This window comes from Pseudomonas sp. EL_65y_Pfl2_R95, from assembly GCF_963971045.1.
Lineage (GTDB): Bacteria > Pseudomonadota > Gammaproteobacteria > Pseudomonadales > Pseudomonadaceae > Aquipseudomonas.
The window spans coordinates 172814-229448 of record NZ_CAXAOV010000001.1 but is presented as its reverse complement, the minus strand read 5'-3'; the positions used below and the strand labels follow the sequence as shown (position 1 = coordinate 229448).

General features: G+C 54.8%; 53 protein-coding genes and 2 riboswitches (1 of these 55 only partly in view). Of the genes, 33 read left to right on the top strand and 20 right to left on the bottom strand.

Features of this window, described 5'->3' with window-relative positions:
• Positions 1-29 precede the first annotated feature (29 nt).
• Together AACY09_RS01065 and AACY09_RS01060 are read right to left on the bottom strand one after the other, a co-directional pair.
• The gene (locus AACY09_RS01065; protein ID WP_339485557.1) at positions 30-1259 is read right to left on the bottom strand and encodes an MFS transporter; all 1230 of its coding nucleotides are present in this window, start codon (positions 1257-1259) and stop codon (positions 30-32) included.
• 206 nt (positions 1260-1465) lie between these two features.
• The gene (locus tag AACY09_RS01060; protein ID WP_339485556.1) at positions 1466-2671 is read right to left on the bottom strand and encodes an MFS transporter; all 1206 of its coding nucleotides are present in this window, start codon (positions 2669-2671) and stop codon (positions 1466-1468) included.
• Positions 2672-3018: 347 nt separating this feature from the next.
• Between AACY09_RS01060 and AACY09_RS01055 the strand changes: the two genes are divergently transcribed.
• The 5 genes from AACY09_RS01055 (at position 3019) to AACY09_RS01035 (ending at position 8904) form a co-directional block, all read left to right on the top strand.
• The gene (locus tag AACY09_RS01055; RefSeq protein WP_339485555.1) at positions 3019-3417 is read left to right on the top strand and encodes a hypothetical protein; all 399 of its coding nucleotides are present in this window, start codon (positions 3019-3021) and stop codon (positions 3415-3417) included.
• Between the two features lie 45 nt (positions 3418-3462).
• Positions 3463-3879 carry an Ohr family peroxiredoxin gene (locus tag AACY09_RS01050; protein ID WP_339485554.1) on the top strand — a complete coding sequence of 139 codons (417 nt, stop codon included), beginning with the start codon at positions 3463-3465 and terminating at the stop codon, positions 3877-3879.
• A 157-nt stretch (positions 3880-4036) separates the two neighbouring features.
• Positions 4037-6952 (top strand): ATP-binding protein, encoded by a 2916-nt coding sequence (locus AACY09_RS01045; RefSeq protein ID WP_339485553.1) that lies wholly within the window; start codon positions 4037-4039, stop codon positions 6950-6952.
• A 155-nt stretch (positions 6953-7107) separates the two neighbouring features.
• Positions 7108-7524 (top strand): organic hydroperoxide resistance protein, encoded by a 417-nt coding sequence (locus AACY09_RS01040; protein WP_339485552.1) that lies wholly within the window; start codon positions 7108-7110, stop codon positions 7522-7524.
• A 267-nt stretch (positions 7525-7791) separates the two neighbouring features.
• Positions 7792-8904 (top strand): FAD-dependent monooxygenase, encoded by a 1113-nt coding sequence (locus tag AACY09_RS01035; protein ID WP_339485551.1) that lies wholly within the window; start codon positions 7792-7794, stop codon positions 8902-8904.
• 157 nt (positions 8905-9061) lie between these two features.
• Here the strand turns inward: AACY09_RS01035 and AACY09_RS01030 are convergent, their stop codons facing one another.
• Genes AACY09_RS01030 through AACY09_RS01020 form a run of 3 tightly spaced genes read right to left on the bottom strand, consistent with a single transcriptional unit; the run spans position 9062 to position 13004 of the window.
• Entirely contained in the window at positions 9062-9763 is a 702-nt protein-coding gene (locus AACY09_RS01030) for a response regulator transcription factor (protein ID WP_339485550.1), read from the bottom strand.
• Positions 9764-9792: 29 nt separating this feature from the next.
• Positions 9793-10164, bottom strand: a complete 372-nt coding sequence (locus AACY09_RS01025) for a response regulator (protein ID WP_339485549.1) — start codon at positions 10162-10164, stop codon at positions 9793-9795.
• A complete protein-coding gene (locus tag AACY09_RS01020) occupies positions 10164-13004 on the bottom strand; it encodes a PAS domain-containing protein (RefSeq protein WP_339485548.1) in 2841 nt (946 codons plus the stop codon). The genes AACY09_RS01025 and AACY09_RS01020 overlap by 1 nt, the downstream gene beginning before the upstream one ends.
• A gap of 698 nt (positions 13005-13702) precedes the next feature.
• Here AACY09_RS01020 and AACY09_RS01015 point away from each other — a divergent pair.
• From AACY09_RS01015 to AACY09_RS00990, 6 genes are all read left to right on the top strand, one after another.
• Positions 13703-15043 (top strand): epoxide hydrolase family protein, encoded by a 1341-nt coding sequence (locus AACY09_RS01015; protein ID WP_339485547.1) that lies wholly within the window; start codon positions 13703-13705, stop codon positions 15041-15043.
• Between the two features lie 57 nt (positions 15044-15100).
• A complete protein-coding gene (locus AACY09_RS01010) occupies positions 15101-16168 on the top strand; it encodes an alpha/beta fold hydrolase (RefSeq protein WP_339485546.1) in 1068 nt (355 codons plus the stop codon).
• Between the two features lie 14 nt (positions 16169-16182).
• Complete coding sequence (locus tag AACY09_RS01005) at positions 16183-16692, top strand: cytochrome P460 family protein (protein ID WP_339485545.1); 510 nt, start codon at positions 16183-16185, stop codon at positions 16690-16692.
• Between the two features lie 23 nt (positions 16693-16715).
• Entirely contained in the window at positions 16716-17492 is a 777-nt protein-coding gene (locus AACY09_RS01000) for an alpha/beta fold hydrolase (protein ID WP_339485544.1), read from the top strand.
• A 58-nt stretch (positions 17493-17550) separates the two neighbouring features.
• Positions 17551-18303 (top strand): 3-oxoacyl-ACP reductase family protein, encoded by a 753-nt coding sequence (locus AACY09_RS00995; RefSeq protein WP_339485543.1) that lies wholly within the window; start codon positions 17551-17553, stop codon positions 18301-18303.
• 141 nt (positions 18304-18444) lie between these two features.
• Entirely contained in the window at positions 18445-19194 is a 750-nt protein-coding gene (locus AACY09_RS00990) for a creatininase family protein (protein WP_339485542.1), read from the top strand.
• A gap of 311 nt (positions 19195-19505) precedes the next feature.
• Here the strand turns inward: AACY09_RS00990 and AACY09_RS00985 are convergent, their stop codons facing one another.
• The 3 genes from AACY09_RS00985 to AACY09_RS00975 form a co-directional block, all read right to left on the bottom strand.
• Positions 19506-20720, bottom strand: a complete 1215-nt coding sequence (locus AACY09_RS00985; protein WP_339485541.1) for a cytochrome c biogenesis protein DipZ — start codon at positions 20718-20720, stop codon at positions 19506-19508.
• Between the two features lie 71 nt (positions 20721-20791).
• Entirely contained in the window at positions 20792-21043 is a 252-nt protein-coding gene (locus AACY09_RS00980; protein ID WP_339485540.1) for a hypothetical protein, read from the bottom strand.
• Positions 21044-21083: 40 nt separating this feature from the next.
• Complete coding sequence (locus AACY09_RS00975; RefSeq protein ID WP_339485539.1) at positions 21084-21347, bottom strand: DUF2790 domain-containing protein; 264 nt, start codon at positions 21345-21347, stop codon at positions 21084-21086.
• A gap of 306 nt (positions 21348-21653) precedes the next feature.
• Between AACY09_RS00975 and AACY09_RS00970 the strand changes: the two genes are divergently transcribed.
• Both AACY09_RS00970 and AACY09_RS00965 read left to right on the top strand, forming a co-directional pair.
• Positions 21654-22394 (top strand): response regulator, encoded by a 741-nt coding sequence (locus AACY09_RS00970; RefSeq protein ID WP_339485538.1) that lies wholly within the window; start codon positions 21654-21656, stop codon positions 22392-22394.
• Entirely contained in the window at positions 22391-23701 is a 1311-nt protein-coding gene (locus AACY09_RS00965) for a sensor histidine kinase (RefSeq protein WP_339485537.1), read from the top strand. The genes AACY09_RS00970 and AACY09_RS00965 overlap by 4 nt, the downstream gene beginning before the upstream one ends.
• A gap of 116 nt (positions 23702-23817) precedes the next feature.
• On the opposite strand, the gene AACY09_RS00960 is transcribed toward AACY09_RS00965, so the two are convergent.
• The 3 genes from AACY09_RS00960 to AACY09_RS00950 form a co-directional block, all read right to left on the bottom strand.
• Positions 23818-24786: a quinone oxidoreductase family protein gene (locus tag AACY09_RS00960; RefSeq protein ID WP_339485536.1), complete on the bottom strand. Its 969-nt coding sequence runs from the start codon at positions 24784-24786 to the stop codon at positions 23818-23820.
• 49 nt (positions 24787-24835) lie between these two features.
• On the bottom strand, positions 24836-25402 hold the full coding sequence (locus AACY09_RS00955; protein ID WP_339485535.1) for a TetR/AcrR family transcriptional regulator: 567 nt from the start codon (positions 25400-25402) through the stop codon (positions 24836-24838).
• A 65-nt stretch (positions 25403-25467) separates the two neighbouring features.
• Complete coding sequence (locus tag AACY09_RS00950; RefSeq protein WP_339485534.1) at positions 25468-26403, bottom strand: LysR family transcriptional regulator; 936 nt, start codon at positions 26401-26403, stop codon at positions 25468-25470.
• 103 nt (positions 26404-26506) lie between these two features.
• On the opposite strand from AACY09_RS00950, the gene AACY09_RS00945 reads away from it, so the two are divergent.
• From AACY09_RS00945 to AACY09_RS00930, 4 genes are all read left to right on the top strand, one after another.
• On the top strand, positions 26507-27925 hold the full coding sequence (locus AACY09_RS00945) for an aldehyde dehydrogenase family protein (RefSeq protein WP_339485533.1): 1419 nt from the start codon (positions 26507-26509) through the stop codon (positions 27923-27925).
• A 341-nt stretch (positions 27926-28266) separates the two neighbouring features.
• Positions 28267-29232: a 2-hydroxyacid dehydrogenase gene (locus AACY09_RS00940; RefSeq protein WP_339485532.1), complete on the top strand. Its 966-nt coding sequence runs from the start codon at positions 28267-28269 to the stop codon at positions 29230-29232.
• A gap of 126 nt (positions 29233-29358) precedes the next feature.
• Positions 29359-30021, top strand: coding sequence for a hypothetical protein (locus tag AACY09_RS00935; RefSeq protein ID WP_339485531.1), 663 nt, complete (start codon positions 29359-29361; stop codon positions 30019-30021).
• Between the two features lie 188 nt (positions 30022-30209).
• Positions 30210-30779 (top strand): hypothetical protein, encoded by a 570-nt coding sequence (locus AACY09_RS00930; RefSeq protein WP_339485530.1) that lies wholly within the window; start codon positions 30210-30212, stop codon positions 30777-30779.
• A 441-nt stretch (positions 30780-31220) separates the two neighbouring features.
• On the opposite strand, the gene AACY09_RS00920 is transcribed toward AACY09_RS00930, so the two are convergent.
• The 5 genes from AACY09_RS00920 to AACY09_RS21965 form a co-directional block, all read right to left on the bottom strand.
• Positions 31221-32159, bottom strand: a complete 939-nt coding sequence (locus tag AACY09_RS00920; RefSeq protein WP_339485529.1) for an AraC family transcriptional regulator — start codon at positions 32157-32159, stop codon at positions 31221-31223.
• 23 nt (positions 32160-32182) lie between these two features.
• Positions 32183-33016, bottom strand: coding sequence for an oxidoreductase (locus AACY09_RS00915; protein WP_339485528.1), 834 nt, complete (start codon positions 33014-33016; stop codon positions 32183-32185).
• Positions 33017-33153: 137 nt separating this feature from the next.
• Positions 33154-33492, bottom strand: coding sequence for a chorismate mutase (locus AACY09_RS00910; RefSeq protein ID WP_339485527.1), 339 nt, complete (start codon positions 33490-33492; stop codon positions 33154-33156).
• A gap of 345 nt (positions 33493-33837) precedes the next feature.
• A complete protein-coding gene (locus tag AACY09_RS00905; protein ID WP_339485526.1) occupies positions 33838-34665 on the bottom strand; it encodes an oxidoreductase in 828 nt (275 codons plus the stop codon).
• A gap of 28 nt (positions 34666-34693) precedes the next feature.
• On the bottom strand, positions 34694-34849 hold the full coding sequence (locus AACY09_RS21965; protein WP_445323753.1) for an NAD(P)-binding domain-containing protein: 156 nt from the start codon (positions 34847-34849) through the stop codon (positions 34694-34696).
• Positions 34850-34964: 115 nt separating this feature from the next.
• Here AACY09_RS21965 and AACY09_RS00900 point away from each other — a divergent pair, with 115 nt between their 5' ends.
• Together AACY09_RS00900 and AACY09_RS00895 are read left to right on the top strand one after the other, a co-directional pair.
• Positions 34965-35813 carry a LysR family transcriptional regulator gene (locus AACY09_RS00900; RefSeq protein ID WP_339485525.1) on the top strand — a complete coding sequence of 283 codons (849 nt, stop codon included), beginning with the start codon at positions 34965-34967 and terminating at the stop codon, positions 35811-35813.
• Positions 35814-36082: 269 nt separating this feature from the next.
• The gene (locus AACY09_RS00895) at positions 36083-37543 is read left to right on the top strand and encodes an MFS transporter (RefSeq protein ID WP_339485524.1); all 1461 of its coding nucleotides are present in this window, start codon (positions 36083-36085) and stop codon (positions 37541-37543) included.
• Between the two features lie 6 nt (positions 37544-37549).
• On the opposite strand, the gene AACY09_RS00890 is transcribed toward AACY09_RS00895, so the two are convergent.
• The 3 genes from AACY09_RS00890 to AACY09_RS00880 form a co-directional block, all read right to left on the bottom strand.
• Positions 37550-38314 carry an SDR family NAD(P)-dependent oxidoreductase gene (locus AACY09_RS00890; RefSeq protein WP_339485523.1) on the bottom strand — a complete coding sequence of 255 codons (765 nt, stop codon included), beginning with the start codon at positions 38312-38314 and terminating at the stop codon, positions 37550-37552.
• Positions 38315-38726: 412 nt separating this feature from the next.
• Positions 38727-40121 carry a heavy metal sensor histidine kinase gene (locus AACY09_RS00885; protein ID WP_339485521.1) on the bottom strand — a complete coding sequence of 465 codons (1395 nt, stop codon included), beginning with the start codon at positions 40119-40121 and terminating at the stop codon, positions 38727-38729.
• A complete protein-coding gene (locus AACY09_RS00880; protein ID WP_339485520.1) occupies positions 40094-40789 on the bottom strand; it encodes a heavy metal response regulator transcription factor in 696 nt (231 codons plus the stop codon). Before AACY09_RS00880 ends, AACY09_RS00885 begins: the two co-directional genes overlap by 28 nt.
• Positions 40790-40991: 202 nt before the next feature.
• Here AACY09_RS00880 and AACY09_RS00875 point away from each other — a divergent pair, with 202 nt between their 5' ends.
• The 5 genes from AACY09_RS00875 (at position 40992) to AACY09_RS00855 (ending at position 45141) form a co-directional block, all read left to right on the top strand.
• A complete protein-coding gene (locus AACY09_RS00875) occupies positions 40992-41603 on the top strand; it encodes a hypothetical protein (RefSeq protein ID WP_339485519.1) in 612 nt (203 codons plus the stop codon).
• A gap of 72 nt (positions 41604-41675) precedes the next feature.
• The gene (locus tag AACY09_RS00870) at positions 41676-42278 is read left to right on the top strand and encodes a cytochrome b/b6 domain-containing protein (RefSeq protein ID WP_339485518.1); all 603 of its coding nucleotides are present in this window, start codon (positions 41676-41678) and stop codon (positions 42276-42278) included.
• On the top strand, positions 42271-43041 hold the full coding sequence (locus tag AACY09_RS00865; RefSeq protein ID WP_339485517.1) for a molybdopterin-dependent oxidoreductase: 771 nt from the start codon (positions 42271-42273) through the stop codon (positions 43039-43041). The genes AACY09_RS00870 and AACY09_RS00865 overlap by 8 nt, the downstream gene beginning before the upstream one ends.
• 394 nt (positions 43042-43435) lie before the next feature.
• Positions 43436-44098 (top strand): histidine phosphatase family protein, encoded by a 663-nt coding sequence (locus tag AACY09_RS00860; protein ID WP_339485516.1) that lies wholly within the window; start codon positions 43436-43438, stop codon positions 44096-44098.
• A 380-nt stretch (positions 44099-44478) separates the two neighbouring features.
• The gene (locus AACY09_RS00855; protein WP_339485514.1) at positions 44479-45141 is read left to right on the top strand and encodes a TetR/AcrR family transcriptional regulator; all 663 of its coding nucleotides are present in this window, start codon (positions 44479-44481) and stop codon (positions 45139-45141) included.
• Between the two features lie 88 nt (positions 45142-45229).
• On the opposite strand, the gene AACY09_RS00850 is transcribed toward AACY09_RS00855, so the two are convergent.
• The gene (locus AACY09_RS00850; RefSeq protein ID WP_339485512.1) at positions 45230-46207 is read right to left on the bottom strand and encodes a lipid A deacylase LpxR family protein; all 978 of its coding nucleotides are present in this window, start codon (positions 46205-46207) and stop codon (positions 45230-45232) included.
• A 316-nt stretch (positions 46208-46523) separates the two neighbouring features.
• Positions 46524-46732, top strand: a riboswitch (cobalamin riboswitch).
• Positions 46733-46783: 51 nt separating this feature from the next.
• On the opposite strand from AACY09_RS00850, the gene AACY09_RS00845 reads away from it, so the two are divergent.
• From AACY09_RS00845 to AACY09_RS00805, 9 genes are all read left to right on the top strand, one after another.
• Entirely contained in the window at positions 46784-47464 is a 681-nt protein-coding gene (locus AACY09_RS00845) for an energy-coupling factor ABC transporter permease (protein ID WP_339485511.1), read from the top strand.
• A 187-nt stretch (positions 47465-47651) separates the two neighbouring features.
• Positions 47652-47863: riboswitch (cobalamin riboswitch) on the top strand.
• A 174-nt stretch (positions 47864-48037) separates the two neighbouring features.
• Complete coding sequence (gene cobO / locus AACY09_RS00840) at positions 48038-48643, top strand: cob(I)yrinic acid a,c-diamide adenosyltransferase (protein ID WP_339487042.1); 606 nt, start codon at positions 48038-48040, stop codon at positions 48641-48643.
• Complete coding sequence (locus tag AACY09_RS00835) at positions 48643-49479, top strand: ABC transporter substrate-binding protein (RefSeq protein WP_339485510.1); 837 nt, start codon at positions 48643-48645, stop codon at positions 49477-49479. Before cobO ends, AACY09_RS00835 begins: the two co-directional genes overlap by 1 nt.
• Entirely contained in the window at positions 49476-50486 is a 1011-nt protein-coding gene (locus tag AACY09_RS00830; RefSeq protein ID WP_339485509.1) for a FecCD family ABC transporter permease, read from the top strand. The genes AACY09_RS00835 and AACY09_RS00830 overlap by 4 nt, the downstream gene beginning before the upstream one ends.
• The gene (locus AACY09_RS00825) at positions 50483-51271 is read left to right on the top strand and encodes an ABC transporter ATP-binding protein (RefSeq protein ID WP_339485508.1); all 789 of its coding nucleotides are present in this window, start codon (positions 50483-50485) and stop codon (positions 51269-51271) included. Before AACY09_RS00830 ends, AACY09_RS00825 begins: the two co-directional genes overlap by 4 nt.
• Complete coding sequence (locus AACY09_RS00820; protein ID WP_339485507.1) at positions 51268-51630, top strand: DUF1636 domain-containing protein; 363 nt, start codon at positions 51268-51270, stop codon at positions 51628-51630. Before AACY09_RS00825 ends, AACY09_RS00820 begins: the two co-directional genes overlap by 4 nt.
• Before the next feature lie 18 nt (positions 51631-51648).
• Positions 51649-52713, top strand: a complete 1065-nt coding sequence (cobW, locus tag AACY09_RS00815; RefSeq protein ID WP_339485506.1) for a cobalamin biosynthesis protein CobW — start codon at positions 51649-51651, stop codon at positions 52711-52713.
• 3 nt (positions 52714-52716) lie between these two features.
• Positions 52717-56496: a cobaltochelatase subunit CobN gene (cobN, locus tag AACY09_RS00810; protein ID WP_339485505.1), complete on the top strand. Its 3780-nt coding sequence runs from the start codon at positions 52717-52719 to the stop codon at positions 56494-56496.
• Positions 56493-56635, top strand: the start of a protein-coding gene (locus AACY09_RS00805; protein WP_339485504.1) for an ATP-binding protein. Its footprint extends 865 nt past the window's final position; 143 of the gene's 1008 nt are visible here — the first part of the coding sequence; the start codon lies at positions 56493-56495; the stop codon falls past the right edge of the window. The genes cobN and AACY09_RS00805 overlap by 4 nt, the downstream gene beginning before the upstream one ends.

Genomic DNA, 56635 nt, shown 5'->3' with positions numbered 1-56635 from the left:
AATATACGATCTGCAGAGGGCCTTCAGGGCTATTTCTCTGATATCCCTTTGAGCGTCAGCCCGCGGGTTTCAGGCAATAAAATGGCGACGAGCACAACCAGTGTATATGCGCACACAACATAGGTAACGATAGCGTTGGTGATGCCCATTCTATCGGCAGTTGCGCCAATTACAGCGGGTGCTAATCCGGCTATGCCTCTGCCAACGTTGTAGCAAAACCCTAGCCCAGATGCTCGCAACTCTGTTGGAAACAGCTCGGTGAGCAATGAGCCGATAACGCCAAACATTCCTGTGGCAACAAAGCCGAGCGGAAAGCTAATCAGCAGCAAGGTTGTGGATGATACTGTCAGGCTGGAATAAATCAGTGCGGTGCAGATTCCGCCCAGCGCGAAGGTGATCAAGGTTGCTCTGCGTCCGACGCTGTCCCCCAGCCATGAGCCTGCCACATAACCAAAAAATGAGCCGCTCACCAGCACCGCCAGATACAGTCTGCTATCAAGGGTCGAAAGACCGTGCTCTGACATAAGCATAGCGGGCCACCAAGTTGCTATGGCCCAGTAGCCGCTGTGCATGCCGGCAGCGAGTAGGCTCGCCAAAACCGTCGACTTCAGGTAAGGAGCCGTCAGTATTGCTCGCCATGACAACTGCCGATTCGAGCTTATAAATGCCTTGGATTCTTTTAGCCTGAGGCGATAGATAAATATGAGAATTGCCGGAACTACACCCACTATAAAGGTGACCCGCCAGCCAAGCGCTGGGGGCAAGAGGGTCAAGCCAAAGCCGGAGATTATTGCAGCAAGCCCCCACCCTACGGCCCAGCCACTTTGCGCCATGCCGACCATTCTGCCGCGGACTTGCGGGTTGGCGACCTCCGCGATAAATACTGCACCCACTGCCAATTCACCGCCGAAACCTATGCCCTGCAGAGTACGTGCTATCAGTAACTGATCGAAGTTAGCGGCGAGCCCACACAGACAGGTGGATATCGCGAACCATAGGATAGTGAGTTTCAACACCTTCAACCGACCATAACGGTCGGCCAGTATTCCCGCTAACCAACCCCCTATAGCGGAAGAGGTCAGTGTTGCCGCGCCAAGCAGCCCAGCCTCCGAGTGGCTAAGCCCCCACAAAGTAAGCAGCACTGGAAGAATGAAGGCATACAACTGAACATCCAGCGAATCCACGGTAAAACCACTGAAAACTGTCCAGAACGAACGGCGATTGTCGTTGCTTAAAGTGCGGTACCAAATGGGTTGCATGTGATGTCACTGGGCTCCGTGTCGGACGGGGAAATACCAGCCTGCAGTTTGGCTAATATTGCGAAACTCAACGCTGCGGTTGAGCACGCTTTACGTGTCTGGAACATAACTACTGACTATTTTTCCGCCGCTATTTCCGATCAGGATGCTGCTATTAATTATGAGCCTGGAGCCAGCACAGACCGGCACTGTGCTGGCCCTGGGCTTCAAGTTGCAGACAGTGCAGATGATGGGGTTTCATCCGGCTTAAGCAATGGCGTCAGGCAAAGCAGCACGAGGCTCACCACCAACAGTAGTAGAAAGGATAGGCGATAGTCGTTTGAGTGCTCTCGTAAATAACCGAAAGCTATGGGGCCAAGAGCGGCGATGAGGTAGCCGATAAAGAGCATAAACACCGTCCACGCATTGGCATCTGCCGCCGTATGAACGTTGTCCAACGGCAGCGTCATCGCCAAGGTGAACGCCATGCCCAGGCCGACGGCAGTGACAATCACAAAGAGAACCACAGGTGAGTGCGGCGCCATATAGAGGCCAGCAGCACCTAGCGCTGTCATGACGGTAGCCGTAATCAACCAGCCACATCGATTCCTTGAAGGGCCTGCCAAGGCGCCCATGAGGAAGCTGGCAACAGCAAACACTGATGTGAACACACCGAGTAAGGCGCCAGGGCTAAGCGGGCCGATGTCCCAGTCACGTGCCGCTGGGGCAAGCCAGGCAAACAGGGCATAAACGATGAACTGGCTACCACCAAAATACAGGGCCACCAGCCAAGCCTGAGAACTGAACCAAGGCAAGTTGACCGGCTGCAAGTGGGTCGGGGCCGGGGAGTGAGTCGCAAACATGCGTGCCAAGACCCACCAGCTGATTACCGCGCCGACACATAATAGTGACCAAACCCCAGCACCGACTCGCCAAGTACCACTGAGCAAGGTGATGGATTCGGTGCTAACGGCTGCGACTGTGGCCCCGACGCTCAGCCCGGCCGCGTAGATACCCATATAGAACGATGCCCGGTTGGCAAAGTGGGTTTTGATCCAGCCGCCAATCAGGGCCCCGCCTATGGCAATCCCCACGCCAACCAAGACCGTGCTAAACAGTAACGAAATGCTGGACTGCGACAACGCACGGATCACGATCGCAAGCCCCAATAACACCAGCGCAGCAATAACCGTTTGATCGGCACCCAAACGCTTGGCGATTCGCGGCGCAATGAGCGCAAACACCGCCATGCACACATCAGGGATCGAGGTCAGCAGCGCGGCTTGTGCATAGCTGAGACTGAACTGGTGTTGAATCTGCAGTAACACAGGGCCTATTGAAACTATGGCCGGGCGCAACGCTATGGATAGAACCAAAAGGCCGGTAATCGCTGCAACAGTGTGGCCGGTCGAGCGCTGGGGTAGAGCATTCATCGCGCACCTATTATTCAGGTTGAAATGGCGCAGGACGGAACGGTAAGCGTCGTCGAGCGATTGAGATCACCGCTCTAGTTGAACTCAGGTTCGTATCACCTCTGTTTCCAGCGCCCCCGGCGAATCAATGCTTATGTATCTGGATGACCGGCAGATACACGCAGATACAAGTCCCGAGGGGGTTGCAGGAGAGATTGCGTAGCGTTCAGCTAACAGGAACTAACAGCGCATAACTGGCGGGAAGCTTCAGTTCCGGCGACTCTTCATGCTCGCTACTAAAATAACTGTTGCAACTCTACGGCGGATTCCACCCACCCAGTGGAACAAAGGATGCAAGGAACTTGATCATGGCTGACTGTTATCGCAGTAACTGCGTTTTCGGGGTCGATCGACCTAGCAATGAACAACTCGGTGCGTTAATTGCCGAGGTTGTTGCTCGCGGAAAAGAAGCGGTAGATCCGTTATATAGTGCGGTATCGCCCTTGTTGAGTGCTTTTTACGAGGGTCAGGTGCAAGCAGGCCGCGCTAAAAAAGAGCATCTTGACGCCCTGATCGAGTCTGCATTTGTTGCGGTTTGTTGGGAGTGCGCCAGTTACGACGCCAGTCGTCCGGTACGGGCTTGGCTAGTGGAGATTGCGCGCAGCCAATTTTTGGAATACCTATGCAGCCGACGCAGGCAGCCCACGGTCAAGGTGGTATCCCGTGCCCCTTCGGCCAGAAGCCTCGACATTGCGCGGGCAAACTGAGTCGCCCAGCCGCGAAGTCTAATCGCTATCGATTAAGGATTGACCATGATCACAATTGCTCAGACTCTCTACACCGGCCATACCTATACGACTGGTGGGCGTGAGGGAGAAGGGCGGAGCCTGGATGGGCGACTAAATGTGAAGCTTTCGCCGCCTGGCGCGCCGGGCAGTGGCAGCAATCCTGAACAGCTGTTTGCGATCGCTTGGTCAGCAAGTTTTATCGGTGCCCTGCGCCATGCCTGCAATGCCCGCAAGATCAGTTTTCCGGCAGACACTTCGGTGGACGCACACGTCGAGTTTGGTTATGGCGAGAAAGGGTTCTTCCTGCAGGCGCTACTGGGTGTATCTTTGCCCGAGATCGAGGTCGCTATTGCTCAGGAACTGCTAGACGCGGCTTACCTTAACTGTCCCTACTCAAAGGCCACCCAAGGCAATATCGACGTCACCATCAAGCTTGTCTGATCCACGCCTTCCTCGGCCGCGGCACGTCTCGACATCTTCTGTCGCTGCAATCTTGTACTCTCGTTCTATTTGGCCAATTATAGGCAGCCTCTATGTTGCGAAATATTGCATGCGTAGATCTCCCGCTGCAGTTATCCATTTCGAGAGAATGGCCCTTATGGAGCCCTCCACACCAGAGATGCACGAATCCCATAGCGCACACATTGTGTTTGGCCCTTTTTGCGTCGTTGCGTCCAAGCGGTTACTCACCAAAGACGGCATTCCTGTCGAGATTGGCGGAAGAGCGCTGGATCTATTGATTGCGCTGTTAGCGCGTCCCGGCGTGGTGCTGTCTAAGCGTGAGTTGATTAATCAGGTCTGGCCCGACACCATCGTTGAGGAGGGTAGCCTGCGGTTTCACATGACCGGTCTGCGGCGCATTCTCGGTGACGGTGAAGACAGTGCGCGGTATATCGCTACACAAGTGGGCGTTGGTTATGCGTTTGTCGCGCCACTGGAAAAAGTAGAATTACCTGCAGTCCTGCCAAAAGTTGCTGGGCCACTCGACTCCGCCACAGATACCAAGCGCTTTGTCAGTGGCGTGGGCAGTCTGCCGCCACGGATAAAATTAATTGGCCGTGAGACAGATATTCAGCGGGTCGCCGATCAGCTGGCCCAGCCCAAACTACTGACCATCGTCGGTGCCGGCGGCGTCGGCAAGACCAGTCTCGCGGTTGAAGTGGCGCATCAGATCGTTGCGCAAGCCTACGACCGAGTGCGTTTCGTCGATCTGGCTCAAGTTGAGGACGCCGATCTGCTGCTTTCTGCCTTGGCCGGAGCCCTGGATATTCCTGCGCAAGCCGAAGATCCGATGTTGGTTCTGCTTGCCCACGTGCGTGCGCACAAATTGCTCATGGTGATTGATAACTGCGAGCACCTGATTGACGCTGTTTCTGCAGTGCTCGAACAGATCAGGTATGCAGCGCCGAACGTGGGCTTGCTGGCGACTAGCCGCGAGCCTCTGCGGGTTCGCGATGAGTATGTACATTGGCTTAATCCGCTGGCTTTTCCCCATGAACCGCAAAATCTTTCCCTTGACGAGTTGCTGGCGTATCCGGCAATAAAGTTATTCGTCGAACGCGCCTCATCGGGCAACACGGCGTTGGTGTTGGAGGCTGACGGCGTTCAGTTGATTGCCGATATGTGTCAACGACTCGAGGGTATGGCGCTGCCTATTGAGTTGGCCGCCGTTCGCGTTGCCAGTCATGGTTTAAGCGCGACCCATGCGCTGATGGGCGAGCTGTTCTCTTTGAGTTGGGCAGGTCGGCGCACGGCCTTGCCTCGGCATCAGACCCTGCGCGCGATGCTGGACTGGAGTTATGACTTGCTTACGCCGCCCGAGCAATTGGTGTTCGGGCGACTGTCGGTGTTCGTCGGCCCGTTTTCTCAAGACGCAGCGGCCCAGGTTATTGCTGACGGGAAAATCGAGTCGGTCAAGGTGGTCGCCATACTCGATGAGCTGACCACTAAAGGGCTGGTCACTGTCGATCACTCCAGTCCATTTGCAGCCTATCGCTTGTTGGAAATGTCCCGCGCCTTTACCAGAGAGAAGCTGGCGGCAAGGGGTGAAGTAGAAGTTCAGGGGTTGGCGTTCCGGCATGCGGCGTTTTATACCGGCTTACTCGCAAATCTGGGTCATACGCCAAGTGATATCTTTGCCAGTGCAGCGCGCCTCGCCAATCAACTTGGCAACATCCGCAGTTCATTGGAGTGGAGTTTCGGCCCACATGGCAGCCCGGGGTTAGCGTTACCTTTGGCAGCCGCCAGCGCGCAGGTATTTCTCCACTTCTCATTGCTGGTTGAATGCCGAGCCTGGTGCTCGCGGGCGACGGAACTGCTTGAACTGGGTTTTTTCGGAACCCCTGTCGAAATGGAGCTGCAGGCTGCGCTTGGCCTGGTATTGATGTTCACCCGTGGCAACAGTGCCGCAGCAGAAACGGCGTTGCTCCGTGCGTTGGATATTGCGGTTTCGCTGAACGATTATTGGTCACAACTTCGATTGCTGGGTCGGTTGCAGATATTTTATGAGCGCACAGGTGATTTTGCCTCGTCGCTGGCCTGGGCTGAGCAGGCTGTCGTGGTTGGACAGGTCATTGGCGAACCTGAAGCGTTCGCGGTGGCTGCGTCGCTGGCAGGGGTCTCGCATCATTTGCTGGGTGATCAAGTGGTGGCGCGCAGGGAGCTGCAAAGCTCGTTGCGCAATAGTCTGCCATCCCAACGCAGCACCACCATTTATTATGGGTTCGACCATCGAAACCGCACAGGGTTGGCGCTGGCGCGCACGCTGTGGCTGCAAGGGTTTCCCGATCAGGCTCGACAGTGGGCGGCTAAGGTGGAAGCCGAAGCAGCTGCACTGGAGCATTCGGTGACTTATTGCATCGCGTTAATCTGGACCATGTGTATTTATATCTGGACCGGCGATCTAGGCCAAGCGACAGCCAGTCTCGAGCGATTCACCAAGATTGCTGAAGAGAATGCTTTCGGCCCCTATATGGCTGCCTCCAGAGGGTTTGAAGCGGCAATAGCCATACGCGCCGAACAGTCGGCAGGTGCCGTTGAGCGCCTAGAAGAGAGTCTCGCGCGGTTGCAAGGCATGCGCTATGAGTTACTGACGACCTCATTTGAGATCGCCTTGGTAGAAGGCCTCATACTCAGCCACCAGCCTGCAAAGGCAATGCCCATTGTCGAAGGCACGATCAGCCACTGCCGTAAGAGTGGCGATGCCTTTGCGTTACCTGAATTGCTGCGGCTCAAGGCAGAGATTCTCAGATCCATCGATCCTAACAACAGCACGGCAATCGAGCGATTACTGGAAGAGTCATTGGCTTTGAGCCAGACCCAAGGCGCGCGTGCTTGGGCGTTGCGCACAACGATGGACCTAGCACTGTTATATCTGGACAGAGGCGCGAGGGCGCAGGCAATTGAGTGCTTGTCCGGCTGCAGGGCATGGGTTTGTGAGGGCTTTGATACGCTTGATGTCCGGCGGTTGGATCTTCTCTGGCAGCAGGCAAACGACCCCCAACCGCTGGCTTGATCCGTGCATCTTTGGGCGCTGCACGCAGCGGCCATTGATGCACGCGCGACGGGCGTTCGACGATACCTAGGTGTAATCGATGAGTTGTGCCCGTTCTGTTCTGATTCGGCAAGCGCATCTGGCATGCGTATGTCCAAGCAATCAGGAACTCTAAAATGACTGTAAAAAAAACCCTATACACGGCCAAGGTACAGACCACAGGTGCTCGCGACGGGGGCTCCTCTCGCAGTGACGATGGACGCCTTGATATTCGTCATTCATTACCCGGCGCAAAAGGCAGTGGAACTAATCCCGAGCAGCTTTTCGCGGCGGGTTGGTCAGCCTGTTTCGACGGTGCATTGGGGCTCGCAGCGCGCACGTTGAGAGTAGACCTGCCGGCCGACGTTGCTATTGCGGCTGAAGTGGATCTCTGCATGGAAGATGGGGCCTATTTCCTGCAGGCGCGGCTAAACATCAGTCTCCCGGGGTTGGAGCGTGATATAGCCCAGCGCCTAGTCGATATCGCGCATTTGACCTGCCCTTATTCCAAGGCCGTTCGCGGCAATATTGACGTCGTGCTCAACCTCGTTTGAATTCAGCACTTAATCGCGTTCCTGTGTGCACGCGGCTGCCTGACGCGCAAGGCTTTTGCCTGCGCAGTGCAGGCGGCCTTCTGTTGGTGCCGATCCTTTAATGCGTCTGCTTCTCTGCAGCAACAGGCACTGCTGGGGTGTAAGCCGCTGTGGGGCCGTCGTTAGAGATACATCACCGTACAAAAACCGGCACTCACGAAATATTGCGCATACATGGCCTGTGCAATATGGGCTTTGGTTTCACGGTTTAAAGCCTGAGGGTTTTTTATGAACATACTGATAGTGGGCGGCGGCATCGCTGGCTTCGCCATGGCCCGGGCTCTTGAACTTCGGGGCTTTGCGCCAGATCTGGTTGAGCGCCGAGAGCAAGGTTTTTCCGCAGGGATGGGCTTATATATGCCAGGAAATGTCGCCCGCGCGCTTGCTCAACTCGGCTTGTTGAAGTCGGTGCGCGACATCGCAGTCCCGATATTGACGCAAAGCATTCTCGACCATCGCGGTCGGCCATTGAGTGTGTCCCGAACCCAAGATGTCTGGAGCGAGTGTGGGCCATGTCTCTCTCTGCCGCGCACGGCGCTCCAGGCTATTCTTCGTGGCTCGCTGCAGCAGACCAATGCTCGCTTTGGCGTCTCGGTAACCGCGATTCAACCGTCAGCGCAAAGGTGCGAGGTAGTATTCTCGGACGATACGACAGCCGTTTATGATCTGGTCATCGGGGCTGACGGAATCAAATCGACGGTACGCAGTTTGCTATTTCCATCGGCAGTACCTGCGAGCGTTGGCAATGTCTGCTGGCGCTTTATCGCACCCAACACCACTGAAATTAACGGCTGGACAGCAATGTTGGGCCAAGGACGTACCTTGCTGGCAATCCCCGTCAGCGCCGAGAAGGTCTACGTCTACGCTGATAAAACGTTGGGGGACGGCGAAGCCAAAGAAGACATCCAGACGACACCGCTCGCCACTGTGTTCGAAGATTTTTCGGCGCCGGTTCTGCCCCTCATCGCCAGCATGCCAAGCACCACCCCGGTACATTTTGGCAGTATTGAGCAGGTGGTCATGAGCACTTGGTATCTTGACCAGGTCGTGCTGATCGGTGATGCAGCGCACGCCTCATCACCCAGCATGGCGGAGGGCGCGGGGATGGCGATTGAGGATGCGCTTGTGCTGGCTGAAACCCTTGCTGCCAGTGAACGAGTTGATGCGGCGTTGCAGGCATACGTGACCCGGCGTAAACCCAGAGTGGATTGGGTGCAGCAACAATGTGTCGCACGTGACACGATGCGTTCGCTGCCACCCCTGGCACGCAACGTAATCCTCAGGCTGTTTGGTGAAAAACTGTACAAGCGCAGTTACGGGCCCCTGCTCGCGCAGGTGTGACGCTCAACAGTGGGTCATGAATATCAGCAACGATCAGCGATTGAGCGGGTGCCTTTTCCTAGACTATTAAATGCAAAGGAACCGTTGTTCGGCGTTGGTTCCAGTAGTAGCTCACCGAGCGACCGAGGCGAAATAGGCCTCAGGCCATAAAGTAACCTTATAGGGCAACGGCGCCCGCGGCAGCCCGTGTGCCTGTTGAGTTCTGCGTCGCATTGAGCTGTTCGGCCATTCTGACTAGTTCGGCCAGTGAGCGTGCTTTCATCTTGCGCATTGCTTTGCCGCGGTGGGCTTTGACAGTGATTTCGCTGATGCTGAGATCGGCGGCTATAACCTTGTTCATAAGGCCTGCAACCACCATTGCCATCACCTCCTGCTCGCGTGGGGTTAGACTGGCGTACTTCTCACGCAGTGAGCGCATGAAGTTCTCCTTCTCGAGTGCAACGCGACTGCTCTGGTGTGCATCCCCGATGGCTTTGAGTAAAACTTTATCGTCGAACGGTTTGGTCAGAAACTCTACCGCGCCAGCCTTCATCGCGCGCACCGAGCGGGGGATATCACCGTAGCCGGTAATAAAAATGATCGGCATGTCCGGTCGGTCATTGGCAATTTTGCTTTGCAGATCGAGGCCATTCAAGCCTGGCAAATTGATATCCAACACTAGACAACTGGGCACCTGCGGACGAGGCTGGTCAAGAAATTCTTGAGCCGATTCAAAAAGCACCGGCTGGCATTTGGCGAAGTCGATCAACAGTTCCAGTGACTCACGCACGGAAACATCATCGTCCACCACGAAAACGATCGGCAGCCCAGTGTTCTGAGCTGCTTGGTGTTCGCGGTCTAACCTATTATTCGTATTCAAGTGTCACCTCCTGTTGGGGCGCTCAGCACCTAGTTGAGCGGTATGGCCGCGCTAAGGGCCTTGAGCAACTCGGCCTCGCTGAAAGGCTTGAGCAGACACGCCACCGCACCCAGGCTGATCCATCTCGCGCGCTGCGCAACATCCACATGGGCAGTGATGAAAATGATGGGAATGCAGTAGCCACGCTGCTTGAGTTCTTTTGCCAGCTCCGGCCCTGACATCCCGGGCATGGCAATATCCAGAATCAGGCAGCTTGTCTGGTCAAGGCAGGCTGACTCGAGAAAGTCCTGAGCTGAGCTGAACGCTTGAACAGTGAAACCAAATTCTTTGAGTAAGTCGGGCAGTGATTCACGGACAGACTCGTCATCATCCACTACCGATACCAGTAACGGCATTTCCATCACAGATCCTCCTTGGCGTGATTAGAGTTGGCATCTTGGCTTAATTGATCGCGGTTGCCGTTTTGCGCTGTTGCATTCGGAGTAACTTGTTGCGCAATGGAAAAGCGTAGCGTCGCCCCCGGTCCCTCGTTGACGGTCGCCCAAAGTCGCCCTTGATGCTGTTCGATAATGGACCGGCTGATAGCCAGCCCAATACCCGTGCCGGTGCTTTTGGTTGTGTAGAACGCATTGAAAATACGTTCTGCATCCTCTGCTTCGAAACCACTGCCATTGTCCTGAACCGCGAAGTGGACGCTGTGTTCATCGTCCGTTGTGGTACTCACTAGTACATGCCGCGGCCGGCTGTTGATCTTGTTCAGTGCTTCAATAGCGTTCATGATCAGGTTAAGAATAACTTGTTGCAGTTGCACTCGATCCCCCTTGATCAGCGGCATCGGTTCGGCAAACTGGGTTTGCAGCATCACACCATTGCGTTTCAATTCACCGGCGAGCATCGCGACCACTTCTCGTGCCGCTTCAATGATGTCCACGCTTTGCAATGCGATGTTTCGGTTTGAGAACAACGCACGCAAGCGCTTGATGACATCGGAGGCCCGGTTGCCGTCGCGGATGGTGCGGCGCGCCGTTTCCAAAGCGCCCACGACGTTCGGCGGGTCCGCGCTAAGCATGCGCAGGCAGGTACTGGCATTGGTGATAATGCCGGCAAGCGGTTGATTGACTTCGTGAGCGATCGAAGCCGTCACCGTACCCAAGCTCGCTACCCGGGCGAGGTGCGCCAGTTCTGAGCGGGTCTTGCTCAACGCCTCCTCAGAAAGTCTACGGGTGGTGATATCTTGCATCGCCGCTATGTATTCAAGCCCGCCTTGTTCATCCCTGACGGCATGCGCTACCAAATGCAGGTACCTCACTGTACCGTTGGGCAGCAGCAGCCGGTGCTCATGCTCGAAATCCTGGCCATCGCTGCGCTGGCGTTTGACCATCGCCTTGAGCGCAATGATGTCTTCAGGATGCGTGCGGTTGTAAATTAAATCGAAGGTGGGCGTCACGCTGGGATGCACATCGAAGATGCGGTAAAGCTCTTCAGACCAAGTGACCGTGTCACTGCCGACTTGCCAGGAAAAGGTGCCTGTAGAGCTCAAACGCTGGCCCTTGCTCAGAAACGCCTCGCTCTGCTTCAGTGCCGCATCAGCCCGGGTGCGATTAATTACGATACTTGCAAGGTAGTTCAGCTGGGAAAATAGACTTTGCTCCTCCATGGAAGGTTGTTTAGGCTCGCGGTACAGCACCGAGAGCACCCCAATGACTTTGTCACCGTTCGAGGCAATTGGGGTCGACCAGTTAGCCTGGAGACCTTCGAGTAAAGCCGCAGTCCGCCACCCGTGCCAGCGAGTCTCTTGGTTCAGGTCGCCTACAATCACGGGTGTGTTAAACAGGGTCGCCCTGGCTACCGGGCACGTTTGCGCGTCCATAATCCTGCCGTCGGCCCGTGGCAGCAGGCTTGCTGGCATATTTGGACCAACACTCGTTTGCAGCTGCAGTGCCGCTGCCTGGGAAAGCGATGGTCGCTTGAGATCGATCAGCACGATACTGCACAAGCAACCCTCTAGCATTGCCTCAACCAACTCGCACAGCGCTCCCAGAACTGTAGGCAGGGACGAGTTTTCAGCCATCAGTCCAAATAGCTGTTTTTCGCCAGCAAGTAGCATTTGCGCTCGCTTACGATCGTCGATGTCAGTATTTTCGCCGTACCAGCGCACCAGTGTCCCATTCTCGTCAAATTGTGGCATCGCTCTGATCATGAACCAGCGGTATGTTCCGTCGAATCTTTTGATTCGTGCCTCGAACTCACCTTGCTGACCGGAGTCTATAAGTGCCTGCCAGTAGGTGCCCAGTGCGCCAGCATCATCAGGGTGGAGGGATGCTGTCCAACCAATGCCACGTGCATCTTCAGGGGATATTCCGGTGTAATCACACCAGCGCTGATTGATAAAAATGACATTGCCGTCCGGCGCGGCGCTCCAGAGAAAACCAGGAACAGCATTGATGATCTTGCTGAAACGATCCTCTGAAGCGCTGACATCGGCCAACGCCTGGGCGATCAATGCCTTGTCACGTTTTCGTTCGTCAATATTGACCTGCAACACGCACCAGCGGGTAATCCGACCTTCGCGGTTCTTGATGGGTAAACCACGAACATGGAACCATTGGTAAATCCCGTCTGCACGGCGAATGCGGTGCTCAATATCGTAGGGTTCGCCCGTTTGGATCGAGTGCGTCCAAGCGGCGATTACTGTTGGCAAATCATCGCAATGAACAGTGTCGGATGCTGCCCAGTGCCGCAGTTCCTCGAACGTTGAGCCGAGGTAATCTTCGATCTGACGGTTGACCAACTCCAATTGACCGTCCGGGCCCATAAAGGCAACCATCGACGGAATACTGTCGATGATGGAGCTGGCATCGACCTGCTGGTCGGCTCTGTTGCTGTCTCGATAATCGTCGATGTCGGTCCCGACACCGCACCATTTGCCCATGCGGCCATCGCTATCATCTAAACGACTGATCTGCAGCGCAAACCAACGGTAAAGCCCATCAAACCGCCGTAGCCGTGCCTGCACGGTCGATGATGGGGTGGTTCCTACAATAATCTGCCAGTTCTCAAGCAGTTGGTTGAGGTCGTTGGGGTGTACGCAGGATTGCCAACCAGAACCCGAGGCGTCCTGCCGGCTTGTACCGGTATAGGTACACCAGCCTGAACTCACAAAGTCGACGCCGCCATCGGCTTGTGCGGTGAATGCCACACCCGGCAACGCATCAAGGATGCGATCGAGTTCATTGGACATGTCGGTTCTCATTTTTCCTGCAGGCGTCTCTCTATGAGGATGCGCCTTAAAGTCGATGTTCGCCCATCATACTTTGGTGTCGCTTGCAGTGGATCTGTTGTCTGTTTGCGCAGCGATTAACGCAATGATAATTCTGTAGACGGGGCAATGCGCTGGCTCTCGATCTGACCCTTACCCGCTCAACTCTAATTCCTTACGTGGACGCTCGGCGGGGGACTAATCCACCGCTGTGGCACAGCAATCTTAGCGCTCGGCTCCCAGGTCGGCCAGTACAGCTGCGGCCTGTTTAAACGCCAGCGTAAGCGGCCGGTGAATGGTGGCAAATTCGTTGTCATCAGTTGGGTTTCTGTAAGCAACTGTATCTAGCCCTGCCCGGGTTACACAAACACGCATTCAGCCCGGTTAGCGACATACGGCAGATACAGGACTTGACCAGTATCCCTTCAGCTATTCGTCGCCTGCAGCGTGCCGGCGCTGAGCGGCTGTGAACATTCCACTTAAGTGCATGGAGCGGTTTCAGGCCGGCCGTAATACCTAAGTATTGACCGACACCATCGTGTAATCGCCAGTGTAAAACCAGGGTGCTTTTATCATCAGGGTGGCGCCAGGTGACTACACCAGACATTCATTTTGACTGTGAGTGATCTGCCCGATAACGAACGCCGTGAATGCCCGAAATTTTCTCAAGGAGATACATCATGCTTGCAGTATTGTCCGCCCTAACGTGGCGTCAGTGGCTGGGTTCAACCGCCAAGATTAGTGTGGTCAGTTGTGCATTGCTGGGTGCCAGCGGCGGGGCGTGGGCTGCAACTGGCGCTAGCGCCTCCGATGCGATTCGGCCTTTTCAGGTACGGGTTGATGAAGCGCAATTGACTGAGCTGCGAAAACGAATTGCGGCGACTCGCTGGCCCGATAAGGAAACAGTCAGCGACACATCGCAAGGCGTTCAGCTCGCCTCGGTGCAGGCGCTGGTGGAGTACTGGGGGAGCGGTTATGACTGGCGTAAGGCCGAGGCAAAGCTAAATGCCCTTCCTGAGTTTGTGACCACCATCGACGGTGTCGATATCCAGTTTATTCATGTTCGCTCGCGTAACCCAAATGCAATGCCGTTGATCCTCACTCACGGCTGGCCCGGTTCGCAATTTGAGTTTCTTAAAACCATTGGCCCGCTCACCGATCCGACCGCTTACGGCGGGCGTGCCGAGGACTCTTTTGATGTCGTGATCCCCTCCATCCCCGGGCATGGCTTTTCCGGTAAACCCACTGAGTTGGGTTGGAACCCTGATCGGGTTGCTAAAACCTGGGATGTACTGATGAAACGCCTCGGCTATAGCCATTACGTCTCACAGGGCGGTGATCATGGTTCGGTGATTTCCGATGCGCTTGGCCGTCTGGCGCCCAAGGGTCTGCTGGGAATCCACCTGAATATGCCGGCAACCGTGCCGCCAGAGTTGGTTGACGCGATCAGCAGTGGAAAGCCTGCGCCTGCTGGGCTTAGCTCGCCTGAACACGCTGCATTTGATTCCTTGAGCACCTTCTTTGGGCGTAACGCTGCTTACGGCGCGATGATGGTGACTCGCCCGCAGACCATCGGTTACTTGCTGGCTGATTCACCAGCCGGCAGCGCCGCCTGGATGTACGAAAAGTTTGCTGCCTGGACTGATAGCGACGGCAAGCCTGAGCGTGTATTGACTCGCGATGAAATGCTCGACGATATCAGCCTCTACTGGCTAACAAATACCGGTGCGTCGTCTTCCCGTTTCTATTGGGAAAACAACAACAACAATTTCAGCGCCGCCGCGCAGCGGACCTCAGAGATCAAGGTGCCGGTGGCAATCACGGTGTTCCCGCACGAGATATATCGCGCCCCGAAAAGTTGGGCAGAGCGGGCTTATCCCTCGCTTTCTTACTTCAGTGAGGTAAGCAAAGGAGGCCATTTCGCGGCTTGGGAACAGCCACAGTTGTTTTCGGAAGAACTGCGTAAGGCATTCCGACCGTTACGCACGTCGACTGATCTCAGTAAAAAAACCGAGCAGTAGGCCGTCCGAGACGACCTTTAACAATCACAACACAATTGCATAGATCGGAGAATTGCCATGAGTATCACCTTGCTTAATCAACAATCCACCGCGCGTCGCCGTCTGTTTGCACCGTCACTCCTTGTTGTCGCCTTGATGCAGTTCGGCGCTTTGGGCTTGGTTGGGAGCCAGGCTGTTGCTGCCAATCCTGAAACTACGGTCGGCCCAATCACTCCGGGCAGCCACACCTCTCTGGGGGAGCTGAAGCATATCAAGGCAGGTTTGCTGGACGTTTCCTACGCCGAGGTCGGCCCTGCCGATGGGCCTGTGGTTATTTTGCTGCACGGCTGGCCATACGATATTCACAGTTACGCTGATGTAGCGCCCGCGCTGGCAGAGAAGGGCTATCGCGTATTGATCCCGGCTGCCCGTGGTTACGGCGATACCCACTTTCTGTCGGCCAAGACATTGCGCAATGGTCAACCTGCCGCGCTGGCCACCGATGTGATTGATTTTATGGATGCCCTGAAAGTAAAAAAAGCCGTGCTCGGTGGCTATGACTGGGGGGCGCGCACAGCTGATATCGTCGCGGCCCTGTGGCCGGAGCGGGTCAAGGCGCTGGTGGCTGTGAGTGGTTATCTGATTGGCGGCCAGGAGGCAGGGAAAGCGCCGTTGCCGCCCGCTGCCGAGTTGCAGTGGTGGTATCAGTTCTACTTCGCAACACCGCGCGGCGAGTTGGGTTACCAGAAAAACACCCATGATTTCGCCAAGCTGATCTGGAAATTGGCCTCGCCACAATGGAAGTTCGACGATGCCACCTTTGACCGCAGCGCCGCTTCGTTGGACAACCCAGATCATGTGGCTATTACGATTTTCAATTATCGCTGGCGCCAAGGGCTGATCAAGGGCGAAGCGAAATATGACGCAATCGAGAAAAAACTGGCTGCCGGGCCTTCCATTCACGTGCCGACCATCACCATGGAAGGCGAGGCCAATGGCGCGCCTCATCCACCCGCCGAAGCCTATGCCAAGCGCTATACCGGTAAATATGAGTACCGCCTGATCAGTGGTGGTATTGGCCACAACCTGCCGCAAGAAGCGCCGCAAGCCTTCGCTCAAGCGGTGATTGACGCCGATCACCTTTGAAGGAGGCGCTAACCATGAAACTCATGCAACTGGCGATTTCGCTGTCTGGCGCTGCAGCGGTTGCGCTCAGCCTCAGCGGGCTCGCCGAGGCTGAGCCAGCGAGCAGTGAGGCGTCACCCATCTACGGTGTGACGTTACCTGACAGCTACCGGCAATGGCCGCTTATCGCACCCGCTCAGGAAGCTGCGCCGCTCAACGAGTTGCGCGCTGTGCTTGGCAATGAAGTGGCAATCAAGGCTTATACCGATAAAACCCTACCGTTCCCGGACGGTACCGTGCTGGTCAAGCTGGCCTGGAAACACATTCAGTCACCTGAGTTTGAGCCTGCCTCGATACCGGGTGCTGCGACCACCGTGCAAGTGATGGTCAAGGACGCAAAGAAGTATGCGTCTACCGGCGGCTGGGGCTTCGGCCGTTTCATCAACGGTAAGCCCGCGGACGAGGCGCAGCACAAAACCTGTTTCGCCTGCCATCAGGCACTGGTCAAGGATCACGACTTCGTATTCACCCGTTACGCACCGTAATTCTCTTACTGAAGGAGTCTCATATGAAACGAATACCTGCTGCTTTTGCCCTTGCGGCCAGCCTGGCCATGTCGGCTAGTGTGTTTGCTCAGACTGACAAGCCGACCGTGGTGCTGGTACACGGCGCGTTCGCCGACTCATCCAGTTGGAACGGCGTGGTGAAGATTCTCGAGAAAGACGGCTATCCCGTCATCGCAGCGGCCAACCCCCTGCGCAGTGTCAAAAGTGACGGCGCTTCTGTATCGGCGTTGCTGACGAGTATCAAATCGCCAGTGGTTTTGGTTGGGCATTCCTACGGCGGCAACGTCATCACTGAAGCGGCCAATGATCACCCCAATGTAAAGGCGCTGGTTTATGTCAGCGCGTTTGCTCCAGACACTGGTGAAACCGCTGCGGAGCTGGCCGGTAAGTTTCCGGGAAGCACCCTTGGGCCAACGCTGGCCGAACCGGTTGCGCTGGCAAAGGGTGGCAAAGACTTGTACATCAAACAGAACAAGTTCCGCGACCAATTTGCCGCTGACGTTCCCGCAGCGCAAGCCGCGTTAATGGCAGCAGGGCAACGGCCAGTAACTGATGCGGCGCTTAACGAAAAGTCAGGGGCAGCTGCCTGGAAGCATATTCCGTCCTGGTTTATTTATGGCGATAAGGACAAGAACATTCCTCCGCAAGCCATGATGTTTATGGCCAAGCGAGCCAAGGCCAAAGGTGAGGTTGAGGTTAAGGGGGCTTCCCATGTGGTGATGGTTTCAAACCCGGGGCCGGTCGCACGTCTGATTGAAAAAGCCGCTGAGGCGAAGTGATTTTCAGCGCCCTTTGCAAGGGCGTTGTTGTCCAATTAACTGATTGAGGACTAAGCAAATGTCCAAGCCAGCACAGCGCTTCACCGAAAAAATCGCTCTGGTAACAGGTGGGTCACGCGGAATCGGTGCCGCGATTGTCCGCCGCTTAGCCAAGGAAGGCGCTGCAGTTGTATTTACCTACTCATCGTCTGAGGCCAAAGCTGAGTCGCTTGTTGGCAGCATTAAATCTGCGGGTGGCAAGGCTTTGGCAATCAAGGCAGACAGTCGCAATGCCGAGGAAATCGAACGTGCCATTGCCATAACCGTAGAGCAATTTGGCGGTTTGAATATTCTGGTTAACAGCGCCGGGATTCTCGGACTTGGATCGATCGATGACTTCAGCGTCGAGCAGCTTGACAGCATGTACGCGATAAACGTACGAGCGGCCTATGTTGCCGCCCAGGCCTGCTCTAAGGTGATGAATCGCGGTGACCGTATCATTATGATCGGCAGTGTTGCGGGCGCGCGCACAGGCTTTCCGGGATCCAGTGCTTATTCAATGAGCAAAGCCGCGTTGGTCGGGCTTGTAAGGGGGCTTGCCCTCGACTTTGCCCCGCGCGGGATTACGGTCAACAACATTCAGCCTGGACCCACTTCAACCGATATGAACCCGCCCGATGCGCCTTATCTGGATCACGTCATTGCCCTGGTGCCTTTGGGGCGTTTGGGTTTTCCTGATGAAATTGCTGGTATGGCCGCTTACCTTGCAAGCGATGACGCTTCGTTTGTGACTGGCGCGAGTTTGACCGTAGATGGCGGTTATCTGGCCTGAGCATTGTCGCTGCGGGTTGAGTGTTTGCGAACAAGCCGCTGACTGCTTTCGTAAGGCACCAACAATCGTTCAGGTGTTTAGCTTTCTTGAAATTCACATTCTTTTTGTTCCGCAAGGAACCCGTTTAAAGAGAGAACTCAAATGCTTTTATATCAATCGACTTGGCCAGAAATCGAACAGTTTCTACAACGCAGCCGCACCGTCGTCATTCCCATCGGGTCTAACGAACAGCACGGTCCCACTGGCCTTTTGGGAACAGACTGGATGTGCCCGGAAATTATCGCCAACGAAGCGCAAAAAGCCGGCGATATTTTGATCGCGCCGACCTTCAATATCGGCATGGCTCAGCACCATCTCGGGTTTCCTGGCACCATCTCGCTTCGGCCTTCGACGTTTATGGCCGCCATCGCCGACTGGGTGCACTCATTGGCCGCACATGGGTTTGAGAAAATATTCTTTCTCAATGGCCACGGCGGAAATATCGCCTCGATTGAAGCGGCGTTTTCTGAAATCTACGCTGAGGCAAGTTTTGCCCGACGTAAAGCCGGCTTTGCCTTGAAGTTGTGCAACTGGTGGGATCTTGAGGGAATAGCAGAATTGGCCAACGAGCAATTTCCTGTCGGCCACGGCATTCATGCTACGCCTTCCGAAATTGCAGTGACCCAATGGGCCTATCCGGACGCAATAAAATCGGCTTATTTTTCGCCGCAGATTGCTAACTGGGGTCCTATTCGCGAAGCATTGGATTTTCGCGCGCGTCATCCCGATGGGCGCATGGGTTCGGACCCTTCGCTGGCGAGCCCGGAGAAGGGCGGGCAACTGGTGATGACGGCAGCACGAAGCTTGGTGCAAACGGTGGACGCATTCAGCGAAGAGCCCACACCAGGCTGAAATAGCATCAGCGTGAGATCAACCAATCAACGCTCGGATAGTCCGGGCGTTTTTTATTTAGGAAAACAGTCAAGGGCGGCTAACGCTTTTTACATCCGTGATTGGTAATGGAGAATGTTTGGACTTTTGATGCGACCAAGCGGTTTGCTATTTGATTCTTGTGGAGGAAAACTGCGCGTTGCCACACTCCACAGGACTGACCTTTATAGGGCTGATAGCGCCATTAGTGGCGGCGACCACAGGTGTCTGCGCGCCAAAATAAAACGCCCGATGCAGTGCATCGGGCGTTAGGTTGCAGGGCTATTCAGGGATTAGGCCGCGGGCGCAGCCTTGGATTCCTTGAGTAGCTGCTGAATCATCTTCTCCTGAGTGTCATAGCTGCCTTCGCCAAAGTGGGTGTAACGCACCTGGCCCTTGGCATCGATGAGGTAATGGGCCGGCCAGTATTGATTATCGAAGTTACGCCAAATGGCATAGTCATTGTCGATGGCAACCGGGTACGTAATACCGTATTCCTTAACCTTGGCTTTGACGTTGTCGATAATGCGTTCGAAACCGTATTCCGGTGTGTGCACACCGATCACAACTAGCCCGTCTTTACTGTATTTCTGCGCCCAGTCCTTCACGTACGGCAAGGTGTGCCGGCAGTTGATGCAGTCAAAGGTCCAGAAATCCACCAGCACTACCTTGCCTTTCAAGTCGTCTTTGCTCAGCGGCGGCGAGTTGAGCCACTGAACCGCACCTTTGAGTGAGGGCATAGGACCTAGTGACTGGTCGCTCAGGCTATCTGCTTTGACTTTGCTTACCACGTAGTCGACGATTTTAGGCACAGTTTGCAGCACGCTGTTTTCGACTTTGCCAACGCCTTCTGATGATGTGTTGGCCAATACAATGTTGTCAGTGCCCGTCGCTATCACGGCTGCACCGGCGAGGACCGCGACACCGACGCCTTTGCGCAACCATCCGGTTGCCGGTATCGACGGCTTAAGCCGATTGATTAAACCGCGCCCGGCGAAAATCAGTATGCCGAGTGAAAAAGCGCTGCCTAATCCGTAGGCCAGTAATAGCAGGCTGGTGCCTGCGTTCGCGCCTTGCAGCATGGCGCTGGTGAGGATAACGCCGAGAATGGGGCCGGCGCAGGGTGCCCAAAGCAGGCCCGTTGCGACGCCGAGCATGAGCGATGGTAGCGGCCCAGACAGTTTACCCATGCCGGGGTTGAGTCGATTTCCGAGCCGTACGAACGGCCGCGCCAACCATTCTCCGGCCCGAGCAGAAATTAGCGACAGGGCGAACAGCGCCATCACCAGTAAAGCGACGTATCGTCCAGTATTGTTGGCTTGCACCACCCATGCGCTGCTGACCACAGCGAGGCTGGAGACCAAGGCAAAGGTAAGGGCCATTCCTGCAAGGCTTAACAGGATGGATGAGCGCGTTCGATCAGCCCCGGCAAACAGAAAGGGTACGACCGGCAAAATGCACGGACTGAGGACGGTCAGAATGCCGCCCAAAAATGCAATGAGTAACATAGGGTCACCTTGAAATTAGCGGGTTTTGGCACGATCCCAGCTTGGCCTTAACGGTATGGTCGGGATGGATTTCAGGTTATTTTGGTGTCTCGAAAATGGGCCTGTAGTGTGCGGCTGGAACCATTTTCGGCAAGCATCCGGCCTTGCGGTGTAAGGCTTGAACCGTCCTCTGCGAGGACCTTGATAACCGCCTCCTTGGCGACCGGTGTCAACTGGAAACAGCTGGTGCTGCCGCAGGTTTTTTGCTCCGCCGCTTGGACATGGCTTGCAACACCGGCGAAAGCGAACGCGGCAGCGGATAAGTAACGGGTCAGGTTGTTCATAAGGTTTGGCCTATAGCAAATAGAAGGGTTGGCGCTGCACTCAGTTCTGCGAAGTGCAGTTGTCAGCAACTTTGCGGTAATCCAGGACGTGGGTTTTGTTATGCGAGTCCAGATAGGTCATCTGCGCATTGACGACGCCACATGTCGGCGCACTGTCCTCGGTCAGGGACAACACCTTGCTAACGTCCAAGTGAGTGGCGTAGGTATAAGTTTGAGGAACAGCTTTGGCCTCGGCATGAGCAGAAAAGGTGCAGATGTTCAGGGCGGCAAACAGGCTGGCAGCGAAAATCACTTTAGGGTTCATGGCGGTTCCTCAGGGTTTAGTCAGGTCAATCGTTGATTGGCTCGGGGCGCTTGAGCTGGCCTCGATGGAACCTATTTAAAACCCACGAGATATCTCGTCTGTGTCAGGAATTGGTGCGGATAAATTGCTAGGTATCTGGAGCCCTGATAGATACACAGCGATACAACTGTGCCTGGCAACACCCGGTTTTGCCTCTGTGTGTATCCAGCGCAAGGCCAGATACACTGCAATACAAAGGGATAAGGCCGAGTACGGCAAAGGCCCGATAGACTGTGTGATATCCCCCACCTTTCAGAGGCAAGCGCAATGGAACACGTCGATCACATTCTTATCGTTGACGATGACCGCGAGATCCGTGAACTGGTGGGTAACTACCTGAAGAAGAACGGTCTGCGTACCACTGTTGTGGCAGAAGGGCGGCAGATGAGAGCCTTTCTGGAAACCACCAAGGTCGACTTGATCGTGCTCGACATTATGATGCCGGGGGATGATGGCTTGATGCTTTGTCGCGAGTTGCGTGCGGGAAAGCATAAGGCCACGCCAGTGCTGATGCTGACCGCGCGCAACGATGAAACCGACCGCATTATTGGCCTGGAAATGGGCGCCGACGACTACCTGGTCAAGCCGTTTGCTGCCCGTGAGCTCTTGGCACGGATCAACGCCGTGCTTCGCCGCACGCGCATGCTGCCGCCGAACTTAATTGTCACCGAAAGCGGTCGTCTTTTGGCCTTTGGCCGCTGGCGCCTGGATACCTCGGCACGCCACCTGCTCGACGAAGACGGCACAATGGTCGCTTTGAGCGGTGCTGAATACCGATTGTTGCGGGTCTTCCTTGATCATCCGCAACGGGTGCTCAGCCGCGACCAACTACTAAACCTGACCCAGGGTCGAGATGCGGACCTGTTCGACCGCTCAATCGATTTACTCGTCAGTCGCCTGCGCCAGCGTCTGTTGGACGATGCCCGCGAAGCGGGTTACATCAAGACCGTGCGCAGCGAGGGTTATGTGTTTTCCCTGCCGGTGGAAATCCTGAGTGACCAGGTATGAAATTCGCCATGCACTGGCCCCGTACCTTGGCTTCGCGTTTATCGCTGATATTTCTCATCGGCCTGATTCTGGGGCATGGGCTGTCATTTGGTGCGCAGTACTACGAGCGCTACCAGTCGGCCAAGGACACCATGCTCGGCAATCTGGAAACTGACGTTTCCACGTCCATTGCCATTCTTGACCGTCTGCCCGTCGCAGAGCGTGCCAGTTGGCTGAGGCAGCTAGAGCGCCCTCATTATCGATATCAGCTCGACGAAGGATCAGCCGGCACGCCAATAAAAATGGGCATGTCGAATACGCCCATTGCCATGGCTTCGATCAAAGAAGCCATCGGTCATGATTATCCAATGACATTTACCGACATTCCCGGACCGATAAAGCACTTTCAGGTGCACCTGAAGCTAGCGGATGGCAGCCCGCTGACCATCGATGTTCGGCCCTCGATGGTGCCGCTGTCAGCCTGGCTGCCTGCAGTGTTGATTGGTCAATTGGTTCTGATGTTGATCTGCACCTTGCTCGCAGTCCGTGTTGCCATTCGCCCGCTCACACGATTGTCCGAAGCCGTCGGGACCCTGGACCCCAATACTCACCCGGTGCAACTAGATGAAAAAGGTCCGACGGAGGTTGCCCATGCAGCCAAGGCCTTTAATGCGATGCAGGCCCGTATTGCTGCCTACCTTAAAGAGCGCATGCAATTGCTGGCGGCCATCTCCCACGACCTGCAAACCCCCATTACGCGCATGAAATTGCGTGCCGAGTTTATGCACGACTCCAGCGAAAAAGACAAACTCTGCAATGACTTAGGTGAAATGGAGCACTTGGTGCGAGAAGGTGTGGCCTATGCCCGAAGTGTTCACGGTGCCACCGAGGAAAGCCGGCGAATCAACCTCGACTCCTTTCTCGACAGTCTGGTGTACGACTACCAAGACATGGGCAAGAGCGTCCAACTCAGCGGCAAATGTTCGGCGGTAATCCAAACGCGTCCCCATGCGTTGCGCCGGGTGCTGGTCAATCTGACGGATAACGCTTTGAAGTTTGCCAATGCGGCCGAACTGTGGGTGGGCAAGAGCCCCGATGGCGTGCTGTCATTGAAAATCATGGACCGTGGCCCGGGCATTGCCGAGGCGGAGTTGGAGCGGGTCATGCAACCCTTCTACCGCGTCGAAAACTCGCGCAACCGAAGCACTGGCGGTACAGGTTTGGGCCTGGCGATTGCTCAGCAACTGGCGATGGCCATCGGTGGCAAATTGACCTTAAGTAACCGCGAGGAGGGAGGATTGTGTGCTGAACTCAGGCTTCCAGCCTGAGCCCTAATGTCGAGGGGGCGCTAACGCGCTTTGGCGTCACCCAACCTCAAGGCCTGAAATAAACCGGTTAACAGTGGACTGCTGTGTTCACGCAGCTGGCGCCAGGTCGCTTTTTATCAGGGGATCAATAGCAGCTTTCCAGTGGTTGTTCTGCTTTCCATCGCTAAATGCGCGTTTGCCGCATCCGCCAAAGAATACTGTGCGCCCACTCTTACATTGAGTTGGCCTGCAAGAATCATATCGAAGAGCTTGGCCGCTCGAGAGCGCAATAGCTCCGCTGTAGGAATATGGTGGAGGAACACGGCATAACCAATCTTGATACTCAAGGGAAGACTCATTATATCGATGGGATCTGGTCCACCAAGAACCGGACCGTACCAGCATAACGTTCCGGATATGCGCAGCGAGTCGAGCGAGCCCTGAAAGGTCTTCGGGCCAGAGCCATCGTAGACAATATGTACGCCTTCGCCGCCGGACAGGTGAATAACCTGCTTGGCAAAGCTACCTTGTGTATCGACGATTACGTGGTCGGCGCCCGCTTGTTTGGCTATCGCGACTTTGTCGGTAGAGGAGACCCGTCCAATAACATATCCTCCTCTTAGCTTGATCATTTGCGTCAGCAGTAAACCGAGGCCCCCTGCGGCCGCATGTACCAGGGCAATGTCACCGGGTTGGACCGGGTAGAAATCGGATGTGAAATGGCTGGCTGTCAAGCCCTGCATCATCACTGATGCGGCCGTCAGATCGTCGATTTCATCCGGTATCGGCACAAGTGCAGAGGTCGGAATGACAATTCTCTGTGCATAGCTACCGGGTGCATAAACCCAGGCGACACGCTGTCCCGGGGAGACGCCCTGAACACCTTCACCGATTGCGAGAACCCGGCCAGCACCTTCGACGCCGAGTCGCTTTGGATTTGCAACGTCCTGCCAGGCGCCTCCGCGTCTGACACCAATATCCATAAAATTGACGCCGGCAGCGCTAACTTCGATCAGTGCTTCACCTGCGCCCGGATTCTGTTCGGGAAAGTCGACATATTTCATCACGTCACATCCACCCGCTTGGGTCATGACAACTGCTTTCATTTTCTAATCCTATTATTGAATGATCGTTCCAGAACTGGGCAAAAAATAGCTATTTCAATGCTTTAAGGGTCAGGCGCGACAGGGCAGAGAGTACATCCTGGTTTGCCCCGCCGCGTGCAGCAATACGAATTGCCGCTATGTTAGCCAGGAGAAAAGCGGCTGCTTCATCCGGGTCAAGGTCGACTGCAAGGTCCCCCGCAATCTTGGCTTGGCCGATAGCACTCAATAGGGCTGTGCCAAGCGTTCGGCCAGCGGCTTCGCGAATGTTGACCAGCTCTTCATTACCGACGCTAAACTCACTGACCGAACTCATTCCGAGGCATGGACGGTGTGCCTCCATTACCACGCGTTCGAGCATTTGTTCGATGCCAGCGATTGCTGTCGGGCTCTGCCGCAGCAATCCGATATGTGCGGTCGTTTCTGTGCCGCTATATCTTTTCAGCGCAGCGCAGTACAACTGCCACTTGCCGCCGAAGGTGTCGTAGAGGCTTTGCTTTCCGATCTTCATTGCACCCGTCAGCATTTGCGCAGAGGTGCCCGCAAAGCCATGCTCGCGAAATACCTCGACAGCTGCGTCGAGTGCGACATCGATATCAAATTCTTTTGGTCTGGCCATGTGCAGGATATTATTTATACTGGAACGATCGGTCAATAATTATATTCACATTTCCCCCTGCGCATTCAGTGCCCTGACAGTGAAATATCTAAGACACTTTGCTGGTTGATATCTCCGACTTCATGTATCACCTCTATCAGTGCTCGCAACCCGGCAGGCAGGTGTCGATGGCCAGAATAGTAAAGGGATAGCCCGGGCGCAGGGATTGACCATGGCTCCAATACCTTGACCAAATGCCCGCTGGCCAACTCATCTCTGACATACCATTCAGGGAGCTGCGCCAAGCCTAATCCTTGCTTTACCGACGCCAGCATCATCAGCGGGGCATCCAGAACCAGTGGGCCCGCCACATCAATCTTCAGGTGTTTGCCGTTGCGCATAAATTCCCAGGGCGACGTAATGCCACTGGGCAGCCGCGCGCATATGCACGCGTGTTGCGTTAGATCTTCAATGCATTCAGGCGCTGGATGTGTGGCGAGGTAGTCAATTGATGCAACCACTGCAATGGGAATTTGTTCGCTTATCGGGACGCGGATCATGTCCTGCGGCACGCCCGAACTCAGTCGCAAGCCAGCATCGAATCCCTCGGCAACAATGTCCACCATCCGGCCGTCGGTCGCGATATCAAGCACCATGCCGGGATAGCGCTGAAGGAACTTCAACAAGACGGGCTGAAAAATCATCTGTGCCGCACCCAGCGAACTATTGATACGCAGGGTGCCGGCCGGCTCCGAGTTGTGCGCTAGGATGGAAGTCATCGCATCTTTAATGTTGATGACCGAAGGGGCGATACGGGCGGTAAATTTTTGCCCGGCCTCGGTCAGCGAGACACTACGAGTGGTGCGGTGAAACAGTCGCACCCCAAGCCTGGCTTCGAGCTTGGCCACCGCATTGCTGACAGCCGTGGTTGACATGTCCAGTTCCACGGCCGCGGCACGAAAACCGCGACGTCTGGCAACCGCCAGAACGACTTCAAGTTCAGTCAGGCCACTTTTATACATAGTCCTGATTTCCGAAATAACTTATCCCTGTTTGAGCATATTATCAAAACAGTATTGGCGCCTTAAATTGTGGTTATCCGTCCACAACACTGAGGTACCTAGGATGCGCAACATAAATCAGGCTTATATCGACGGCCGTTTTGTGACCGTGCAGGGGCATGAAGTTGTACAGCGCATTAACCCGTCGACAGAAGCGATTGTTGGCAGGGTTACGCTCGCCAATCGTGATGATGCAATAGACGCTATCGCCGCCGCGACGCGTGCGCAAGTGACCATGGCTAGAACCACCAAGGCACAGCGTATCGATATGCTTAAGCGCCTTCAGGCAGCGGTTTTGGCGAGTACCGAGCAACTACGTGACAGCGCCATCGAAGAATACGGCGCCCCTTTGGCACGAGCCCAATGGGCCAGCCAGTATGCTTCGCAATGTTTCGCCAATGCCGCGCAAACCCTGACTGACTATGAGCTGGAACGCAACATTGGTGGGGCCAGGGTGTTTATGGAGCCTGTCGGTGTCGTCGGCTTGATTGCGCCGTGGAATAGCGCTGCCGGCACAATTTGCAGCAAACTGGCTTCCGCTATCGCGGCGGGTTGTGCATCGGTCATCAAACCAAGTGAGTTAAGTGCATTCCAAGCTCAAGTGCTCGCTCAGACTCTCCATCGGGCTGATTTACCGAACGGAGTTTTTAACTTCGTGCTTGGCAGAGGCCAGGATGTTGGCGATGAAATCAGTACCAGTCCGCATATCGCCAAGATTTCATTCACGGGGTCTACGCAAACCGGCAAGCTCATTGCCCATGCGGGTATCGATACGATGAAACGGATCAGTCTGTCGCTCACAGGCAAGTCGGCCGCCATTGTGCTCGAGGATGCAGATTTTGACCTTGCGTTGCCCTTGGCATTGAATGCGGCGTTTATGAACAACGGCCAGGCATGTGTTGCTGGCACCCGCCTGTTGGTGCCTCGCTCACGATTAAGCGAGGTGGTGGAACGGATTAAGGCGCTCGTTGACGGGATAGTCGTTGGCAATCCCCATGATCCAGCTACCGTTATCGGTCCATTGGCCAGCGAGGCTCAATACGACCGTATACAGCACTTCATCCGACGTGGACAGGAGCAAGGAGCCACACTCATTGCCGGGGGGGAGGGCAAGCCTGCCGGGCTGGAGACAGGCTATTTTGTGCAACCAACGGTATTTGCCAACGTCAGCCAAGATATGGACATCGCCCGCGAAGAAATTTTCGGGCCGGTTTTATCAATCCTGACCTATGACAATGAAGCACAAGCCATTGAACTTGCAAACGCCACGGTTTACGGATTGCAGGCGTATCTGTTCTCAAGCTCGCACGAGCGTGCCCAGCGTATGGCCACAGAGTTGAAAGCAGGCACTGTGCTGATCAACAGAGTCGTTCCTGACCTTCTTGCCCCGTTCGGCGGTGTAAAACAGTCTGGGCTTGGCAGAGAGTTTGGCGTCTTTGGTCTGGAGTCTTATCTTGAGGCGAAGACTGTCGCCTCAAGCTAGCGCTGTGGTGACAAGTTAAACACTGTCGGTCGCCGAGCCGTGTCAGGCCGCCGTAATAACGAAAAGAGCAGGTCATAAAGACGATTCGATATATCGGCGTGACACTTAGGTAGGCCGTCGAAACACGCGGCGGATACAGTAGATTACAAGGCAAGGGTATTTTGAAATTTCGTCGATACATTTAGGTGATTACCTATCACGACGTTAACCAACTATCAGTGTTGTCCTTGCAGCATGCTGATGCTCTAGTCGATGCGGCTACTCGACAGGTATATATAAGCGTAACGTTCTCGTGGTCAGCCATTCTTTTGATCACGATTAATGTGCGGCAGGAGTAAGCGATGCGCATTGTTTTATGCGGTAACACGTTTCCAGATACAACGAACGCCTTGCTTAGGGCACTTCCGGTGGAACAAGGTGATGAAGTCATTGTTTGGTCCGGGGATAGCGTAGATACGCTGCCGGCGGATATCGACGTTCTTATTCCGAAAATGCTTCGCATTGATGAGTCTATAATGGCCGCTAGCAAGTGCCGGTTAGTTCAACAATGGGGCGTAGGCTTGGAAGGCGTTGATATTGATGCCGCTGAAAAACTGGGTATTTCTGTCGCCTATGTACCCGCCTCGGGTGGCAATGCTGACTCTGTTGCGGAACACGCAGTCCTGATGATTTTGGCATTACTCCGTCAATTAGCCACGGCTCAGCACAATACACGCACGGGTGTGCTCGGAGCCCCTTCAGGACGAATGCTTGCGGGTCGTACAGCGTGCCTGTTCGGGCTGGGAGCAATTGCGTTGCCGATAGCAACAAGACTCCGTGCATTTGGCGTGAGGTTAGTTGGCCTGTCTCGCGAAGCGAACGCCGATAAAATTGCTAAATACCAACTGCATAAATTTTTCACGCTGGACCAGAAAGAGGAGTGCCTGCGACAAACTGACATTCTGATCATGTGTGCCCGGTTGACGGATGAAACACGGGGAATTATCGGCGCCAGGGAAATAGCCTGCCTGCCCAGCCAGGCATTGTTGATCAATGTGGCGCGAGGAGGGCTGGTCAATGAGCAGGCGATTGTGGAAGCGCTACGTACCGGGCGATTGGGTGGTGCAGGACTGGACGTTTACTGGCAAGAACCGATAAATCCCACACATGCTTTGTTGCAGATGGACAACGTCATTGCTACGCCACACATCGCGGGGATTACCAATGATTCGTTGGCCGAAATAGCCAAAGGCGTGGCCGAAAACATCAACCGCTTAAGGGTTGGAATGCCGTTGTTGAATACAGTGATGCAACCGCGCACACCTTGAGATCGCACCTTCAATAAACTAGACCTGCACGAAATATTTTACATAAGTACCTCGACCTCTAAAGCATGCTCACACGCGCAAACCGTGCTTTACGTTAGTTTAATTAACCGAATGAGTAATCTAACGATGCTAAAGAAATCCTGGCCTTTATTAAGTCATTTGCCGGCAGATACCGCGACACCGGCTGATTATATATACGATCAACTGGCGAGGGCAGATATTCCTGAGTTGGTCGCTGGTATGAAGCAGTGGTTTCCGGACTTGGTTGTGGGTATTGGTAGGTATTACAGCGATGCATCCTTTTATCACGACAGGGTATACCTGAAGGGTGAGCAAGAACGCGATATCATTGTCTATGTGGGTCGATATGACGGGCGGATTATCTCGGCCATTTGCATTGAGAAAAATGATGACAGTTGTACATTAATGGGTAAGTACGGAGTGTGCTCGCCTGAACACAGGCGTTCTGGTGCGTCTATATTCGCCGGCTATATAATGGATGCACTGGCTGAGTATTTAGGCGTTGCCATGGCGTATTCATTTGTGACCCTAAAATCTAAGGGCATGCAGGCAATGCTGGAACGTGATGGATTTAAACCTGTAGGGATATTACCGTTTTCCGACCGGGAAAAAGTTAACGGCACCGTTATGCATGTTAATGAAGTTATATATGCGAAGCGCTACAAAGACAGGTGTGAGTTATTACCTGTCAGTACTGACAACATGACCAATAGTGTAAAGCAATTATGGGATACGCTTTTCAGTGGGGCAGAAGCCACGAAAGGTTGAATTTAAATGAGCGACTAAGTTTAGCAGCGGCATAGCTTTGCCCCTGACCGGCCATGCATTGCCATCCCACGTTCGTTCAGTCAACTATTTATAAGTTAATTGCTTGAAAACAAGCGGTTTTTTGCGGTTGGTGCGAGTTTTGCTTTTAGGTAGCGGCGCACAGTGCGCATTCGATTAAGGAGGAGGCAATGAGTACGATTGGAGGCATCGGTACTCTGGAAGGCTATAAAGGGTTGTCGTCCGTTGGCACGAAGGGCCAAAGTGCTTTTCGTGAGGACGCGCTGTTTTCCCTTCCTAAGGCTAACGCGGCTGTAGTATCTAAGCTCCCGCGTGAGGATAACGTTGAGTCTTACCAAGCCGCGCAAGCGGTTGATGAAGGGTTTGCTAAGCTTCGGCTAGGCATGCAGAACGCAGGCATCGGTACAACTGAGAGTAGTATGCTTAGTGAAAGCTCAAGCGGCAGCGGTAGCGCGGCGCTTGATGAGTTCAAAAAGTACATGGACATGACTCCGGCGGAGAAGATGCGCGATAGCATTCTCAAAGAGTTAGGGCTGACCGAGGATGAACTGGATGCCATGCCGCCCGAGCAGCAGTCCGCCATCGAGGAAAAGATCGTTCAGCGCATAAAGGAGCGATCAGAGGTGGCAATCAGTGGGGGCGGTGACGCAGCAAAATCCAACCCTTGGCGGGCTCAGCAAGTGGGTTCCGGTGCAAGCGCTTATGCCGATAATCAGATGTCGTTCAGTCAGCTAGCGTGAGTGAATAACAGCCGCCGAAAGGCGGCTTTTTCTTGGTTAAAAAGTGCGTAAGGAACCCTACTGATCTTGGGGCAAGCTAACGGTCCGATCAAGATGCAGTGGCGTGGACTGGGGTGGCGGGGATACGACTTGCTCTATGTCCTGAACCTAACCTGGCACGAAGGTAAAGCGATCCTGCTCAGTCACTATTACAAACAAGATCTGAACAATGGCCAGCGAAGCTGCCCAAGCTGACAATTATGCAATGATTTCGCCAGCCCCAATTTGTGAAGTGCGTCCGTCGTGTCAGTCTTGCACTGTCGCAAACTCACCAAGCCTAATATCGGATAGCGCGTCGAGTTTATCTTTTAGGCCTTGCGGCAGGCGTTGGCCGAAACTGTGTAAAGCGACCAAGCAAGCGATCATGTAAGCGACCAAGTAGTACGGATCACTTTTCTCAGCTCAGTGAGAGGATACATAGAGAGAGGGCGTTAGTGGCTCAGGGAGTTCGTATGTCGCTCTCATCCATTTGATTTCTGAGTGAGGCGTGCGGCCGAACAACCGCTTAAATTCTCGACTGAATTGTGATGGGCTTTCATAGCCCACATCGAACGCAGCAGCTGCTGCAGGCATGTCATTCCGTAACATCAACAACCGAGCCTGATGAAGGCGTGTTGATTTGAGATATTGCATTGGAGACGAGTTAGTTACCGTTCTGAAGTGTAAGTGGAAGTTGGGCACGCTCATACTGGCTACCTGTGCAAGTAACTCCACATCAAGCCGTTCACTGTAGCAGCTGTGTATCTTGCGAATGGCGCGTGAGACCTTGCCGAAATGGCCTTGTTTACTCAGTGCGGCGCGCATGGACCCCCCCTGTTCGCCAGTAATTATTCGATAGTAGATTTCACGCACGAGTGAAGGTCCCAACACCCGAGCCTCGCCTGGACGACTCATTGCTTCAAGAAAGCGCAGAGTCGACTCCCATAGCTTCGCGTCCATGGGCGAGGCGTACATGCCTTTAGGCTTTGCATTAGTTAGGCCAAACGCTTCGTCGATCTCTAACATCAGTTCGCCTGCGAGCTTGAAATCAAGGCGCATATAGACTGCCAGCATCGGTTCCTCCTCGCTGGCATCAGTCTCCATGGTAAAAGGCACCGGCACTGAGACCACTAAATAGTGTTGGGCGTCGTAGATGTATACATCATCACCTAGATACCCACGTTTGCGACCTTGGCAAAGGATTACAATGCCAGGCTCGTAGAGCACCGGTGTGCGTGTGAGAGGGCGGTTGGAACGCAAAAATCTTATGTCTCCCAACGGGCTTAGGTTGTATCCCTCCTGTGGAGCCAGCTGCTCCATCAGCTGGATAATTCGTTGCTTCTGCGATGCACAGTGATCCATATGCAACCTCGATTTATCGACATTCAGCCATCTGTGGATCGGCTCAGTGTCTCCCACTTATCAATTTCTTGCAGAGTCTGAGTGAGTTGTTCGCGAACAAAACCCAGCGCATCGCTGCCAAGCAGCAGGTGAGCGGGCGGGTTGTCATGGGCGATGAGTTGCAAAATGGCTTGCGCTGCCTTGTGCGGATCGCCTAATTGCTTTCCGCTTTTCTCACTCCGCGCCTGACGCACTGGGTCGAAGCTGGCATCGTAGTCGCCGATGCTACGAGGCGTGCGCAGCATTGAGCGACCTGCCCAGTCGGTGCGAAACGAGCCAGGTGCGACTGCTGTGACAAATATATTGAAGGGCTTGAGCTCCTTGCTCAATGTATCGGAGATGCCTTCCAAGGCGAACTTACTCGCGCAATAGTAGGAGATGCCCGGCATCGTGATGGTGCCGCCCATGGACGTGATGTTAATGATATGGCCGCTGCGTCGTTGGCGGAAATAGGGTACAAATGCCTTGGTGACCGCAACAGCTCCGAACACATTTACATCGAACTGGCGTCGCATTTCTTCCAGTGGTGACTCTTCAAATATACCCTCATGACCGTAACCGGCGTTGTTTACGAGAACATCCACCTGACCGAAACGGGCTTCTGTGTCGGCGACAACGTCGTCAATTCGCTCGAAGTCGGTGACGTCTAGAATGACCCCATGAGAACGACCTGCTGATAACGCCTGAAAGTCCTGCAAGTCGATGTCATTACGCACTGTGCCAATGACGCGATGGCCCGCAGCCAGGGCTTCGCTGGCGAGTGCCTTGCCGAAGCCACTGCTGATACCGGTGATGAACAGGGTTTTATGATTGCTCATGAGTAACTCCTTACCGTTGATGTCTGTCCATGGTAGGAAGCTGCCTGCACCCGAGCTATGCCAGACTCTCTGCAAAGTTTGCCTAATCCTATCAGGGGAGTAATGGAGCGTCGTCAACCTGACAGCGGCTAATTGCGTTACGACTCGTTTGTTGTCGGGTTGTGCGAGTAGGGTGCGGCTTCATGCGCTGAGGCTATTTGCCTATGTCGCTGGACCACCTCACTGATGACGAACTGCATCAGTCCCTCAACGAAAACCGGGTCTAGATCGGCATCCTCAGCAAGTTTTGTCAGTCGTTCGTATTGCTGCTGCTCTCTGTCTTTATCAACTGCAGGCAGGTGATGCGCTGCCTTCAGCCTGCCCACTTGATCGGTACAACGAAAGCGTTCGGCGAGCATATGAATCAGCGCTGCGTCGATGTTATCGATTGATTGTCGAAAGGATATGAGTTGGGTAGTGATATCTGACGGTTGCATAAAATGTCCTGTTTACAGGCGATTCGACTGGGTCTTGAGAGCTATCACGGTGATCCTTTCGTGAGAGTGGATCCGTATGGGCATCACTCTGCCGTTGTAACTGCCTCTTAGGTAAGCTTGTATTCCAATCGCTCCACCTGAATGTTGTGAAGAGAAAAACAGCTGCGTGGTGAATTGAAATGAGTAATCGCTGCAGTTTGTGGATAAGACTAAATAATCAGGATGTGCTCTCGGCCTAGGGGTCAAGGTATTTAAGCTTTGCTCCAGTTTCGCCACAGCGCTCTGAGATACCGGTGGAGAACAACATCTTTTATCCATTTCAGGTATCGACGCGTTGCGATCAACCTAATAGTCCGTCGCGATTGTCACGTTATGCCACGCTGCAAAATCGTTACGAACAGCGACAACTTTGCGTTCGAAGATGCCGAAAGCGGCGGGACCTATTGGCAAATGCAAAGGCGGTTGATCACTGTCCACAGCAAGTAAAATCACGGCTGCGGCTTTGCTCGGGTCACCGGCTTGATGGCCGTTGTTGGTATTGCGGTATTGGCGTCGTTTCCCGGAGGTGTGCGAGTAGGCTGGAATTTTTTGCTCAGCAACTACAATTGAGCGCCCAAGAAACGCCGTTCGAAATGGCCCCGGCTTGGCGATTATTACCGCGATACCTAGCGGCGCAACTTCCTGAGCAAGTGCCTCAGACAGGCCTTCGACGGCAAACTTGCTTGCATTGTAATAGCCAGATCCTGCCGAGCCTGCTATGCCTGCGCCAGACGAAATGTTGACGATACGACCGCTCCCTTGACGTCTCATCGTAGGCAGTGCGGCTCGGGTAACTTCGATCAGGCCGAACACATTGGTTTCAAATAAAGGTCGGTATTCATTGGCGACTGCCTCTTCAACGGCGCCAATCAGACCGTATCCAGCATTATTGACCAGTACATCGAGCCCTCCAAAAACCTCTTCAGCGACAGCAATAGCTTTAGCCGCTGTCTCTGGTCGCGTGACGTCGAGATGAGCAAGCCGTACCTGCTGCGCAAAGCGATCCGCTAAGTCCTTAAGGGTTTCTATATCGCGAGCTGTTGCGACCAAGTTATCACCTCGGCTCAGTACCGCTTCAGCCAGATGACGACCCAAGCCGTTAGAGCAACCTGTAATCAACCATGTTTTTTTCATGTCGTGACCCCTTCAATTTGTGGTTCTTTCATGAGAATACAAAACCTTCCGAACCGGCTATGGGCGTCCAGTTTCTGAGAGGCGAGGACGTGCAGCTCGAAACAATGTGATGGCCAGCCTTCATGAGCACAGGAGTAACTGCCCGTCCCATACTTCCTGTACCGATAAATCCGATGTTAACCATGTGTCCCGTTTCCTGCGTTGGGTGAAGGTGCATTAGGTTTAGTTTGCGCAGCAGGGGATTGCTACGGGAGTGCCATTGATGCAACCTTGATGTTCATTTTTGTGTGGGGTACGCCGTGGACTGGGGTGACATGCGTGTCTTTCTGGCAATTGCCCGAAGCGGCTCATTGGGCGCGGCTGCGAAGCTCTTGGGCGTCAGTCACCCCACTGTCGGGCGGCGTCTTCATGTGCTTGAGCAGGTAAGCGGCCAGGTTTTTTTCCGTCGTACGGCTCAAGGACTGATACTTACTGACAGTGGTGAGAGAATCCTCTGTCTGGCTGAAGAAATGGAACGCAGTGCGCTGGCTATCGAGCGCAGGTTGGCGGGTGATAATGATCAACCCGAAGGGGTATTGCGAATCTCATCCGCAGACTGGTTCGCCAGTTATGTGTTGTCGCCCGTGCTGAGTGAACTGACACGACGCTATCCGTTGATTGTCCCCGAAGTCATAGCGGGACACAGGTTATTCGACCTTTCCCGCCGGGATGCTGACATCGCCTTTCGTATTGTGCCTTTTACCGAACCTGACATTGTCCAGCGCCGACTGACAACCATGAATTACGGGCTTTACATAAGCACTGAAAGTCCACCGCCAAAGGCAGGAGGAGAGGGCCTTGGCTTAATCACAATGAACATAGCTCAAGCCCATTATCCCGATGTGCATTGGCTTGTGCAGTTGTATCCGCTAGCGCGAACTGTGTTCACCAGCAGCAGCCGAACAGTGCAGGCGCAAATGTGCGCGAATGGCCTTGGTGTTGCAGTACTGCCGCGTGCGCTCGGTGACAAGCTACCGACACTCAAGTTGGTTGATGCAGGGGAACCGCCGCCCGGTCGCGACATATGGATGGGCTATCACCAAGATATGCGACAAATGGACCGGTTGCGTGCTCTCGCGGATCTTGCGGCCGATATGATCGGGTCCTGACTGATTGAATTTGGTCGTCACAGGTAAACCTTCACACAGTTGCTGAGCGGTCACTTCAATCCACGCTGGAAAGACGCTCTGCGACCTGCTCGATGACAGCTCTCGCTCACGATAAAACCATAGAACCGAATCAACTCCATTGCTTATCCCGTACAAAAATGAACGGAACGTCTGCAGTAATGGCAGTACGCAGTCTCCATCCAAGGTTCCAGAATTCACGCATGTGCAGCTGTTTCGGCTGTACGCGCCGAGGCTTAGGAATTCTGGATATGATTATGAAAGACTCTTCAGCGATTGCATCGTCTTCCAGCAGATGGATTGCATTTGTTGTGCTGCTCGTCGGGGCATTCCTGCCGCCCTTGGATTTTTTCATCGTAAATGTGGCATTGCCCTCTATTCGAAGTGATCTGAGAATTACCACTGCCGAGATCGAGCTGGTGATTTCGGCCTACGCGGTTGCTTATGCCGCTTTTCTTATCACGGGCGGACGTATGGGCGATCTCTATGGTCGGCGGAATGTTTTCTTGTGCGGGATTGCTGGATTCGGTGCATCCTCAGCGATATGTGGTCTTGCGGTATCGCCTTCAATGCTGATCATCGGGCGTGTGCTGCAAGGTTTGAGTGCCGCAGCGATGGCTCCACAGGGTATTGCATCAATCCACACGCTGTTTCCAGAGCATGAAAGAGCAAGGGCCTTAGGAATATACGGCGCCACTATGGGGCTTGCCGCGGTCATTGCACAGGCCGTCGGTGGGGTGCTGATCGCGGCCGATATTTTCCAGTTGGGATGGCGGGTGATTTTTCTGATCAATCTTCCGGTCGTAGCCGCTGTTTTTATTTTAGGTATACCTTTTTTGCCCTGTACACGCGGCCAGAATCCACTGCCATTGGATAAGTCCGGAGTTGTGCTCTGCACGCTGGCATTAGGATTGTTGATTGTGCCCTTAGTGGAAGGGCGGGAATTTGGCTGGCCATGGTGGATATGGTTGATGTTGGCTGTCTCACCGGTGGTAGCCATGCGCTTTTGGCGCCACGAAGTCGCCCTGGCACGTCGCGGAGGGATACCGCTTATAAGCCCTGAGTTGGGCCAATCACCCGGTTTGCAGCTGGGTTTGATCGGGATTCTGTTCTTTTATGTGGTATCCGCTTTTTTTCTTACGTTCTCGATATATCTACAGGATGCCCTGGGTGTTAGTGCGTTGATGGCAGGCATGATGTTTATACCCTGTGGCCTTGGATTTTTTATTGGGCCACTCACCACGTCGCATGCCATTAATGTTTTTGGTCGTTTCGTGCCAGCAATAGGGATGACGCTGGAGGTTGCAGGTTGTCTGTTATTAAGTCTCTGCATAGCCCTGACACCCGCAGGAGAGTGCCCACCACTGGAGGTCGTTGTCGCCGCTTTAGGTTTAATCGGATTCGGTCAGGGGTGGGCGTTGCCCACACTCGTTCGCAGCGTTATAGACCGTGCGCCGCCGGGGGGCGCTGGCATGATTTCAGGTGTCGTCAGCTCTGCGCTGCAAATTAGTTGCGCGCTGGGCATTGCTATTCTGGGTGGGGTTTTCTTTAGCTTGGCAGATCCAGTCCATAGTCCTGCGTCACTCGCCGCCGCATTTAGCGTGACTATGTTGTGCATTGCAATATCACTGATTATTGCAGCACTGCTTTCGATATATGCGTCCTCACCTCGCGCAACAGATGGCTCTAGGTTTGCGAAGCCTAGAGCCTAAACGTACCTAACCTGCGACCTGCGACAACCCACCGTCGACCATGAGCTCTACGCCATTGATGTATTTTGCGTCATTCGACGCGAGGAAAAGCGCAGCAGTGGCTATCTCTTCTGGTTCCGCCATATAGCCCAGGGGAGTGATGTGTTCGACGTGGTTTCTAAGTTCCTGAATTTGACTCTCGTTCATCCTCAAACTGTTATCCATTAATGGAGTTCTGGTAAAGCCCGGGCTCAATGCATTAACGCGAATTTTTCGACCCTTGAGCTCATTTGCCCAGGTTCGTGCAAAAGAGCGAACTGCAGCCTTTGACGCGTTGTAGAGGCTTAAACCTTCCATGCCATTACTTGAGCAGATAGAGGCTGTCAAAACGATTGATGCGCCATTCTTCATTAACGGCAGAAGGGTTTGAACCGTGAAGAACACCCCTTTAACATTGATGTCGAATAGCTTGAAGTAGGCCGCCTCTGGGGTTTCGCCGAATTGATTTTTTTCGCATATTCCGGCATTGGCAAATACCGCGTCCAACTGGCTGTCTTGTTGTTCAATGAGCGCTTTTAATGCATCAAGTTCAGACTGGTTGACGACGTCGGATACCACCGCTACCGCCTTTTCGCCCAGCGCGTTAACCGCTGCGTTCAATGTTGCAGGTGATCGGCCCGTCAGGTAGACACGCTTTGCACCGCCAGCAATTAGTGCTTTCGCGATGGCAAAGCCTATTCCTGTCGAAGCGCCGGTGACGACCGCTACTTGGTTTGCAAATTTACCCGACATGTTGTGCCCCCTCAGTAAATCATTGGTTTGACGTTGAAAGCACTGACTAGGTGTTAGTTAATGCTTGTGACTTAGTGTGGGAGGCACTGAATGGCGATACCACTGTCAACACTGCACGTTACCTGTGCACTTTTGTCAGGAGCATAGGTAAAATTGTGGGTGGAAACCTGAAAGTATCTGTCGAAATCTAATCGCAAATGGTTTCAGCAAATAGCGCGCTACGGGAATCAATATGCCCATCCAAGCAGGCTCATCAAAAGTAGCGCACCATTAATGTGGGTCGAGTGTGAGCGGCTGGTCGCCGAGCATTTTTCAGTGAAAGGTTCACAGTTCTGGTTGATCAAATGCTCAGGATAAGCACATCCGTGCGATATGAGTTAAAGCCATCTCACGGTAGAGGAGGACGCGGCATTCAGGGTTGAGGGAAATACAACGAAAAGCGAATCGTCCCGGCCTTGGGTTGTTTTACCCTTGCGTCACCACCATGCAGCTGCATGATTGCTGCGACGATCGTCAGTCCCAGGCCATAGGAGTCTGAGCTTTGGTGGCGGGACGCGTCGCCACGATAAAAGCGGTCAAATAATTTACTTAAGCTCTCTTCGCTCATTTCAGGACCCTGGTTTTCTACCTCAATCTGCCAGCCGCCGTTAGCTGTGACTGCGCGCACCAGAATCTCGCTGCCTTCGTTGGCGTAGCGGATTGCGTTGGCGACTAAATTGCTCAAGGCACGACGGAGCAGCAGGGGGTCCGCATTAAGGGTGCCATCGCCGCTGGTGTGTATGGTTATCTGCCGTTCTTCGGCTAAACCTTCGAAGTATCCGCCAATGCGCTGTAATTCGATATGCAGTGACAGCGGTTCACGCTTGACCACCGATTGGGCTTCATCAGCGCGGGCGAGAAACAGAATGCTTTCAACTATGCGCGAAATGCGCTCCAACTCTTCAAGGTTGGATACCAGCAAGGCTTGGTATTCGTCCCCGCTGCGAGGCTGACGTAGGGCAACTTGGCAGTGCCCCATCAATGAGCCTATTGGCGTGCGTATCTCATGAGCCAAGTCCGCGGAAAACTGTGTCAGACGCTTATAACCATTGGCTAGACGGTCGAGCATGGCGTTGTAGGCGTCGCTCAGTTGTTGCAGTTCAACCGGCGTTTCGCTGTTGTCCATTCTGCTGTCGAGCCGCTGCGGTGTGATGTGTGCTGCATGAGCAGCCATTTTACGCAGCGGACGCAGGCCGCGACGCAGGAGGATGTAACCGAGTAAAGCGGTGAGTAGAAACGCCAAGCCCACGGCCAAATAAATACGCTGACGAAAAGCCTCAAGCATGGCCATTTCCCTGGACATGACATGGGCGGCTGTGAGACGGACTGCGCGTCCGCCTGAGCTGGTTAGCACGGTTGCGGCGCGCAAGGGTGCACCGGAGGCGGTCATGCCGCTGCGCAGGTCGCTCACGCTTAGCCTTTTCTCTTGGTTGATCTCTGGCAAGTCGGGCAGTTTTGCATTCAGCGGATTAACCCTGATTACTGGCTCTTGATCAGGCTCTCCGATGATGAAAATGTCGTCTTCGCTAAAGAGCATGTTTTTCAGAATCTGCGGGTTGTCGCGCAGCTGCTCGATGGCCAGCTCGTAATGCAGTAGTTTGCGAAAATGATCCAGCCGTGCGAGCACGGCATGGTCGCTGTTCATCATGACCGAGGCTTTCATCGACTGATACAGATAAAGCCCGGCACCACCCACTGTGAGCATCGCCACCAATGAGAACGCCAAGGTCGAGCGCAGTGTCAGGGATGGCTGGCGTCGGGTTCGCATGACCGCACCTCGCACACATAACCGATGCCACGGATGGTATGGATCAGCTTGATCGGGTAGGGCTGATCGATCTTGCTGCGCAGGCGTTTGACTGCCACATCGACCACATTGGTATCGCTGTCAAAATTCATATCCCAAACTTCCGAGGCAATTTGCGCCCGGGACAGCACATCGCCTTCGCGGCGTAGAAACAGATGCAGCAGCGCGAACTCCTTGTTGGTCAGCACTATGGCTTGCTGTTGGCGGGTGACGCGCCGGCGCAGCAGGTCAAGTTCGAGGTCGGCTAGGTGAAAGTGATCAGCCTCGCGAACCACGCCCCGGCGGAGAATGGTGCGAATGCGCAGCAGCAGTTCGGTGAACGAAAACGGTTTTACCAAGTAGTCGTCCGCGCCGAGTTCCAGGCCTCGAATACGGTCATGCAACTGATCGCGGGCAGTCAGAAACAGTACGGGCACGTCCTGCTTGGCGCGTAATAGCTCGATAATCTGAAAGCCATCGATGCCGGGAAGCATCACATCCAAGACGATCAGGTCATAGGCGGTTTGCAGCGCCATGTGCAGGCCATCGGCGCCGTGCGGAGTCCAGTCGACGTTGTAGCCGGATTCGCCAAGGCCCTTTTTCAGGTACTCGCCGGTTTTGGTGTCGTCTTCAATCAGCAAAATGTGCATCGTCAGGGGCGCTCGGGTCTCTCTGTAACGGGATTTAGCCCGCAGCAGTGGAGTGTAACTATATGCGAGCGCGGCGTTGGTTACATTTTTGTCATTCATCAATGCAGAGCGCTGAATGACAAAAATGTAATCCCGCGGTCATCCTGAGGTGCCGGTCAGAGGTCGAGGATGGGGGCACATAAACCCCTGAGGAATCATCCTAATGAAGCTCAAGAATGCTCTGTCCACCACGTTCGGTATGCTGATGCTCAGTGCGGCGGTCATGGCCACTGCAGCTGATATGCCAGTGGTCAAGCCACTGCGCGGTACTGTCGAAGCTGTCAGCAATAACACCCTGACCTTCACCAACCGTGCGGGCGCACAACAGACCGTGGGTTTGACCGACAAGACCGGCTACAAGCGGGTATCAAAGGCTGACCTTGATTCGATTAAAGCCGACAGCTTCGTCGGCTCGGCCGCCATTCCACAGGCTGACGGCAGCCTTAAAGCGCTGGAAGTCACCGTATTCGAGGCCAGCCTCAAGGGCAGCGGCGAAGGTCATTACGGCTGGGAAAACGCGGATGGCAGCACCGGCACCATGACCAACGGCACCGTGGGCAAACTGTCGAAAGCCAATGGTCGCACCCTGACTGTCAATTACAAAGGTGGCGAGAAGCAGCTGGTTGTGCCGGATGATGTGCCGATTGCTTACGTAGAGCCCGGCAAAGTTGAAGAGTTGATCAAGGGCGCGAAAATTGTTGTTTTCCCGGCTGAAGATGGCAAAACCGCACGCGGTGTTGCCGTTGGCAAAGATGGCTTCCAGCCGCCTATGTAATCGCCGTTGAAGGTTGCAGCGAGTTTTGATGAGGGCTGCAACCTTTGCATTATTTGCGAAGTAGGGAAATCCATGAGTAAAAAAACCATCCATCCCTGGCCCGTGCGCCTCACGCATTGGATCAACGCCGCCTGCATGGTCTGTATGTTTATGAGTGGTTGGGCTATTTACAACGCTTCGCCGCTCTTCGACTTCAGGTTCCCAGGCCAGTTGACGGTCGGCGGTTGGCTTGGCGGCGCCCTGGCCTGGCACTTTGCGTTTATGTGGTTGCTGTTTATCAACGGCTTGCTCTATGTGCTTTACGGGCTGATCAGTCGCCACTTCAAACGTGATTTTTTGCCCATCAGCATGCAGGCGGTTAAGCATGATCTGACCGCTGCATTGCGGTTTCGACTGGTGCATAACACCGGCGTTTATAACGCCGTGCAACGCTTGATGTATTGGCTGGTGTTGGCAGCAGGAGTGTTGGTGGTGATCTCAGGGCTGGCCATCTGGAAACCCGTTCAGTTGCAAGAACTGGTGGGGCTATTGGGCGGCTATGACTTTGCTCGTTATGTGCACTTTGCCGCGATGACGGTCATCGGCGCCTTTGTTGTCGTCCATCTGGTGTTGGTGCTGCTTGTGCCGAAAACCTTGTTGCCCATGATCACCGGCGGTGTACACGACCATGATTGAGCCCAAAAAAAGCGCGATTGCGCGCATTAAACTTGAGCCGGCACAACAGCTTCAGCTCGAAAGCATCCAACGCCGCAACTTCCTGCGCGGTGGTTTGACTGTCGGCGCGATGGCCATGCTCACGGGTTGTAATCTGCAGGACGGCGACCAAGTGGACAAGGTGCTGTGGGCCATGTCCCGCTGGAACGACCGGGTTCAGGCCTGGCTGTTCAGTGGCCAAAAACTAGCGCCGACCTACGCCAAGGCGCAAATGACCACGCCATTTCCCTTCAATGCCTTTTACGGCGAAGACGATATCCCCGACGTGGACCTGGCCGATTACTCGCTCGCTGTTTCCGGGCTGGTGCGGGATAAGATGCCGTGGACGCTTGAAGGTTTACGCAAGCTGCCGCAACGCACTGATATTACGCGCTTGATTTGCGTTGAAGGTTGGAGCGCTATCGGTCAATGGGGCGGCGTACCACTGAAAAACTTTCTGGAACATATTGGTGCTGATACCACGGCCAAGTTTGTCGGCTTCAAGTGTGCGGACCGGTATTACTCGAGCCTCGACATGCCGACCGCATTGCATCCACAAACCCTCCTGGCACTGGATTACGGAGAAGTCGCGTTACCACCGGAGTACGGCTATCCGCTGCGGGTCCGGGTACCGACCAAACTAGGCTTTAAAAACCCAAAACATATTGTCGAGATCTTCGTCAGTAATGACAATCCGGGCGGGTATTGGGAAGATCAAGGCTACAACTGGTTTAGTGGCATCTGAGTAAGGCAAAATCACTCATGACAGCGGCAATGCGGCAGTTGAAAAGCCCAGGAGGCATTTAGATATGATTCCTGCGCGAGGGCATACAGGAAAAGACGTTCAGCGCACAAAAGAGCGATCAGAGGTGGCAATCAGTGGGGGCGGTGACGCAGCAAAATCCAACCCCTGGATGGCTCAGCAAGTGGGTTCCGGTTCAAGCTGATAATCAGATGTCGTTTAGTCAGCTAGCGTGAGGGAATAACAGCCGCCGAAAGGCGGCTTTTTCCTGGGTAAAAATCGCGTAAGGAACCCAATTGAGCTTGGGGTAGTCCAACGCTCCGATCAAGATGCAGTGGCGTGTCTGAACACATTGCTAGCTTGGTCGAGCGCCATTTTCCCGTAAAGAGCCTGTTTAATGATCCTTTCCACGCTGTTGAAGCGCCATCGCGTTGCCCTTTATTCGTTAGCGCTTCTCGGCGGTGTCACGCTGCTGGGGGCTGTGGCTGTTGAAGGCCGCGCCGCGCCTGTAGACGGCACCCAGACTTTGGTGTTTCTGCGTCATGCTGAAAAACCTGGAGAAGGCCTTGGACAGCTCAACTGCCAAGGTCTTAATCGTGCTTTGGATTTGTCGGTCTTGCTGCCGGAAAAATTCGGCAAGGCTGATTATGTGTTTGCGGCCAACCCTTCGCGGCACGTTGAAGAGGGTAGCGAGGGTGATGCCTATAGCTACATCAGACCGCTGATGACCATCAGCCCAAGCGCCATCAAACTTGGTCTGCCGGTAAATATCGATTTTGGGGCCAATGACACCAGCGATTTAGCTGACGAGTTGCAGGAAGATAAATACCGCAATGCCACTGTCTACACCGCTTGGTCAAGCGGTTACCTGCCTGAGCTGATCAATACTGTGGCCAGTGAGGCAGTGGGTAAAAAACAAGTGGTTCTCAATGACTGGGCTGGCGACGATTATGATTCGCTCTATGTCCTGACCCTGACCTGGCACGACGGTAAGGCAACCCTGCTCAGTCATAACTACAAACAAGACCTGAACCATGGCCAGCGAAGCTGCCCAACCTGACATCGACGGGACGCTTTTGGGTAGCGCCATGCTTGAGATGGCCAGACAGCTGAAAACAGTAACAGAGCTAGCCTCGCAATCTTTTGTTGCCTGCGGCATTCCCAAGGGTGGTTTCTGCATCGCCTCAGGCTGGAGCAAACCAGCAACAGCCTGCCCACGACTCATGACAGCTCGCAAAAATCGAGCGCTTCGATACGCCGCTCTGTATCAGGTGCAGCCGAAATCGGTTAGGCCAACATCAAGCGGGCAGTACGTCATTGAACCGTTGGCCTATAGTTGGATCAGGTGCCTGTAATTCGCGTAAGCCAAGCGTGTAGCCGTTACATAAGCTCAAGCTGCACGTGATAGCCTGCCCATCAAACCTCGGAACCCTGGCCACTATGTCTCAGAAAGTTGAAGTCGCTGGGCAAGCGTGTGCAAAGAAGCGACGCCAGCCAAGTCAGAGTCGGGGCGAGCATCGGGTCAATCTGATCATTGACGCCTTTGAGCGGTTGTTGGTCGCCAGTGGAGACGGTGCCATTACCATGCACAAATTGGCTGCAGAAGCGCAGACTTCCGTAGGGTCGCTTTATCACTTCTTTTGCGACAAGCAGAATGTGTTAGTGGCCTCATATGAGCGGCATGAACGTGCTATGGCTGAAGTCTTGGCTGCAATTGATAGCACCGGTGATGAGGTATGGCGCACTGATAGCGCTGAGCAACTGATCGGGCGTTTGATCATCCCTTTTCTGGATTATGTATCGCGTAACCCTGTAGTGCTTCAGCTTATGCGCCTGGATCGAGTCGCCGGGAAATCACCAACTGACACGCCGATCCATCCATTGATTCAGGCGCTGTGCCTGCGCATTTTGACCTTGCGTTTACCCTCAGCCACTGATGCTGACAGGCGCGCCTACACCGCTACCTTGCTTGGTTTGCCGGTCGGTTTGGTGGTAGATCTTATTGCTGAATACGATGACGAGTTGCGTAGCCTGGTGCTGCATCGGGAGATCCCGCGGGCATTGGTGGCGTATCTGGAGTCAATCGAGGTGCAGCAGGGCTGAGGTTGCTTCAGCTGGTGATGGGTGTGGCGTTAAAACCAGATGCTGTATCTGGCGCTGTGGCACTTGCGTCCACAGCGCATAGTCCGGTTTATAACCAGGTAGAAAGTGACAGCAAGCCGAACTGATCGGGTTCATTCTGACCCTTGAATTCTCGGGTGCGCCAGATGTTTGCGGCAGACAGTTGCCAGCGATCCCACATCAGCGTCAGACCCAGTTGCGCATCTCCAACTAGGTCTTCACGGTCAACCGAGTGGCTGTCGTGAAAGGTGTTGCCGTCGAGCAACATGTTGTGCGCCACGTAGCGGCCTTCCAGGTTGGCGTAAACAAACCAGCCAAACCCGCCGTCGGGGTTGAAAAACTGCACATCACCTAAATCCGGGGTTGGGCTGGCTTGGCTGATACTGCGTGATAGGCCCTGGCCTAAACGCACACCCCCTCCAGTTGACAGGTAAGTGTACAGATTACCCAAGGCGCCACCGACGCTTGGGCCGTACTCCATTTCGAGTCCGCCAAGCTGAGATTGCAGCCACCAGCGTTTTTCATAACCCAGGTTGACGAAGGGTTCATTTGTCAGTTGGTTGTCCCAGCCTTCCGGTGAGTCGCTGCCGGTGATTTTGTGCACTTCGCGCTGGATCTTTTCGCCGCCAGCACCTTGTCCCACCAAACCAATATCGAGACTAAAAGTGCTGGTTTCACGGTGGCTGGCCAACTGTTCTATCGACATAAGTGTCAGGCCGCCATAGAACAGGCCCGCATAGGGACGGTCGTCTTTTTGCAAATCAGTCTGTTCGATATCTTCGGGTGTATATATCTGATGACCAAAGCGATAAGCGGCATAGCCCAAGTCTTGTGAGGTCCAGCCCGGAATCAGGTTGGCTATATCGCGCGTCCAATGATCAGCCTCTGGTTCAAAGGTTAAAACACCTTCCAAGCCATTGGTGTAATGACCGTCCTTACCGCCGGAAAAGATATCGTTTTCGGCCTTCAAACTTAAAACATCAGCCGCTGCGGTTGAAGACAGCATTAGTGCAGCAGTCAGCAGAACAACGTCACCTAAAGCTTTCATAAACAGCCCCCAAGCCAACATTAAAATAGCTCGCTGCCCGAAAATGGCGCGGTAAGAATCAAGCGAATGGCAAGTATTACCAATAAGCTCAAAATTATTCAAATAATTCTAGTTTCAGGCAGGCAGTTAGATTTACGCCATCACTTGATCCCACAGTTAAGGGCTGATGCAGGGTTAGGGTCGTTCTATGTACGCTGGCGGATAGTCTTTAAGAGGTCTAGCCCGGGGAAGAGCGGCAATCAGTCATATAGCCTGAGTGAGCTATCGCTACTGTCAGTTCGCTAAAAATAAATCTGTCCCCATTGAGGGGTTCAACAGTAAAGTAGCCGCCGATGGTTTTAGGCCGCCGTTTGTGGGCGGGCCTAAATGAAAAAGGGAATGGGGTGAAAGCTTTACGGCTTGATTCCTCAACTGCCTCCGCAACTGTAAGCGAAGAGTGATACCCGGATACCACTGGCAATGCTGGGAAGGTGGGTAGAACGATGACGCGCAAGTCAGGAAACCTGTCATCGAGACCGCGTTTTGCCGGTCATTCACTCATATTTATCGCGCGGTGGGTGCGATGGAGGATTCATAATGCATATCGAACCGGGTGTCGTTGACGGCGCTAAAATCTTTCTCAGTTATGCGACAGCGGTAGGCGGCTTTGGCCTCGCTGCCAAAATGGCCGTTGATAGCATCCGCAATAACGGAGGCATTGCAGCATTAGTGTTGCGCAGCCTGATTACCACTGCATTGGTATTCTGTTTCTTTGAGGTCCTGCCTCACCATGCAGTGGGCGTTTCAGAGGTCCATCTGATTCTCGGCTCCACGCTGTTATTGGTGTTTGGAGCAGGGGCGTCGGCAATTGGCTTGGCCGCAGGCCTGCTGATCCAGGGACTGTTTTTCGCCCCCTTCGACCTGCCGCAATACGGTATGAATGTGACAACGCTGTTGGTGCCTTTGTGGGCCATTAATGCCTTGGCGCAGCGCATCATTCCGGCGAGCACGGCCTACGTCGATACCCGTTACAGCCAGGTGCTTGCATTGTCGACGGCTTATCAGGGCGGCATCGTGATGTGGGTAGCGTTTTGGGCGTTCTATGGCCATGGTTTTAGCATGGAGAACCTGGCTAACGTCGCAACTTTTGGTCTGGCGTATATGACCGTCATCATCGTTGAGCCTTTGATCGATCTGGGCGTATTGGCGGCGGCTAAAGCGTTTGCTAATTCCAGTCGCGGCCCAGCGTTCAATGTGCGCCTGCACCAACCTGCCTAGTTTGACTGTTTAGGCAGTTGGGCGAGTCGTTATCGATGCCTTTTCAGTCTGTTTGATCAGGCATCGAGCCCGCCAGAACGCGGGCTGACCCGGGTGCATACTCTCCTGTTTTTGCCCCGTAATACTGGGCTCATATTCATGGGCTGCGCGGTAGTGCGCGGTTGCCCTGCATGGGCGACTCGGGTACTCTGCGTGGCATCGAACAGGTGCCCCGAGCGCAACCGCGCAACGGGTGAAACGGGAAGTCCGGTGACCGCGTGGATATATCCACCGCGTATTCCGGCGCAGCCCCCGCTGCTGTAGAGCCTAACGCAATCGCGATATACCACTGGGTAACCGGGAAGGTGCGATTAGCGAATGATGGCGAGCCAGAAGACCGGCCTGATCGAAAAGAGGTGCGTACCCCGGGGTGTGGGTTTGCCGATGCTGTAGATTGTCTTAGCAGACACCTATTTCCAGTCGTCATCAGGTCTTGGCATAGCCACGTCCTGCCATACCCTGTTGCTGCGCTCCTTTGAGCTGCGTGCGCTTTATCGCGCGTGCATTTCCCGATTCCAGGAGTGTCGGCAAGTGATCGATGAAGACAAAAAGCGCAGCCACAATGAGCGCATGCTGCGCAAGAAAGCTGTGGTCGATGCGGGTATTGAACGTGCTCAAGAGGAGCGCGGGATCGTTATCCTTATCACCGGCAACGGTAAGGGCAAGACCACATCCGCCTTCGGCACCTTGTACCGTGCGCTGGGTTATGGTCATCGCGCCGGTGTGGTGCAGTTCATCAAGGGCACTCAGGCGTCGGGCGAAATCACTTACCTACGTCAGCACGCGCCATTGGTTGACTATCACGCAATGGCGACGGGCTTTACCTGGAACACTCAAGACTGGGATCAGGATAAAGCAGCTGCCGATGAGGCATGGGCGCACGCTGCCAAAATGCTGCAGGACGACAGCTTGAATCTGGTGGTGCTAGACGAGCTGACCTATATGCTCAAATACAATTACCTCGATACTGAGTTGGTGTTGCAAGCCATTCGTGCGCGCCCGCCGATGCAAAGCGTAATTGTTACCGGGCGTGCAGCTAAGCCTGAACTGGTTGAGCTGGCCGATACTGTCAGCGAAATCCGCGACGTTAAACATGCCTACAAGCAAGGCGTGCGCGCGCAAATGGGTATCGATTTCTGATGCGCGCCTTGCTTGGCTTGATGGGCTTGTTTTGCCTGCCGGCATTGGCAGCTCAATTGCCTCGTGTGGTCTCTACAAACCAGTGCGCCGATATGTTGGCATTGCGCCTGGCTGCGCCTGAGCAACTGTTATCGGTGTCGAGCAAGAGTCGTGATCCGCAGCTATCTGCAATGGCCGCGCAGGCCCAACAGGTGCCGATTAATCACGCCAGCAGTGAAGAAATCATAGCCTTGCACCCAGATCTGGTGCTCGCCTCACGGCGTTGGCAGAGTCACAACCAGGCCGCGCTCTTACGCGAATATGGTATTGAAGTGCTGGTGGTGCCGTACCCGACGACGTGGGCAGAAATCTTTGCCAGCACGCGCTTGGTTGCCGCCAAACTGGGCCGGGTCGAGGAGGGGGAAGCCCTGCTTGCTGATGTGCAGGCGCGACTTGATCGCCTCAAACAACAGCCGCGTCCGCTTAGCGCGCTATACCTGCGTCCCAATGGCGGCAGCGCCGGACGCGATACCTACGTCGATACAGTGTTTCAGGCTGTCGGCGTGGTCAATCATCAAGCGGCATTAGGCCGTAGCGGCTGGGGCCGTTTCAACATAGAAGATTTGGTGCGTCAGCCTCCTGATGTCTTCGTCACTGCGGATATGCCAATCGACAAGGGTTATGCCAAGTCAGCCTTTTCGCGCCATCCATTTATCCAGCAATTAACGGCCAGCCGTCCGCTGTTGCGAGTTGAGGGCAACCGCTGGGGGTGCAGTGACTGGCAGTTGGTCTACAGCGCTGAACAGCTTGCGGAGCAAATGGATGCGCTAAGTTTGCTTGAGCAGTCCCCACAGTGAGCCGCTTGAATGCAGTGCTACTGGCCGTACTCGGATTGTTGTTTTTGTTGTCGTTGACCATTGGGGCGGTGCCGCTGGGGCTGGATGACGTTGCCCGTGGTTTATTGAACCAGGCTACCGGCAGTCGTGATCTGACAGATGTGGCCGTGCAGCAACAGATTATCGTCAAGCAGATTCGCTTGCCACGGGTCATTCTGGCGATTCTGGTCGGTATGTCCTTAGGCGTCTCAGGTGCAGCGCTGCAAGGTCTATTGCGCAATCCCTTGGCAGAGCCAGGCTTGCTAGGGGTAAGTTCCAGCGCCAGTTTGGGGGCAGTAGTTTGTTTGTACTACGGGCTGAGTGCATTGAACCCGTGGCTGCTGCCTGTGGCTGCAATGGGCTGCGCTGCATTGGCTACCTTGATTTTGTATCTGATTGCCCGGCGCCGGGCGAGTAACCTGACATTGATTCTCGCGGGCATTGGGCTTTCTGCGCTGTGCTCGGCATTGACCTCGCTGGCCATCAGCCTGGCGCCCAATCCAACCGATATGCAAGACATCGTCCTGTGGCTGATGGGCTCGTTGAGTGACCGCAGCTTTGCCGATATTCAGCTGTGCTTGCCCTTTATCGCCGCCGGGGTGCTGTTGTTGCTCGCTTGTGGTCCGCAGCTTGATGCGTTGACTTTGGGCGAGGATGAAGCCAGCAGCCTCGGCGTCAGCCTGCCGCGTTTGCGTGGGCAAATAATCTTGGGTACTGCGCTCTGCGTGGGTGCCAGCGTGGCGGTCACCGGGGCTATTGGATTTATCGGCTTAGTGGTGCCACATCTGCTGCGCAAATGGGTCGGTTATCACCCTTCACGCCTCTTGCTGAGCAGCGCCATCGGCGGCGCGGTATTGCTGTTGGCAGCGGACATTTTGTTGCGTTTGATCAGTGGCGAGCAGGAATTAATGCTCGGTGTTGTCACTGCGTTATTGGGCGCACCGTTCTTTTTGATGTTGGTGCTGCGCCAGCGGCTGGTGAACGCATGAGTGGCTTACGTATTGCGCAATTGAACGTTGCGATTGACGGTCGGAACCTGCTTTGGGATTTGTCACTGGAGCTGGCGGCGGGCGAACTGTTGGGGGTTATCGGCCCTAATGGTGCAGGTAAGAGTACCTTGCTTAAAGCCATTGCTCATTTACATCCCTATACCGGGACGATTGAACTGGATGCAGCCGCCTTGAATAAATTGACTTCGCGTCAACGGGCACTGCGTCTGGCCTATTTGGGACAGGGCGACAGCGGCGGCTGGCCACTGTATTTGCGCGATTACATTGCGCTGGGGCGCCTGCCGCACCGTTCACCCTGGCAGCGCTCAAGTGCGGCTGACGCGGAGGCCGTCGCAGCGGCCATCAATCAGATGGGCTTGAGCGATTTGGTCGAGCGGCGCTTCGATCAATTATCCGGCGGCGAGCGGGCCCGTGCGCGTCTTGCTCGTGCACTTGCAGTCGGCAGCTCGTTGTTGCTTGCCGATGAACCAGTGGCCGCGCTTGATCCCTTTCACCAACTCAATGTCATGGCGCTTTTGCGCCGTCAATGCACCCAAGGGCGCAGTGCGCTGGTTGTGCTTCACGACCTGACGTTGGCCAGCCGCTTTTGCGATCGATTGCTACTGCTTGACCAAGGTTGCGTGGTCGCGTTCGGCACGCCGAGACAGGTGCTTACACCGAAAAACCTCCAGCAGGTTTACCGCGTGCAAGCAATGCTCGGCGAGCATGAGCAGCAAGCGTTTGTCTTGCCCTGGGCCTGTCGCCCCGATGAGGAACATCTATGACCGTCACTTTAACGCTGTGCGAGACCTGCGGTTATGACGCCGCCGAACCCGAGGCCGAGCGCCCGGGTGAACGCTTTGTGCGTGAGGTGCAACGCCAGCTGTGTGCAAGCGACGCGCTTAGTGTTCAGCGCACGCGTTGTCTGATGGTTTGCCAGCGCCACTGTGCAGGCGTGCTGCGAGCGCCCGGCAAAATCACCTACGTCCTCGGGGGGTTCAGCCCGGAGCCCGAGGCTGCAGCTGCACTGCTGGATTACGCCCGTGAGTATCAACGTTCAGAAACCGGCCAAGTGCCGTTTCGCAGTTGGCCGGCCGGTATCAAGGGTAAATTCATTGCGCGGATTCCCGTGCTCGAAAACTGATTTATTGGAGTGTTTGTTATGTCCGCCAAGATCCCCGTCACCATCGTTACCGGCTTTCTCGGTAGCGGTAAAACGACGCTGCTACGCCATATTCTGGACAACGCGAATGGCCGGCGCATTGCTGTGATTGTCAATGAATTTGGCGAGCTGGGCATTGATGGCGACATCCTGCGTGGCTGCGGCATTGGCTGTGATGAGGAGGGGATCGAGAGCACGGGGCAGCTGTATGAACTGTCCAACGGCTGTGTCTGCTGCACGGTGCAGGAGGAGTTCTATCCGGTGATGCGGGAGTTGATTGAACGCCGTGATCAGATCGATCACATCATCATCGAAACCAGCGGCTTGGCTCTGCCAAAACCTTTGGTTCAGGCGTTTAACTGGCCAGAAATCAAGAATGCATGCACGGTCGATGCGGTCGTCACCTTGGTTGATGTGCCTGCGACTGCAGCCGGCCAGTTTGCGGCTAACCCCAAAGCCGTTGATGAGCAGCGTCGGGCTGACCCGAACCTGGATCACGAGTCGCCGCTGCACGAGCTGTTTGAAGATCAATTGCTGGCCGCCGACCTGGTGGTGCTGAGCAAAACTGATCTGGCCGACGCAGCGGCATTGGCGCGCGTTGAAGCACTGGTGCGGGCGGAGGTTCCTGCACAGGTCAAGCTGATTGTCAGTGACCAGGGTCGCCTTGAGCTTGACCTGATTCTGGGGCTGGGCAACGCATCGGAAAACACCATTGATTCTCGTCAGAGCCACCACGACCACGGCGACGGTGATGAGCACGATCATGACCACGACCAGTTTGACTCACTGGTGGTAGATTTGCCGTTGGTTGATCGCGAGCGCTTGCTCAGCGTGCTGCATGAATTGGTTGAGCAGCACAGCTTGTTTCGTATCAAGGGTTTTGTCGCGCTTAAAGACAAACCCATGCGCTTGGTTGTGCAAGGCGTTGGCCAGCGCTTCGATGCCTACTTTGATCGCCGCTGGAACGCGGATGAAACCCCATGCACTCGCCTGGTTTTAATCGGCCAGGACCTCGACGCCCAGGCGTTGCGACAGGCACTGCACGTCGCTGTGGCAGAGGGCTGATCAATGCATATGCTCGCCGCGCTGCCAGGTGGCTACGTTGATGACAGCGGGGCGACCATCACCACCGTTGACCAGGATCCGGCCGACATTGTTATTCTCAGTGCGGCCGATACCACTCTGGCGCTGCTGGCGGCCACTTGTCCGCAGGAAGGGTTTCCCTCTGTTCGCTTAGCCAATCTGCTGCACCTGCGTCAGCATGCGTCAATTGACATGTACCTTGATCAAGTCGTGCAGTACGCCAAGGTAGTTGTCATCGACCACCTTGGTGGTGAGAGTTACTGGCCGTACGGCACTGAACAGTTGGTCGCGCTGTGCCAGCGCAAGGGTATTGCGCTGGCCATGTTCTCTGGTGACATGACCGAGGACCACAACCTCACGACTTTGAGCACGGCGCCAGCGCATATCTGTCATCAGCTTTGGCGTTATTTGCGCGAAGGGGGAGCGGGCAATGCCCGTGAGTTGTACCGCTACATTGGTGCTGCGTTTTTTGCCTTGCCGCAACCCGCACAAGCGCCTCGCTCATTGCCCCCATTTGCCCTGTTCGATCCGCAACATGCCTTTGCGTCCCTTGAAGATGTTCAGGCGCGTTGGCTGGCGGATGCACCCTGTGTGGCAGTGGTGTTTTACCGCGCGCATTTACAAGCGGGCAATACCAGCGTCTTTACGGCCCTGTGCGACAGCTTGCTCGCCCATGGCCTTAACCCGTTGCCAATAGCCTTGATGTCACTTAAAGATCACCACTGTCTGGCGGCGTTGCGTCAACTCTGCGCCGAACAGGATGTGGCGCTGATTCTTAATACCACCGCTTTCGCTGCATCAAGTATGGATGACCCGGGTGATCACGCGTTGGCAGGTGATATTCCAGTGCTGCAGGTGGTGCTTTCTGGTGGCAATGAACAGAGCTGGCGCGCGGATGCCCACGGCTTGCAGCCGCGCGATATGGCCATGCATGTGGCCTTGCCCGAAGTGGATGGGCGCATTATTACCCGCGCCATCAGTTTTAAAGGGTTGGGCCAGCACAATGAGCTGACACAAAGTGATGTGGTGGAATATCAGCCCGAACATGGGCGGATTGCCTTTGTCAGCGAGTTGGCCCAACGCTGGTGCCGTCTGCGTGGCTTGGCCAACGCGGACAAGCGACTGGCGCTGGTTTTGGCCAACTATCCAACCCGCGAAGGGCGATTGGGTAACGGTGTTGGGCTGGATACACCGGCCTCGGTGATCGGCATCCTCAAGCATCTGCAGGCACAGGGATATCGGATCGAGGATATCCCCGCTGACGGTGACGCCTTGATGCGTCTATTGCAGCAAGGCGTGACGAACGACCCGCAGCAATGGGCCTTGCGTCCGGCGCGGCAAAGTCTGGCACTGAGCGATTATTTGACTTTCTTTGCCGAGCTGCCGCAGGCCAACCGCAACGCAATCATCGAGCGCTGGGGCGCACCGGATGCCGATCCTATGCTGCGTCAGGGGCGCTTTATGATTGCCGGGTTGCGGTTGGGCAATATCTTTGTTGGCATTCAGCCTGCGCGCGGCTACCAGCTTGACGCGTATGCCAATTATCACGACCCAGACCTGGTGCCCCCGCATTATTACTTGGCGTTTTATCTGTGGTTGCGCCGAGCATGGGCCAGCGATGCCATTGTCCATGTTGGCAAGCACGGTAATCTTGAATGGTTGCCGGGCAAGAGCGTTGCCTTGAGTGAAAACTGTTGGCCGGATCTGGTGTTCGGGCCAATGCCGCATTTGTATCCCTTTATCGTTAATGATCCCGGCGAAGGCAGCCAAGCCAAGCGGCGCGCGCAGGCGGTGATTATTGATCACTTGATGCCGCCATTGACCCGTGCTGAAAGCTTCGGCCCAACGCGTGATCTGGAACGTCTGATTGATGAGTTCTATGAGGCGCTTACCCTCGATCCTCGCCGTGCAGCACTGTTGCGCAAACAAGTGTTGGCACTGATTGTCGAGCACAATCTCAATGCAGATCTGGGCCTCGGCTCACCGACCAACGAGGTCGAAGAACAGCTGCTACTCAATCGCACAGACAGCTATTTATGCGAGCTTAAAGAGAGCCAGATTCGTGATGGTTTGCATGTATTTGGCTATTCACCGCAAGGGCGATTGTTGCGTGACACACTGCTGGCACTGGCCCGCCATGGCGTGAGTGATGGTCAAGGCGCCAATGCCAGTCTGGTCCGAGCGCTGGCGGCTGATCTGTTGCCCGACAGCCGTTTCGATCCACTCGATGCGCAGTGGGGCGAACCTTGGCTGGGCGAGCAACCCGCTGTGTTGCAGGCTATAAGCGAACAACCTTGGCGCAGCTTGGGCGATACCCGTGAGCGCTTGGAATTGTTTGCCCTTGCGTTACTCGAAGATGCCCAGTGTGCAGGCTCCGCCTTGCTGGAGAATATGCTGCAGACCCGAGCTGTGATGCACCGCGTCGAGACAGATCTGCGCCCACGGTTATTGGCATGCGGCCAGCAGGAACTCTATCAACTTGGTCGGGGCCTGAGTGGCCGTTTCGTGCCGCCGGGTCCAAGCGGCGCACCGTCGCGCGGCCGGCCGGATGTGTTGCCAACTGGGCGTAACTTTTTTTCAGTCGATACGCGAATGATCCCCACGCCAACCGCCTGGGCGCTGGGAGAGAAGTCTGCAAGCCTGGTTGTCGAACGCTATATGCAAGATCACGGTGACTATCCGCGCAGCCTGGGTTTGTCGGTGTGGGGCACGGCCACCATGCGTACCGGTGGTGACGATGTGGCGCAGGCCTTTGCCTTGATCGGCGTACGTCCAAAATGGGCCGAGGGCAGTTGGCGGGTCAGTGACTTTGAAGTGTTGCCAGCCAAGCGCATGGACCGCCCTCGGGTGGATGTCACCCTGCGGGTTTCGGGCTTCTTCCGCGATGCCTTTGCCAATGTGATGCAGATGTTTGATGCGGCCGTGCAGAAGGTTGCCGAACTGGATGAGCCTGATGACGTTAATCCGATTCGGGCGCGCATCCGCAATGAAATGGCTGAATTACAAGCCAAAGGCTTGGACAAGGACGCCGCAAGGCAACGCGCGGGCTTTCGTATTTTTGGTGCCAAGCCCGGTGCCTATGGCGCGGGTCTGCAAGGCCTGATCGATTCGGGCGACTGGCAAGATGATGCTGACCTGGCCCGTGCCTACCTGAATTGGGGCGGTTACGCCTATGGCCAGCAAGCCTACGGCGAGGAGCGCCGTGACAGTTTCGCCACACGCCTGAGCGAACTTGAAGCCGTGGTGCAGAACCAGGATAACCGTGAACACGACCTGCTCGACTCGGATGACTACTACCAATTCCAGGGTGGCATGAGTGCTGCCGTGCGCCACTTAAGCGGCAGCCAGCCGATGATTTTATTCGGTGACCACTCCAATCCCCAAGCGCCGCGTATTCGCAGTCTCGGTGAAGAAGTCAGCCGTGTCATGCGTTCTCGTGTGACCAATCCCAAATGGATCGACGGGGTTAAACGCCATGGCTACAAAGGTGCTTTTGAAATGGCAGCCACTGTTGATTATCTGTTTGCCTATGACGCCACAACGGGCGTGGTCCGTGACGATCAATACGCCAGCCTGACTGACGCTTATCTAAATGACCCGGCGACACTTGAGTTTCTTCAGCAACACAACCCTGATGCTTTGTTGGAAATCAGTGAGCGGTTGATGGAGGCCATGCAGCGCGGCTTATGGCAGGAGCCCGGCGAGTATCGCGAACAAATAGAGCAACACCTGCTCGCTGCTGAACACCATCTGGAGGAACGATGAGCCTGAGCCCGCAATACCCTTTTGCAGCGCTGCACGGTCAGCCGCAGCTGCAACTCGCACTGCAGCTTGCGGCTATTGATTCACAGATTGGCGGCGTCTTGATCGAGGGCCCGCGTGGCACGGCTAAGTCAACCAGTGC

Bases quoted from the DNA above. Each gene is read 5' to 3' on its own strand.
- AACY09_RS01065 (WP_339485557.1), bottom strand. From the start codon at position 1,259: ATGCAACCCATTTGGTACCGCACTTTAAGCAACGACAATCGCCGTTCG.
- AACY09_RS01060 (WP_339485556.1), bottom strand. From the start codon at position 2,671: ATGAATGCTCTACCCCAGCGCTCGACCGGCCACACTGTTGCAGCGATT.
- AACY09_RS01055 (WP_339485555.1), top strand. From the start codon at position 3,019: ATGGCTGACTGTTATCGCAGTAACTGCGTTTTCGGGGTCGATCGACCT.
- AACY09_RS01050 (WP_339485554.1), top strand. From the start codon at position 3,463: ATGATCACAATTGCTCAGACTCTCTACACCGGCCATACCTATACGACT.
- AACY09_RS01045 (WP_339485553.1), top strand. From the start codon at position 4,037: ATGGAGCCCTCCACACCAGAGATGCACGAATCCCATAGCGCACACATT.
- AACY09_RS01040 (WP_339485552.1), top strand. From the start codon at position 7,108: ATGACTGTAAAAAAAACCCTATACACGGCCAAGGTACAGACCACAGGT.
- AACY09_RS01035 (WP_339485551.1), top strand. From the start codon at position 7,792: ATGAACATACTGATAGTGGGCGGCGGCATCGCTGGCTTCGCCATGGCC.
- AACY09_RS01025 (WP_339485549.1), bottom strand. From the start codon at position 10,164: ATGGAAATGCCGTTACTGGTATCGGTAGTGGATGATGACGAGTCTGTC.
- AACY09_RS01020 (WP_339485548.1), bottom strand. From the start codon at position 13,004: ATGTCCAATGAACTCGATCGCATCCTTGATGCGTTGCCGGGTGTGGCA.
- AACY09_RS01015 (WP_339485547.1), top strand. From the start codon at position 13,703: ATGCTTGCAGTATTGTCCGCCCTAACGTGGCGTCAGTGGCTGGGTTCA.
- AACY09_RS01010 (WP_339485546.1), top strand. From the start codon at position 15,101: ATGAGTATCACCTTGCTTAATCAACAATCCACCGCGCGTCGCCGTCTG.
- AACY09_RS01005 (WP_339485545.1), top strand. From the start codon at position 16,183: ATGAAACTCATGCAACTGGCGATTTCGCTGTCTGGCGCTGCAGCGGTT.
- AACY09_RS01000 (WP_339485544.1), top strand. From the start codon at position 16,716: ATGAAACGAATACCTGCTGCTTTTGCCCTTGCGGCCAGCCTGGCCATG.
- AACY09_RS00995 (WP_339485543.1), top strand. From the start codon at position 17,551: ATGTCCAAGCCAGCACAGCGCTTCACCGAAAAAATCGCTCTGGTAACA.
- AACY09_RS00990 (WP_339485542.1), top strand. From the start codon at position 18,445: ATGCTTTTATATCAATCGACTTGGCCAGAAATCGAACAGTTTCTACAA.
- AACY09_RS00985 (WP_339485541.1), bottom strand. From the start codon at position 20,720: ATGTTACTCATTGCATTTTTGGGCGGCATTCTGACCGTCCTCAGTCCG.
- AACY09_RS00980 (WP_339485540.1), bottom strand. From the start codon at position 21,043: ATGAACAACCTGACCCGTTACTTATCCGCTGCCGCGTTCGCTTTCGCC.
- AACY09_RS00975 (WP_339485539.1), bottom strand. From the start codon at position 21,347: ATGAACCCTAAAGTGATTTTCGCTGCCAGCCTGTTTGCCGCCCTGAAC.
- AACY09_RS00970 (WP_339485538.1), top strand. From the start codon at position 21,654: ATGGAACACGTCGATCACATTCTTATCGTTGACGATGACCGCGAGATC.
- AACY09_RS00965 (WP_339485537.1), top strand. From the start codon at position 22,391: ATGAAATTCGCCATGCACTGGCCCCGTACCTTGGCTTCGCGTTTATCG.
- AACY09_RS00960 (WP_339485536.1), bottom strand. From the start codon at position 24,786: ATGAAAGCAGTTGTCATGACCCAAGCGGGTGGATGTGACGTGATGAAA.
- AACY09_RS00955 (WP_339485535.1), bottom strand. From the start codon at position 25,402: ATGGCCAGACCAAAAGAATTTGATATCGATGTCGCACTCGACGCAGCT.
- AACY09_RS00950 (WP_339485534.1), bottom strand. From the start codon at position 26,403: ATGTATAAAAGTGGCCTGACTGAACTTGAAGTCGTTCTGGCGGTTGCC.
- AACY09_RS00945 (WP_339485533.1), top strand. From the start codon at position 26,507: ATGCGCAACATAAATCAGGCTTATATCGACGGCCGTTTTGTGACCGTG.
- AACY09_RS00940 (WP_339485532.1), top strand. From the start codon at position 28,267: ATGCGCATTGTTTTATGCGGTAACACGTTTCCAGATACAACGAACGCC.
- AACY09_RS00935 (WP_339485531.1), top strand. From the start codon at position 29,359: ATGCTAAAGAAATCCTGGCCTTTATTAAGTCATTTGCCGGCAGATACC.
- AACY09_RS00930 (WP_339485530.1), top strand. From the start codon at position 30,210: ATGAGTACGATTGGAGGCATCGGTACTCTGGAAGGCTATAAAGGGTTG.
- AACY09_RS00920 (WP_339485529.1), bottom strand. From the start codon at position 32,159: ATGGATCACTGTGCATCGCAGAAGCAACGAATTATCCAGCTGATGGAG.
- AACY09_RS00915 (WP_339485528.1), bottom strand. From the start codon at position 33,016: ATGAGCAATCATAAAACCCTGTTCATCACCGGTATCAGCAGTGGCTTC.
- AACY09_RS00910 (WP_339485527.1), bottom strand. From the start codon at position 33,492: ATGCAACCGTCAGATATCACTACCCAACTCATATCCTTTCGACAATCA.
- AACY09_RS00905 (WP_339485526.1), bottom strand. From the start codon at position 34,665: ATGAAAAAAACATGGTTGATTACAGGTTGCTCTAACGGCTTGGGTCGT.
- AACY09_RS21965 (WP_445323753.1), bottom strand. From the start codon at position 34,849: ATGGTTAACATCGGATTTATCGGTACAGGAAGTATGGGACGGGCAGTT.
- AACY09_RS00895 (WP_339485524.1), top strand. From the start codon at position 36,083: ATGATTATGAAAGACTCTTCAGCGATTGCATCGTCTTCCAGCAGATGG.
- AACY09_RS00890 (WP_339485523.1), bottom strand. From the start codon at position 38,314: ATGTCGGGTAAATTTGCAAACCAAGTAGCGGTCGTCACCGGCGCTTCG.
- AACY09_RS00885 (WP_339485521.1), bottom strand. From the start codon at position 40,121: ATGCGAACCCGACGCCAGCCATCCCTGACACTGCGCTCGACCTTGGCG.
- AACY09_RS00880 (WP_339485520.1), bottom strand. From the start codon at position 40,789: ATGCACATTTTGCTGATTGAAGACGACACCAAAACCGGCGAGTACCTG.
- AACY09_RS00875 (WP_339485519.1), top strand. From the start codon at position 40,992: ATGAAGCTCAAGAATGCTCTGTCCACCACGTTCGGTATGCTGATGCTC.
- AACY09_RS00870 (WP_339485518.1), top strand. From the start codon at position 41,676: ATGAGTAAAAAAACCATCCATCCCTGGCCCGTGCGCCTCACGCATTGG.
- AACY09_RS00865 (WP_339485517.1), top strand. From the start codon at position 42,271: ATGATTGAGCCCAAAAAAAGCGCGATTGCGCGCATTAAACTTGAGCCG.
- AACY09_RS00860 (WP_339485516.1), top strand. From the start codon at position 43,436: ATGATCCTTTCCACGCTGTTGAAGCGCCATCGCGTTGCCCTTTATTCG.
- AACY09_RS00855 (WP_339485514.1), top strand. From the start codon at position 44,479: ATGTCTCAGAAAGTTGAAGTCGCTGGGCAAGCGTGTGCAAAGAAGCGA.
- AACY09_RS00850 (WP_339485512.1), bottom strand. From the start codon at position 46,207: ATGAAAGCTTTAGGTGACGTTGTTCTGCTGACTGCTGCACTAATGCTG.
- AACY09_RS00845 (WP_339485511.1), top strand. From the start codon at position 46,784: ATGCATATCGAACCGGGTGTCGTTGACGGCGCTAAAATCTTTCTCAGT.
- AACY09_RS00835 (WP_339485510.1), top strand. From the start codon at position 48,643: ATGCGCGCCTTGCTTGGCTTGATGGGCTTGTTTTGCCTGCCGGCATTG.
- AACY09_RS00825 (WP_339485508.1), top strand. From the start codon at position 50,483: ATGAGTGGCTTACGTATTGCGCAATTGAACGTTGCGATTGACGGTCGG.
- AACY09_RS00820 (WP_339485507.1), top strand. From the start codon at position 51,268: ATGACCGTCACTTTAACGCTGTGCGAGACCTGCGGTTATGACGCCGCC.
- cobW (WP_339485506.1), top strand. From the start codon at position 51,649: ATGTCCGCCAAGATCCCCGTCACCATCGTTACCGGCTTTCTCGGTAGC.
- cobN (WP_339485505.1), top strand. From the start codon at position 52,717: ATGCATATGCTCGCCGCGCTGCCAGGTGGCTACGTTGATGACAGCGGG.